The following is a 49,989-nucleotide window of genomic DNA, read 5'->3' as shown; positions in this document are numbered from 1 at the left end:
CACTCCTTCTCTTCGCAAAGAGGCGTGAATCACAACATGCTGGTATTGCTCAACAACTTTCGGTTCGGGCTCTAAGATTTAACATCGATAGAAATCAGTAAGCCATTGATATTTATTGGCCGCCAGATTTTACGACCTTTTGCCTGCGGTGTGTAGGCTCATCCTAAGGAGGATCGAGTCGTGGGCGCACCACTTCGACAATATCTTGGTGGGGACCGGTTTCCAGACGACTTGACCGATTCTGAAATTGCGCATTTCTTCTCGTTCGCCGAGGATGAGCGGCGAACTGTCAACCGCCGACGTCGTCCATTGTACAGGTTGGGCGTGGCGCTGCAGATCGGTTTCCTGCGGCTCGCCGGAACGCCGCTCAATTCCGTTGAGATGATTCCAACGCGTGTGCTGGCTCATTTGGGCGCTGAACTCGAAATTGCGCCGCCGCACCTGGCTTCGATCCGTGCGCTGTATCGTCGACGGCGCACCCTTTTTGAGCACCAGGAGGTGGCCAAGCGGGCTCTGGGTTTGCGCGACCTCACCGAACATGGCGAACGCGCGCTAAACGGCCATCTGCGACGCGAGGCCGGCGACAAATTCCTGGCGGACGACTTAGAACGAGCTGCGCGTGCATGGATCGCTGACCATCGCTATATCCAACTTCCCTCGCGGCGACTGAGGAGTTCGGCAATAGCCGCCCGGCGCCACCATGATGCGGGGCTGTTGGCCGGCGTCATGACCGCAGTCGGAGCGGAGCAGACGAAGGCCTGGCTGCCGGGACTGTCGGAGACGATAACAACCGGCAAAACGCGGCTCGAATGGCTTCGAGACGGCCCATCCTCTCGTAAGACCAAAGGCCTCGCCGACCATATCGCGAAGATCGATTTCTTGAAAAGCTTGGTGCCGACAAGCTGGACCTCGGCTTGTCGACCGGAATGCTGAAAGCTCAGGCGCGATCGATGTTGTACCGCAAGCCCGCGACGCTCAGGCGGATGCGCGGTGAGCGCAAAATTCTCGAACTGGCGTGCTTCCTGCGACTGCAACTTTTGCGTCTCACCGACGATGGTTTGGGGATGATTGATTACCGGATCGCCGATCTTTGGCGACAAGCCCGGAGGCTCCAGGGTCGGTGTCAGACCGCCTCCTTGCCGGTGAGGCGCTGGACATTCTCGGCGAGGTGGCCGGGAAGAAAGATGCCATCCGGCCGGACGCATTCATCCAAAAGTTCCTCGACTTGATGGACCGTGCGCTGGCTGGGTCGCCTATCGCACGCACCGGCGTTGAATTATCTCCATATCGTCTGCGTGTCAGTTTTGCCGATGCTTCACGACGCGGGGATATCGACTTTTCGTTCAACAGCAAGTCGACCTGGACGGCCGCGCAGGAAGTTGGCGGTCCGGGCCGCACCAAAGGGCTTTACGAGGATGTGCAGAGGCTGATGTCAGCGGATGCAGCGACCAACCCATGACATCCGACACAATCTTTAAACTGCGAAAGCAGGGGCGTTCATCCGAGGCATTGGATGTGGCCAGACAAAATTACGAAGCGAATGCTCGCGATGTCTGGTTTCTGCGCGCATACGCCTGGGTGCTCTATGACCAGATGAAGGATGTGGTGGGGCGCTACGAGACAGGTCATTTGTCCGCCACTGAATTGAACAACCAATTCACGCCATCCATGCGGGAATTTGTCAAGTTCGCAGACCTTCTGCGACGCGATACCGCCTTTTCCCAGATGCTGCGTCTGGCGGGCAAGGTTTCGAAGGACTGGCGCGAGTTTCTCGGATTTGCGCGTTGGGCCGGGACAGATGATTTTTCCGATGATGATCGGCAGCCGTTCGTCAATGACAAAGGCAAAACAATCGACAGCCTGGAACAGCGCTTCCGACGTGCGATCTGCAGAGAAGCTGCAGCACGTCTTGCCGATGGTCAATCGTCTTCCGAGTTGATTGACTGGGGATTGGGCATTCTCGACAAATCATTAGTCGAAAATCCCAGCGATCAGTGGCTAAATTACTACCAGAGCAAAGCTCACCTGGCTCGCGGAGAAGATGAACTTGCGATCAAGCGCTTGGCACCGGTCTTACGGCGCCAGTCCCGCGCCGCTTAGACCTGGGCCTTGCTCGGCGAGATACTCGAGAAGTCACGGCCCGACGATGCGTTGATCTGTTTTGTGTACGCCACTCAACTCGCAAGAGAAGAGCAAGAGGTGGCGAAAATTCGCATCCATCTCGCCCATCGACTTGCGTTGGCAAAGCGCTACGCCGAAGCTGCCCGCCAAACATCGCTTGCGCTTAAATACCGCGAACAGTCAGGGTACAAGATCCCCCAGGAACTGCAGCAGTCAGCAAGCAGCGAGTGGTTTTCGCGCATCAATGGCGATGGCAGCATGCAAGATTTGCCCGATGCGAGTTCGGCGGCAACGGCACTTCTTCGCAGTTTGGATCGCAAGAGCCTTACCTATGTCCAAGGGGTCGTTGATCACGTTAACAAGGACAAGGCGCTCAGCTATATTGCCACGGGCGTAAATTCGGGAATTGCGCTGAAACACGCCAGGTTCCCCCAGATTGCCGACCTCGTAGCAGGGACAACTTTGGAAGTGGGGCGCGCAGAACCCGACGGTCCACCGTTGGACTGGCGGTCCTCACAAGCTGTCGAATTGCCGGGCTTGTGCGAAACAATGTCGGGGCGATTGGAGCGTCACGAAGGCAAGTCCTTCGCCTTCATCCGCACTCCCCGGGATGACATTTTCGTACCGCCTGATTTGGCAGTGATTTTCGCTACAGGGCAAAAATACGACGTTTCTTGCCTTGCGGTTAGACGCGCGGAAAAGACCGGCAAGACCGGCAAGACCGGCAAGACCGGCAAGATCGGTTGGCGTGCCGTGCGGGTCTCATCCGGCCCGAATGAAGCGTCAGTATTATAACGTTTTTTGTGAGCGATCGCACTGATGGCATGCTCAGGCATTGGTGAAAGCGCGAACTCGAGCCTGCAGGTCAACCTTGGCCTGCGAAATCGTGGCGGTGTTGGTCTTGGCTGAGCAGCGCTCTGCTGCTTTGTCGCCCAAGAAGTAGGCAATTCTCTCGGCATTGGCCCCGCTGGGATGCGGCGACCGACCAAGATGCGCCGTTCGTCGAGTAGGCCTTGAGCCGCCAAGGCCTGCATCGCCGTAGCAACTTTTGGACCAAGGGGCACGAGGATAGCGTCAGGCAAGGCGCGCAGTTCCTGACCAGTGTAAGCTTCCAACCAATGACGCAGAGTTGGTGTCTTCACCATATCGGGCGTGCCAGACCAATTCTGTCCGTCGACGAAAACCGGATAGCGAAGAGCCGAGGTAAAGTGGACCAGGTCATTCCGTTCGGACCATAGCGCGGCCGCGGAGGGCAGTCCCAGCCATTTCGCAAGGCCGATGGCGTCGAGCATGCGGATGAGGTTGGTCCGCATGGGTTCGCCCGAGAAGCTGGCAAAAGTCTTGGCGGCAGCCGCCGCCTCTTCGATTGGTCGACCTTGCACCAATGCAGTTCGCGCAGCGCGCAGTGCATTGGTGGCCTGAAACCGGCCCGGTATCATACCAATGATAACGACGCGGGCCGACGGGTTGATGTGATCGAAAGGAGCGTAAATCATCTCTACATGGCGCGCGCCGATGCGTTCGCCAGCCATCTGCAATTTTGGATCAGATTGCGGATGGTTGATTTCGGCATCGCTGAGCTGGGCGAGCACCGGAGCGAATTCCTTGAATATCGTCAGTGACATGGGGGCCTTCAGAATCAGATTTCGCGTTTATTGCAGATCCAATCGTCGATGTCCTCTTGCGCCCACGCGACGGCATATCCACCCAGCTGAACCGGTTTCGGGAACTTCCCTTCAGCCATCCACCGGTAGATCGTGGATCGGCCGAGACCGACGCGATGTTGGACCTCCTTTAGCCGGATGAGACGGGTGATTCGGCGTTGCTCAGTTGAAGCCAATGGTTCTGTTTCAGCCATGACGCCCTCCGAAGCCCGTACCGCCTTCACCCAGCAGTGCATCCTTGCGTTCGAGCTCGTCGATGTGGTCGGAAAGAAGCCTCGCCACCCGGTGGGCTGTTCCCTTGGCCCAACGGGGCTTCACGTCATGGACCTGGTTGCCAAGGACGCGCTCGAGCGCGGAGGGAAGTTCGCCGACCAGTTCCTCGAAGAATTGGGCGATGTCGGTCTGAAGCCACCGGGTTGCCTGGTCGCCGCCGGCCCCCAAGAACAGCAGCAGGTGAGCGTGCGGCGCCATGCCGGATGAGGCGAGGATGCGCAGCGCTTCGCCAAGGCTCGGGCTTCGTTCGCCGCACAGCGTCCGGCGTAGCGCGTCTTTATGAAGGTCTGCCTCACGCGCGATTTCGCAGCGGTTGCGACCGCTCCGTTCGACCGCCGTGTGCAGAAGGTGCGCGAGGTCGCGCCGGGTCTGGCTTTCACCAAGTACGCCCATGTCGATCATTGCTGTTTCTCCTCTGGCTTGAATGATCGACTCACCGGCTATCGGAAGAGGAAGGCTGTAGGAAAACGAAAAGAACATAAAAGGAACATTGAGGAAGGCGCGAATCAGTCGCGCTCAGCGATTCGCGCAGAGACCGACCGCTTCGGCGCAGACTCCGGCCCGGTTCGCGCGATCTTCGGCCAGATCGGCGCTCAAAGAGATCAAGGCAGCGCGATTCCCGGCTCACACACCGGTGGATGTCGCTTTTTGCTTAGTCGGCAGGCCTCGAACGACGGTCGCGATTTCCTACAGGCCCATCGAGGGATCACGAAGAACAGACAGCGAACGGTTCGCCGCTTGCTGTTCCTTCAATCCTCGAAAGGCCCTGCCTCATGAATACCCCTCTCCAGCTTCCCCGGCGTACCCAGCTCAAGGACTACATCCTGCCCGCGCTGGTGGCGCTCGCCGGTGCCGGCGCGGCTTATGCCGGCGCCGACACCACCTTCGATCCCGCTCTCGTGAAGTTCACCGATTTTCTCGAGGGCTCGGGCGGCAAGATCATCACCGTGCTCAGCCTCGCGGGTGGCCTCATCGGCCTCGCTTCGGGTCGCTTCACGCTCGGCCAGATCGCCGTCCCGGTGGGCGTCGGCATCGGCGTCGGCACCGGCGTGCCGATCGTCACCTCGGTCGTGACCGCGGTCATCTGATCAGCGGATCCGGTCACGGCGGGAGGGCGGCATCATGGCCGACAAGTACCTCGTTCCCCAACGGCTCGACGATCCGGAGCTCATCGGCTTCTGGACCATCGACGAGTTCGCGGGGCTGTTGATCCCCTTTGCCTGGGGGATCCTGGCGCAGCACATCTTCATCGGGATCGCTCTCGCCTTTGCGGCCTGGTTCGTCTTGCGGAAGGCGAAATCCGGAAACGCGGGCTCGGCGCTGGTGCATGCTGCCTACTGGTACATGCCCGGGGGTTTCCTCGGGCTGAAGGCCACGCCGCCCTCCCATTGCCGCCTCCTGGCCGGCTGAGGGAGACAAGCGATGCGCGCAGAATTCGCATACGAAGAGGCCCAGAAATACCTGCGCCAGCGCAATTGGCTGGCTCTGGTCGCCGGCGGTCTGGCTGTCACCACGCTGCTTAGCGTGGGGGCAGCGGCAACCCGGGACCGGGAGGTTGTGCTGGTCCCGGTGACCAGCGAACGGCTCTCGCTCTCCAGCGCCGGACCGGACGCGCACTACCTCGAGCTCGTCACCCGCGACACTGCGCTGATGCTGCTCAATCGGAGCCCGCAAGGCCTCGACTACTGGATGGCCGAGATCCTGAAGCTCGCCGATCCGGCCGCTCACGGCCGCCTCAAGGCCGAGCTCGTCAAGATCGTCGACGAGCAGCGCGGCTCGGACATCAGCCAGGTCTTCGTCATCCGCAAGATGGAGGTCGACCCGGCCGCCCTCACTTCGACCGTCACCGGCACGCTCAAGACCTTCGTCGGCGCGCAGGTGATCGCCAGCAACGATCGCAGCTTCCGGTTCCGCTGGAGCCGGCACGGCCTCGCCCTTGGGCTCACCGGCTTCGAGCAGCTGCAAGACCAAAGCCAGAAGGACTGAAGACGGCCATGAGCTATCTTACCCCCACGACCGCGCTTGGCGCCGCCCTGTGCGCCCTCGCGTTCAGCGTGTCCCCGGCCTTTGCCGACCAATTCGTCGAAGCGGCCGACAACGCCAAGATCGACTGCGTGCTCTCGCGCGGCGAGCTGACCCGCATTGCGCTCATCGACGATGGCTTTGCCAACGTCTCGAAGATCGCCAGCGCATATCCCTACAACGATTTCACTGTGACCCATGAGCCGGTCCGCGGCGACATTTACATTTCGGTCCCGCCGCAGTTTGCCGCCGACCGGGTGGGCTTCTTTGCCACGAGCAAGGCGGGCTACGTCTACAAGTTCGCGTGCCGGACGGCTGCCCAAGAGGCGAGCCAGATCTTCGTCACCAACCCTGCGCTGAAGACCCACGAGGCCGAAGACTGGGAGCAGGCGGCAGGTCCCGACGAGGCGGCGATCCGCCTGATCGAGGCCATGGCAGGGGATGCGGTCCTTCCCGGCTTTTCGGCTCGCGCCGAACTGGGGCTCCCCCGCAAGACCGGTGGGATCGAAGTCCAGCTGGTCGCGGAATACTCCGGTGCCGAGCTCGTCGGGCAGCGCCTGGTCTTACGCAACCTCGGCAAGGAGCCGCTTGACCTTGCGGCCGACCGGGAGGGTCCGGCCGGAACCATCGCCTTTGCCTATGGCCGCGATGCGCTGCGCCCTGGCGAGACGACCAGCGCCTTCCTTGTCTTCCGCAAGGGAGGGCTCGAGTAATGGCACAAGAAACCGAACGGTCAGGCGGTGAAACCGCAGCCGACAACGGCCAGGTGGCCGCCACCCCTGAGAGCCGGCGCGAAGTCGGACGCCGTAACCTCAATCGCCAGATTGCCCAGCGGCAGAAGGCTTTGCTCATTGGTGTCGGCGCCATCGCCCTCGTTGGCGGCGCGACGTTCCTGTTCAGCGGCGACAACGACAAAGGCTCGGGTGATTCCGGCGAAGCGGTGACGATCGACACCGGCGGGCTCGTCAACCGCAACCTGTCCGAACGCGAGTTTGTCGCGACCTACGGCAACCGGGCCGATGCCCAGGACCGCGAGATCAAGGCGCTCAAGGAAGGCCAGGTTTCGCGCCCCGAGCTCGAGCAGCAGCTCGCCGCGCTCAAGGCCGAAAATGCGCAGATGCGCACCGACGGTCAGCACGCGATCGATGCGATCTCGGCAGAGAACGCGGCCTTGAAGGTACAGCTCGACCAGACCTCGCGCGCATCGGCTGCACCGGTCATGCCGCCCCCAGCCTATGGCCCTGGTGTCACTCCGGGTGCTGGCAACCCGGCGCCCGGTGCAAATCGGCAGGCCGCCGATGGCCCGTCAGCGGATGCCAAGGTCAGCCTGATGAGCTTCGAGACCGGCGGTGCCGGACCCAAGAAGCCGGCCGGCGACACCGCCGCCCCGCAGCTCCTGCTGCAGGACAGCCCCGATTACCTGCCGCCCAACAGCTATGCGCCGGCGCGGGTCATTGTCGGGGTCGACGCCTCGACCGGTGTCGCCAGCCAGACCGATCCGCTCCCAGTGGTGCTGCGGATTACCGGCCCGGCACGCTCGGTCATGCGCGGCGGCAAGGTGCTGACGACCGACATCACCGGCTGCCTCGTCAACGGCGCGGCCCGCGGCGATCTCAGCAGCGAGAAAGTCTATGTGAAGCTGGCGCGCATGACCTGCGCGCAGCCGGGCGGCCGCTATGCGGTGAGCGAGGTCAAAGGCTTCATCAGCTTTGCCGGCAAGTCGGGCGTGCGTGGCCGTGTCGTCAGCCGCGAAGGCAGTCTGGTTGGCCAAGCCCTCCTTGCCGGCATCGTCGGCGGCTTTGGCCGGGGCTTCTCTGCCAATGCCAACGGCATCTTCACCGGTCAGATCGGGGCCGATGGCAAGCGGCAGGCACTTTCGCCGACCGACATTGTCACGGGCGGCATCGGCCAGGGCGCCGGCGAGGCCGCCGATACGGTGAGCAAGTACCTCATCGAACGCGCCGAACAATACCAACCCGTCGTCGAGATGCCGACCGGCATCGAGGTCGAGATCGTCTTTCTCGACGGCGTTCACGTCAGGAGCAACACGAAATGAATTACACGGATTTCCGGCCGGGTTTCAAAGCCCGCGCCGCAACGGCAGCGCTTGCCCTCACGACGGCCTTCGCCGTCGTCAGCCTCGGTCTCGCGGCGGTGACGTCTGCGCCGGCCCAGGCGAGCGACACCTCGAGCGCCGTGCGCGCTGCACTCAAGGCACGCCTTCCCAAGACGCCGATCGACGCACTCACTTGCGAGGGCTTCGGCGGGCTGTGCGAGGTCGTGTCGGGGAGCACGCTGTTCTACGTCGATGCGTCTGCCCGCTACCTCCTGGTGGGGCGGCTCTACGATATGGAGACGCGCCGAGATGTGACGGCAGCGCGCCTGCTCGAGCTCAACCCTGACCTCATCGCCGCCGGCGCAGCGCGCGCGGGCGCCGAGAGCAAGGCGCAGGACGAAGAGCCGGCGAACGCGGTCCCGACCAAGGTCGATCTCGCCAAGTTGCCCGCCGATGGCGCTGTGCGCTGGGGCAATCCGGCAGGTCCCAAGGTGGTGGTCTTTTCGGACTTCCACTGCGGCTACTGCCAGCGGCTGACCGGCGAACTCACGAAGGCGAACGTCCAGGTCGAGGAACGGCCGATCTCGATCTTCGGCGCCAAGAGCCGGGCGCTGTCTGAGGCCGTCCTCTGCGCGTCCGATCCGGCCGCCGCGCTCCATGCCGCCTATGCCGGTGAGGCGCCGAAGGCGCGACCGGGCTGCAAGCCCAAGGGCCTCGATGCAAACGAGGCTTTCGCCAAAACGAATGGCTTCAACGGCACCCCGGTGCTGGTGCGGGCGAGCGATGGCGCGGTTCTGCAGGGCTATCGCCCGGCGAGCGAGATCCGCCGCTTCCTTGGCCTCACCCCGAACAAGGGAGGCCAGTGATGCACCGCTCCGACAGACATTCACTCGCACCGCTGCGTCTTGCGGCGCTCGCTGCCCTCGTTGTCATCACCAGCGGCTGCACGGTGCTCGGCGGCAACGTCAAAGGGAGCTTCTCGTGCCGGGCACCGGAGGGCAATTGCGCGCCGACTTCGGTGATCGATGAAGCGGCCACCCAGGCTTCCGGCAAAACGCCCGAAGCGATGAGGCAGCCATCGGCCCGCATCCAGCCGGAGATATCCAAAGGACGGCTGCGCGTCGTGCTCGCGGCCTATCGCGACGCAGATGGGCGGACGCATGAAGCGCGGGTCGTCGAGGTGCCGCTGCCGACGAGCGCGGCCAGCCAGTTTCAGGATCCGGCGAGCCGCCGCGAAGTCGCTCGGGCACTCGCCCGTGCAGTGAGCGCCGCTCGTCATCCCGAGAGCGCGGCGGAGCCGCCGCGCCCGGTCGGTCCCCCGGCCGATCTTCCTGCCGATCCTACCACCACCGCCGTGCCGGACGTGCTGACTGCCCCCTTGCAGCACGCGCCGGCCGGGGGACCCGGGACTGCCTCCCTCCCGGCCCGGGTCCCCCACCCTGATGCACACCATGAGGAGCCCGCTTCTCAGGAAGGTCAAAAACCATGACTCTCTCGCTTGCCAGCGCGCGCGATGCGCTGATGGGCTCGCTGTTTGCGGACACGGCCTCGGCGGAAAAGCCGCGCATGAGCTTCGGCCTCGACATGTTCTCGGACTGGCTCCCGTACCGGGTCTTCGACGAGAGCGCCGGGCTTTACCGTAATGCCCGCTCCAAGGGCTTCATTCTCGAGGTGACGCCGCTCATCGGCGCTGATGAGCGCACTGGCGAGATCCTAGGTCAGTTCTTCTCTGAAGGGCTGCCCCAGGGCGCCTGCCTCCAGGTGCTCAATTTCGCGAGCCCCCGCATTGGGCAGGTCGTCTCGCCGTGGTTCGCACCCCGCTACGAGCAGGGCGGGATTTACGAAGCGATCGCGCGGGAGCGGATCGCCCGGTTCTACGATCTCGTCTGGGAGAGCGGGTCGGCGCACGCGCCCTTCCATGTCCGCAGCAGCCGTCTGATCGTCTCTTTGGGCGTGCCAGAAAGCGCGCATGTCGCCGATGCCGAACTCGCCGAATGCCGCGAGGGGCTCCTGGGTCTCATTCATTCGCTCGGCCTTGAAGCCCATGCGCTGCGGCCCTCGGCGCTGATCGGGCTGATCGACGAACTGACCTCGCCGACCACGGCCCGCGAACCCGAGCGCGAAAGCTGGAATCCGCTCGAGCAGATCGACGCCCAGGCGATCCGCAGCGACATCGAGATCGAGGTTGAAGACGACCGCATGGTGCTGCGAACCGAGCGGTTCCGCGAGATCGGCCGCGACCGCGCGGGCCATCCCGAAGTCGGCGAATGCCTGCCCGATAGCTTCGATCTGCGCCATTTTGCCGTGCGCGCGTTCCCCGAACGCTGGGCGCCTTGGGAATGTGCGCGCCTCATCGGCGACATGTTCACCGACAAGCTGCGTTTTCCTTGCCCCACCGCGACCATGCTGTGTCTGGTCTATCCCGACCAGGAAGCCGCCTCGGCGCGCGCCGGCTACAAGTTCATGCGCACCACGAGCCTGAGCCAGACCAAGAGTGCGCGTTTCCTGCCCAAGCTTGCCGACCAGTCTGCCGAGTGGCGGCACGTCCAAAACGAACTGCAGGCCGGCAAGAAGCTGGTGAAGCTGTTCTACGGGCTCACCAGCTATTCGCCGCTCGGCCAGGGCGACGCGCATGAACGCGTCATCAAGGCGATCTTCAAGGCGGCAGGCTGGGATCTCGCCGACGAGCGCTTTCTCCAGCTCCAGGGCCTGGTTGCAGCCTTCCCCTTAAGCCTCGCCGATGGGCTGGCCGACGACATGCTGCGCCTGAAGCGCATGCGCACCATGCTTTCGACCACGGCGGCCAATATCGCGCCGATGCAGGGCGAATATCTCGGTCGCGCCGTGCCCCATCTCCTGCTGGTCGGTCGCCGCGGCCAGCCCTTCTGGTGGTCGCCGTTCGAGAATGGGGCCGGCAACCATAACATCGCCATCTGCGGCAAGTCGGGGTCGGGCAAGTCGGTCCTGCTCCAGGAGCTTTGCGCGGCCCTTCGCGGCGCGGGCGCCAAGGTCGTCGTGATCGACGATGGCCGTTCGTTCGAGCATTCGGTGAAGCTTCAGGGCGGCCGGTTCGTCGAGTTCACGCTGGCGGCGGGCTTCTCGCTCAATCCCTTCTCGATGGTCGACGATGCCCGGGCGGCGGGCGATGAAGACTACCGGCTCGATTGCTTCGCGATGATCAAGGCGATCATCGGCCAGATGGCGCGGCACGATGACAAGCCGAGCGATACCGAGCGCGGCCTCATCGACCGAGCGGTGACGACGGTCTGGGACACGCTCGGCAGCGGCGGCGGCATCGACGATATCGCGGCGGCCCTCGAACAGGGCGGCGGCGAGCTCGGCGTCAATCTTGCGACCGCGATCGCGCCCTACTGCCGGGGCGGCAGCTATGGCGGGTTCTTTTCAGGGCAGGCCAGCTTCGCGCTCGACGATGATTTCACCGTCTTCGAGATGAGCGACCTTGCGAGCCGCGAGGAACTCAGGAGCGTGGTCCTCTCGGCGATCATGTTCATGACCGGCCAGGCCATGACGCGCACGTCGCGAGCAACGCGTAAGCTGCTGCTGATCGACGAGGCCTGGTCAATGCTGCGGGGCGGCTCGATGGGCGAATTCGTCGAGACTTATGCTCGCACCGCGCGCAAATATGGCGGCGCGCTTGCGACCGCCACCCAGTCCCTGAACGACTACTACAAGTCTGACGGCGCGCGCGCGGCACTCGAAAACAGCGACTGGATGCTGATCCTCCAGCAGAAGGCCGAGACGATTGCCGATTTCCGGCAGAGCGCCCGGCTCGACATGGACGATCGCACCGAGACCCTGATCCGGTCGCTGAAGCGCTCGGGCGCGGAGTATTCCGAGATCTTCATCAAGGGGCCTGAGACCGAGGCCATCGGCCGTCTGGTGCTCGACCCGCTCTCGGCGACGATCTTCTCGTCCGATCCCGACACCTACGCCGCGATCCAGGCGCTCGAGGCGCGCGGCATGCCGCTTGCCGATGCGATCCGCAAGGTTGCGGGCCTCAGCCAGGGAGAGCGCTGATGGCCTTCCACCAGACGCCCTTCGACCACATCGGGGTGTGGTCGCCGCAGCCGCGTTTGCTGCCGTTTCTGCAGGGGACATGTTTCGTCCTCATCGAAGCGTCGCGCTTTGCCGTCTCGACCCTGCTGATTGTGCTCGGCCTGCCGCTCTTTGCGTTCCTGTTCCTCGCGGGCTGGGACCTCGGGCTCCTGTTCACGCAGCTCGCCAATCTTGCCGACCACTACCGCGATGCGGACGCAATCCGGCGGATCGCCTTCTCGCAGGACCTCCAGGGCGTGTTCCTCGCGACCTCGCTCGGCGTCCTGCTGGCGCGCGCACCGCGGTTTTTGAAGCGCCTCGAAAAGACGCTCGCTCCGCCTGCTTCCCAGGAGACCGACAATGGCTGACACGACCCTATTACAGCCCTTTAATCGCACACTGGTGCTGCGTCTGGGCGCGGTTCTCCTTGCGGTCTGCCTCCTTCTTTGGGGTGCCTGGGTCAGCCGCGAAGTAGCGCGTCCCCGCGAGCAGATCGTCACCGTGCGCCTCTCCGAAACGATCGCGCGCTTCGTCGATGCCGAAGCGCGCAGCGGGAAGGCGCCCGAGGATGGGCAGGCACGAACGCTGGCTTACCTCCAGGCCGCCGAGGCTGCGGTGCGCGAGATGGGCAGCAATGGCCGGGTGGTGCTGGTCGCCGAAGCGGTCCTCAGCAGTAACGTGCCCGATGCCACGGCTGAACTCGAGCAGCGCGTTGCCGCCAAGCTTGGCCGGGAGAAGCGGCCATGACGGATCTTGTCGCCCGCACGCTGCGCCGCGTCCGGCGTCCCTTGCTCCTCACGGGGATTGTCGCCCTTCCGTTTGCCTGGGCGCCGATTGCCGCTTTCGGTGAGGATCATGCTTTCCTCATCAATGCGAGCCCGAGCCTGCCGAACTGGGCCTTCTGGCTAGACAAATCGGCGCCGATCGCACGCGGCAGCCTGATCTTCTTTGAGCCGCCAGCCTCGGCGATGCTGGAGAGGCATTTCGGGAAGGGGCCGCATCTCTTCGGCAAGCGCGTGATCGGCCTGCCGGGCGATGTGGTGAGCCACGAGGGCGCCGAGGTCCTGGTCAACGGACGCAAGGTCGGGGCGCGCCTCGCGCGCACCCGTCTCGGGTTGACACTCAGCCCCGGCCCCGAAGGGGTTATCCCGCGCGGTTGCTACTATGTCGGGAGCGACCACCCGCGCGGCTTCGACAGCCGCTATGCCGAAGTGGGCTTTGCCTGCCGTGGCCACATTCTTGGCAGCGGGAGGGCGATCCTGTGAGGCGTACACTGATCCTTCCGCTCTGCCTTGCCTGCGTCCCTGCGGCCGAGGCCCGTGACTATGGTCAGCACGGCGCGGTCTTCCTGGTGATCGAGCGAGATCTCCTCGAGCAGATCCATACGCGGCTGACCGCGATGGAAAAGTCGGGCGAGACGGAGCGGCTGAACCAGGAACTGCAGCGGCGCACCACGGCCCGGGTCAATCGGCCCGAGCCGGTCTCCGGATTGGTCCGCGCGAGCGCCGCCCGTCGCTGGAGCTTTGACCCGACCATTGCGCTCGAGACCGATATTCGAGGGCCCAAGGGCGAGCTCATTCATGCACGCGGCACGAGGGTGAACCCGCTCGACCGCGTACCCCTGCGCGCAGAGCTCCTGTTCTTCGACGGCGACGATCCCGATCAGCTCAGCTGGGCGCTGAGCCAGTCGGGAGCTGCGAAACTCATTTTGACCAAGGGTGCGCCGCTCGAGCTGATGAAGGCTCGGCAGCGACGCTTTTACTTCGACCAGGGCGGCAAACTCATTCGCCACTTCGGGATCGGGGCGGTGCCGGCGCGGGTGCGTCAGCGAGGCCGCGCGCTCGAAGTCAGCGAGATCGTTCTTCCGCTTCGCCAAGGAGCCCGCCCATGACACATCTTCGTCGTCTGGCTGCGGTCATGCTCGCAAGCCTCGGTCTGGCGCTGGCCAGTCCAGCCAGTGCCGATGCGGGTCCGGGCCGCTGCACCGGTAGCTTCGTCAACCCGATTACCGACATCTGCTGGTCGTGCCTGTTTCCGATCTCGGTAGGGGGCCTCAAGATCTGGCCGTCGAGCCGTCCTGATCCCTCCAACCCGACTCTGCCGCTATGCCTGTGCGGTTTGCGCCCCGGCATCGCCATGGGATTCTGGGAGCCGGTCCGGCTTGCTGACGTCAGCATGAAGCCCTGGTGCTTCGTCAATCTGGGCGGGATGAAGCTCGATCCGGGCTTCGATATCGGGTTTCGCTCGATCAAGGGGCCGTCGGCGATCGGCGGGGCGAGCCAGAACTACTCGAGCTGGCATGTCCACTGGTACGCCTATCCGCTGATCTACTGGATGGAGATCGTCACCGATTTCCTGTGCCTGGAATCGGGCTCGATCGACATTCTCTACATCTCAGAGATCGATCCGCTCTGGCAGGACAGCGAACTCACCGCGATCATCAATCCCGAGGCGGTCCTTTTCGCCAACCCGCTCGCGCTCGCCGCCTGCGCGGCCGATTGTGTGTCCTCGACGGTCCACCTGCCGGTTGACGAGATGTTCTGGTGCGCGGGCTGCCAGGGCTCGATGTACCCGATGAACGGCAATGTCTCGGCCTCGATCGGGCATGTCCAGGCTTCGCGGCTCGTGCTCTCGCGCTTTGCCTACAAGCTCCACCGCGAGCTCGTCGCCTGGGGCACGATGGGCAGCAAGGGGCTCTGCGGCAAGTACCTGATGCCGGTGATGCGCAAGCAGCAATACCGCTTCCAAGCCACCAATCCGAACCCGGCGACCAAGGGGCGCTATGCCTGCCCCCCGATCGGCGCCGCCACCACCTTTCAATCGGCTGGACAGGTCATCCCCGCGATCGGCGAGGACATGGGCTACCTCGTCTGGCGCAAGCGGAACTGCTGCGCGCGAGCGCCGTGACGGCGCAGGAGGTTATTATGGCGTGAAAACAATGTTCTAACCTCTGATCGTCTTGCTGACGATCGACCGGTGGCTGCGATGCCACCCCACCCGGCGGAAGGAGTCGGGGCGGAAGGGGGTCTCCAAGGTTTGCCGCGTTCCGGCGGTCGGCCTCAAAGCAGGAGACCTGAAATGTACCGGATGCGGCCCGTCAGCCGCAGGTCGGGCTACCACAGGACTTATGGTGAGATATTAGCGAATGACGTGTCTGAAGCCTCTTTATTTACAGTTGAACTTCCAATCGCCTGACGGGGTGGGGAGATCGCGGTGTGAACCGGTCGGCTTTGTACGCTGGCGACTGGTGAATGCTTGCAAAGCATTCGTGTGCGGGCCGTCCTTTCTTATCCGCACGCCCGAACCGCAAGGGGTTAAGCGTCGCACCTACGGGTCCAAGGTTGATCGTCGGAACACGGGAACCACCATCGTCCGCCTGCTTCGGAGCAGGCTATCCGCGGAGACCGGGGATGGGCGCTGGTGGGGCGGAGCCTGCGTAGTAGTCCGAGGACGGGAAAGCCGTCCACATGGCGAAGGCAGGCAGGAAGTCGGTGGGCTGTCATGACGGAGGAACTACCAGTGGACTCTGGTAATCAAGCCCCACAGGCTTGGCTCCTCGGCGTTCAGCGAAAGCTCTACCAGTGGAGTCGGGAAAACCCTGGCGAACCATATGGTGATTTGTGGAATTGGGTGACCGATCCCCACAATTTGCACATGGCCTGGAGGACGATTGCCGGTAATCGCGGCAGACGCACTCCGGGAGTCGACGGGGCGACCGTAGAGAAAATTGCGACCGGCATTGGTGTCGACAAGTTCCTTCAGGGGCTCCGCGAGGAGCTTCGTTCGGGCGCCTATCGCCCGTCTCCTGCACGAAGGAAGTGGATCGCCAAGCCGGGCAAACCGGGGAAGTTCCGACCCCTCGGTATCCCTACGGTCAAGGATCGCGTGGTGCAGTGCGCGGTCAAGCAAGTACTGGAGCCGATCTTCGAGGCCCGGTTCTGGCCAGTCTCATACGGGTTCCGGCCCGGACGGGGCAGTCAGGCCTGTCTCGAACATATCCGTGTGACCATCCAATCGCGGGGCAAACCTGCGGCGGATGGCTATCGACACAATGCGCCGTACCAATGGGTAATCGAAGGCGACATTGAGGCCTGCTTCGACCACATCGGCCATCACCCGCTGATGGAACGCGTGCGCCACGGCGTCGCGGACCTCAAGGTCAACCGGTTGATCGTGCAGTTCCTCAAGGCCGGGGTCTTGGAGGATGTCACGTACAGCCCCACGGACACCGGAACGCCGCAAGGCGGGGTGCTCTCACCGCTGCTGGCCAACATCGCGCTTAGCGTGATCGAGGAGCGGTATCGGGACTGGGTGCGCCGCCCCGAAAGCCCGGAGCTGAAATCCGATGGGATCAAGCTGGCGGCGATTAGGCGCGAAAAGGATCGGAAGGCCGGTCGAACGGTCTTCTACCCTGTTCGCTATGCCGATGACTTCCTGATCTTCGTGTCGGGGACGGAAGCCGATGCTCTTGCCGAAAAGCAGGCGCTGGCATCCTACCTGCACGACGCGATGGGTCTGACGCTCTCGCCCGAGAAGACGCGCGTCACAGCGCTGACCAAGGGCTGTCGGTTCTTGGGATGCCGCGTGCGGCTCAAATGGGACAAGCGGTTCGGGCTTCATGCCCGCATCGAAATCCCGCGCGAGCCAATCAACGGCTTCCGCATCCGGGTAAATCAACTGGCTCGGCGGCAGACGCTTCGGCGTTCGCTCACGGCCATGCTTCAGGAACTCAATCCATACCTTCGGGGGTGGTCCGCCTACTACCGCTACTGCGTGGGGGCCAAGCGCATCCTCGCCAGTCTCGACTGGCATGTGCGCCAACGGCTCTGGCTGTGGCTGCGGGCCAAGCACCATCGCGTCCCCGGTAGAAAAATCGCATCGTGGCGCAGGCCGAGCATCGCCCACCCGGGCAACTCGGTCTGGGCCGAAGGCGGCACGGAGCAGTTCTTGATGAGCTACGTGCCTGTTCGGAGGTTCGATCTCAAATGGATGAAGAAACCCGAGTTCGCCAAGGCTTCTGGAGAGCCGGATGCACAACGAAAGGTGCACGTCCGGTTCGGAGAGCAGGCGTGGGAAACTGGCGGTGGAGACACCCCACAGCGCCCACGTCTGACTCTACTATGAACCGGAAACTCCTTCTCATTCCGCTGGGACTGGCTCTCCCGCTCGCGGGCCTCGCGCTCGCCCAGAGTGCCCCCGACGGCATCGACCTCGACGCTATTCGCGCCCGCTCGGCAGAGCACGCCGAGGACGCAGCCGCCCTGGCGGCGACGGTCCGCGAACGGGCCGAAGCCGTGCACGATGATGCACTTCAGACCCAGGATCGGGCGCAGGCAGCTGGCGCGCGCTACGCGGACAACCTGCCGCCCACGGCGAAGAGCACGGATGTCTTCGATTTCGATGCGATGGTTCGCGAGCGCGCCGAGGCGGAAAAAGCGCCGCTTGGCGAAAGCCCGCGCTTCATCGCCTTTGCCAGTCTGTCGATGCCGCCCGAGGCCTTGAAGGCCTTGGTGCGCGACATGGGCCGCGCCGGCGGCGTGACCGTGCTGCGGGGCTTCCCATCTGGCGATTCAAAGCGGTTCAAGGCGCTCCTGGCCGAGATCTGGCAAGGCGAAGATGCCCCGCAGGCGCTCGGAATCGACCCGCGCCTGTTCCGCGCCTTTCGCATCGAGGCAGCGCCGAGCTTTGTCATGGTGGGGAGCGACTTCTCACCTTGCGATGGCTTCGATTGCCAGGACGTCCCGCCGCCCCACGACCGGCTGACCGGCAATGTGACTGTCGGACAGGCCCTCGAAACCTTCAAAGACGGTGCTGGCCCGGGCGCTGCGCTGGCGCGCCTTCATCTGACCCGCCTCGAAGCAGGAGCCGATCAATGAGAACGATCCTGACGCTACTCTGCGCCGGTCTCCTGTGCGCGGGCGCCGCTCAGTCCGTCTCGGCCCAGTCACAATCAAGGCAGACGACTGCTGATGCGAAGGCCGACGGCAAGGCGTTCGGCAATGCCGTGATCGACCAGGTGAAGAGTGCAGCCACTACTGCACCCGACGCCTCGCGCGTGCCTGGTTTCAACCCCGCCGGGACGCAGAGTCTGGAAGATCTGGCCGCCCATCCGGACCGGATCGAGGGCGCTGCGCGCAGTGCAGCTGCCAGCAACACTGCCATCCGCGCGATTGAGGATTCGATGAACAATCGGGCGCGCTTCTCACCCCAGGAGATCAAGAGCATCCTCGCGCGCTCGGGTGAGATCAGCAAGACCCCGCTCGACTACACCAGCGGCATGTCGGTCTCCGGCTCGAAGGGCAATTGCGTGCCGCTGCCGCCGGGCACTGGCTCGGTCGGCACGTACATGGCGACCTGCAACACCGGCTATACGGCCGAGCAGAAGTCCGCATCCTGTCCAATCACGCTGGAGGCCAGCGCAACCCCGCGCGACATTTACGGCTACTATTGCGTTGGCGGCAGCGGGGTCGATCCCGCCAGCATCTACGCCTGCAATCATTATCCGGCGCCGCAGTGCACGGTCACGCAGTCCTGGCCGATCAACCTGTGCGATCCCTATTTCGGAATTTACTGGGGCTGTTCCTATGGCGACCTGCATGTCGACCTGGTGAGCTGTACCGCGCCGGTTGATGGTGCGACGCCTTACACCACGACCACCGAAACCGTGGTGACGACCCAGCGCAACGAGAGCCAATGCTCGGGTCTTGCGGGCGATAGCAATTGCTCGCTCGACAGCGAGGTCTGCACCGACAGCGATCCCGTCACCCGGATCGTCGACGGCGTGTCGGTGACCCAGCCCTGCTGGGCCTGGCAGCGCAATTACACCTGTTCGGCCAGGATCGCCGGCAATGATTGCAGCGAGCTCGAGGCCAACGGCAGCTGCCGCTTCGTGCGCGAGGATTGCCTGACGGGCGACAGTCCCTGCTTAACCGCTGAGCGTGTCTACGAGTGCCCGGTGCCGCCGAGTGAGACGTCGGGCCAACAATATGTCTGCGACGGCGATGTCTACTGCATCGACGGCTCGTGCGAGACCATCCAGCGCGAAGCCAACGACGAATTCAAGGACGCAGTCGTCGCCTTGAGCGCGATGGACCAGGCGCGGCGTGAATTCGATCCTGCGACCATGACCCTGTTCAAGGGCGAACGCGAGACCTGCTCTTCCAAGGTCTTCGGCGTGCTCAACTGCTGCAAAGGCAAGGGCTTCCCGCTCATCCCCGGTATCCAACTGCTAGTCGCGCTCGGCTGCGGGCGTGAGGAAATCCTGCTGCATCAGCGCGATGCGCAGGGTCTGTGCGCCTATGTGGGCACCTATTGCTCGTCGAGCTTCCTCGGGGTCTGCCTGACCAAGAAGAAGGTCTACTGCTGCTTTGAATCCAAGCTGACCCGCATCCTGCAGGAGCAGGGCCGCGCGCAGCTGCCCAAGCCCTGGGCCAAACCCAAGTCAGAGCAGTGCCTGGGCTTCACGCTCGACGAGTTCGCTCGCCTCGACCTCTCCCGCATGGATTTCTCCGAGGTCTACGCCGAGTTCACTGACGCTGCGCGCCTCCCCGACGAGCTGCAGACCTCCGAACTGATCCAGCAAAAAATCCGCGACTATTATGAAAGGAGCAGCCAGTGAGCGCGCTTCGTACTTCTGTAACCGGCGCCCTCATGGCTGCGCTGCTCGTCCCGACATTGCCGCTCTTCGCCCAGAACAATGGGCCGCAGCAGGCCGTGACTACCGACGAGGCGGATGCCTTCTACTGCGGTGAGCGGCGCCTCGGTTACTGGTTCTACTGCGTACGGCCCAAGCCGGCTGAACCGCGTGAGCAGGGATCGGCACCCCAGATGCAGTCGGCAACGGCCCAGCTGGAAGCCGTCACGGCCGAGCTGCGCGAACTGAAGGCCCGCGCGATCATTGAGCCGACGCCTCAGAACGTGACTGCCTATATCCGCTTCCAGCGCGAGCAGCTCGATCGGGCCTCGCTGTTTTCCGACGTCTGGCAGCGCGCGATCTGGCAGCAGCCCGAGCTCGACTACACGCTCGAGCGCCCGGTTGGCACACTGGCCAAGCGGCAATGGCAGGACGCCCGGGCGGCCGAGCGTGACACGATCATGGCGCACCTCGGTGACCGCTACGGGCTGTTCTACTTCTTTGCCCAGACCTGCGGCGCCTGCGAAGTCATGAGCCCGATCGTCAAGGCGGTCGCCGATCGCTGGCACCTGACAGTCCGGGCTATTTCGACCGACGGCGGTCCCTCGCGCCATTTTCCGCAATACGCCGTCGAGAACGGGCAGCGCCCGCGCATGGGATTGGAGCCCAAGATCACCCCGGCGCTGGTCCTATGGGACAGCGAAGCGGGGCGCGCGATCCCGATCGGCTACGGCGTCCTTTCGGCCGATGAATTGCAGGATCGCATCTTTCTCCTGACCTCAAAGGAAGCTGGTCATGATTTCTAAGCTGCGCAAAGCGGCGCTTGCGCTTGCCGCCATGAGCCTCGTTGCGACCCCGCTCCACGCCAATGTCGGCGACAGCATGGACCGCTTTATGAACGACATGGGCGGCGCGGCGAATGTCACGGGTCCAAGCGCCTTCCAGGGCCAATCGGCAGGCTACTACAGCCTCGGCAATGTCTGGACGCGCTTCCCGCAAAAGACGACCAACATCGCCAATCTCCAGCTGCCCAAGGCGCGGGCCGGTTGCGGCGGTATCGACATCTTCGCTGGAAGCTTCAGCTTTATCAACGCGAGCGAGATGGTCGCGCTGCTGAAGGCGGTCGCGAACAATGCCGTGGGCTTTGCCTTCAGCTTGGCGATCGACACGGTCTGCCCGGAATGTTCGAAGATCATGCAGGAGTTTGCGCAGAAGGCGCAGCTCATGAACAATCTGTCGATCAACTCCTGCGAGATGGCGCAGGGGCTGGTTGGCGGGATCTGGCCCAAGGGCGATCTGGCCGACAAGGCGATCTGCGAGGCGATCGGCAACAGCGAGGGCATTTTCACCGATTACGCGGCGGCCAAGCATGGCTGCGGCACGCGCGGTCAGCGCAGCTCGACCAACTCCGGGGCAGGCGCAAACTATGCCGACGTGAACCCGGCCGTAGCGCGCAACTACACCTGGCATGTCCTCAAGAAATCGGCCTTCTTCACGCCCAACGGATCCTTCGACCGCGAGCTCGCCGAATACGCGATGACGCTGATCGGCACGGTCATCTACGTCCCGCCCAAGGACGATGAGCCGGGCAAGTTCGTGCCATTTGCGGGCGATGCATCCTCGACCCTGGTGACCGCGCTGCTCGATGGGACGCAAGGCCAGACCGTCCGGGTCTTTTCCTGCGACGAGCCGGACCAGTGTCTCAATCCGACGTTCCGGGACATGAGCCTCAGCTCCGCCAAGGCAATCCGGCCGCGGGTAGCTGCGCTGATCGGCAGCATGGTGACCGCGATCCGCTCAGACACCGCTATAGGCGATGCCGAGAAGGAGCTGCTCCAGGTTGCCTCGGTGCCGCTCTACAAGATCCTGACGGTCCAGGCTGCCTATGGCCGGGGCATGGCGACCGATGATCGCGACACGCTTGCTGAAATCACCAGCATCGACCTGCTCTACGCGGTGCTCGACCGGATCGTGTCCGAGGCCGGCCGCTCGATGGCGAGTTTCATCGCCGCCGACGAGGCCAAGCTCGCGATCTGGCGTTCGCAGGTTGCAGACGTCCGCTCGAGCCTCGCGCAGCGTCAGGCGACGGGACAGGCCAAGGTCTCGGCCATCATGCAGATCATCGAGAAGACGGCGATGATCGAGAACATGCTGGCTGCCTCGATGTCCCCATCAATGGCCGCATCGCTCGACTGGTCGCGCGCCCTCCAGTCACGTTCCATCGTCCCTTAAGGCGAGACATGTCATGATCGAGATCTTCACGGTCGGCGGCGGCGAGTACATCGTCAATGTCCTCAATGCCGTCGCCAGCTGGACCGGCGCGGGCGGCTACAAAAGCCTCATCCAGGTCACCATGGTGATGGGGCTGGCACTGGCAGTCATCGTGCTTGCCTTCAACCAGGACTGGCGGGCCTGGCTCAACTGGTTCCTTGGCGCGACGCTCATCTACATGTGCCTGATGGTGCCGCGCATGGACGTCCATGTGACCGACCGGGTCAACCCGAGCCTTGCGCCTGCGAACGTCGCCAACGTGCCGCTCGGTCTCGCGCTCATGGCGAGCTTCACAAGCCAGGTCGGCGACTATCTCACGCGCTCGGCCGAGCTCGTCTTTGGTCTGCCCGATGATCTCAACTACTCAAAGAACGGCATGATCTATGGCGCGCGGCTGATGGAGGCAACGCGCTCGCTGCGGATTTCCGATCCCGAATTTGCCGCCAATCTCGACGAGCATGTCCGGCAATGCGTGTTCTACGACCTGCTGCTTGGCCGCTATTCGATGAAGCAGTTGGCTGAGAGCGACGACGTCTGGACCACGATCGCGCCCGGCAGTGCGGCGCGGGCCCAGAAGTTTGTGACCCGCCAAGCTGATGACAGCGTGACCGCCTCGATCGTCACCTGCCGCGATGCCTACACCGCGCTCTCGAGCCAATGGGCGGGGCTGATCGATTCCATGGCGCTCAGCGCCGGACGGCAGCTTTACCCGCGCCAGAGCGCGGCACTCGCCAAGACCAAGCTGCTCGCGGACTTGCCGGTCGCCTACCAGTATCTCTCGGGGGTCTCGAAGAATGCGAGCGACATCTTTCGGCAAGTTCTGACGATCAACGCGATGAACCAGGCCATGCACGGGTTCGCGGGCGCGAGCGGCACCTCGAGCATCGACGTCTTCGCCCAGACCCGGGCCGACATTCAGACTGAGCGGACTTATGCCTCGATCGCGGAGAACGCGATGAAGTGGGTGCCGATCCTCAATGTCGTGCTGACGGTCGTCTTCTACGCGATGTTCCCGGTCATCTTCCCGTTGTTCCTGATGCCCAAGACTGGGCCGGTAGCGCTGCGCGGCTACATCACCGGGTTCTTCTACCTCGCGGCATGGGGCCCGCTCTTCGTGATCCTGCACATGATCCTGATGTTCAAGGGGGCGAGCGATGTTGCGGCGGCCGGCGGCGGCACCGGGCTCTCGCTCGCGACCTTCGCGGGCATGACCGACGTGAACCGCGATATTGGGCTTCTGGCCGGTTATCTCGTCGCGTCGGTTCCGTTCCTGGCGGGCGGCGTCGCCAAGGGCGCGCTCGCGATCTCTGGGCAGGCGACCTCTTACCTCAACCCCTCGCAGAATGCGGCCGAGGAAGCGGCGCGCGAGGCGAGCACCGGCAATGTCTCGCTCGGCAACAGCAATCTCGACAATTCGACGGTCTTCTCACGCCAGTTTGCCCAAGGGGCGCTCAATCCGAGCATCTCGTATGGCGCCCCGCAGACGCGTGGGTTCAGCGATGTGGGCACCCAGACGACAAGCTTCGGTGAGGCGGAATTCGCGAGTGTGCCGAATTCCCAGTACCCGTTCACGCCAACGTTGGGGCAGGATTTCACGAGCAGGCTCTCGACGATGGCAAGCCAGAGCCGAGGGCAGAGCGAAACCTATTCGAACCTTGCCCAGCAATCGACCAGCTCGGCCGTCACCCGGTTCAACGAGATCCGCAATGCCTACAGCCAGGGGCGTTCTTCGGAAACGGTCAGCGGCACCGGCAGCAACGACAGCATTGGCACGGCATTCAGCGAGGTCGACAACGCCTCCACCACCCTGCAGCGCCAGTTCGGCCTTTCGCGCCGGGCCGCCGACGACATCACAGTGTCGTGGTTCCTTAATGGCCAGGCTAGCGCTGGCGTTGGAGGAAGCCTTGGGCCAGTTGAGCTTGGCGCGAAAGCCAGTGGGGGGCGAAACAAGTCTTGGACCGACAGCGACGTCGGCATTGCGTCTGAGGATCGCAACCGAATTACCGGGACGTTGCAGCAGCTTTCAGACACGCGGAACTGGTCGAACACGCGTGAAGGCTTCCTCCGCCAAACGAGCTCGAGTTCGAGTTCGCAGGTCTCGACCAGCGCTGCGGGTCTCAGCCGCTCGTTGACCGAAGCACAGACCTACTCTGTCGAAGCACGCCGCGCCGAAGAAATGGCGAGCCGGCTCGAGAACCAGGCCTCCTGGTACGAGGGCGCGAACGCTGCCGGTTCGCTTAATCTCAGCCAGGCCTATCGGGAATGGGGCATGGCGGAGCTTGAAGCGAACCGCGACTATTACGGCCCAGTCCGCTTCGACGACATCAATTTCCAGATGAGCGCACAGGGCCAGCAGCTCCAGGCGCGGTTCGTGGAGACCTATGCCGACCGGCTGCATGATGACATTGAGGGGCAATTGACGCTGCCCGAGTTCGCGCCGGTCAGCCGCCCTGCCGTTACAAGCCAAGGTAGCGTCCGCGCGCATGGACCCAGTGGCGGCGTTGGATCAGGCAGTCTTGGTGCGGCTCCCGACACGTCGGGGATCAGCGAAGAAGTCCGGGCGGCGCAGGCGCGAGGCCGAGGCCGGATCGGTCAATCCAGGAGCAATCTTGACGCTACCACTCGAGCGGCCAAGGGCGCTTCAGAAGAGGCCGCAGACGAGGTGAAGGAGTGGTAGATTTTAGAGGATTAGCTCATCAACGACGAGGTAAATTAAGAACGCAGCCAGCAGAGCAAAAACCGTGATCATCTTGGCCCGGCCCCAAGGATCGGCCCAGGTCTTCTGCCACGTATACGCAGTCAGGCGATTTTCCGCGATGGCCCGGTCGATCTCTTTGAGACCCTTCCAGTCCCCGGTTGCAACCGGGTCATCTGATGACTTCAACATAGGGCACCTATTCAGCAGGCAGGCTGCTCCGAAATCGCTGCATTATCCCAGAATTCCGGGCTTAATGCAGCGATTCTGGCACACAAAATCATGGGTGCCAAGCGGATGTTCGGCGGCATTTTCATGAACTGAGTTCAAGATACCGACAGAAGGCATTCGCGAGTTGCATCTGACGAGGCGTGCGGCATTCGGCCTCGAAAACTTGCGGAGAGCCGACAAGAATAGTGACGCATTTTGCGCGTGAAGTCGCAACGTTCAGCCGGTTCAGGCTGTACAGAAATTCCATTCCGCGCGGCGCGTCGGCATGCGAGGAGCTGGCCAGCGAATAGATCGAAATCGGCGCCTCCTGGCCTTGGAATTTGTCCACCGTCCCGACCCGCGCCTGGGGGAGCCGGCGTTGGATCTCGAACACCTGCGCATTGTACGGGGCGATGATCAGTATGTCCGCGATCCCGAGCGGCTTTTCGTTCCCCTCGCGATCAATCCAGGTCGCACCCTGTGCCAATATGTCGGAGACCAGTTCGGCGATAACGTCAGCCTCTTCGGATGAGCAATTCTGATTGCCGGAATGCTCGACGGGCAGGAACCTCAGACCCGTGCCATTGGCGATCCCCTTGGCGTTTACCCGCTGCCCGGCCGCTTCCGCCTTGGCTCCCAGCTTGCCCTCGTAAAAGAGCTCGGATGTGAACGCACAGATATCCGGATGCAGCCGCCAGGTGACGTCGAGAAACAGGCCTTCGTCGGGTGCGATGGTTTGCTTGCCCGAAAGCAAGTGGTCGAGAGCAGAGCAGCCGGTGCCATCCGGGTGACTGCCTTGCATGGGCTGGTCGAGCTGCTGCGGGTCTCCGAGCAGAACCAGCGTTTTTGCCGCCTGCGAAACGGCAAGCACATTCGCCAGCGACATCTGTGCCGCCTCGTCGACAAAGAGAACGTCAAGACTTTCAAAGGCATCCTCGGTCGACCACAGCCAGGCGGTGCCGCCTGCAACGCTGCAATCCGCGTTGAGCGCGGCGAAGACCTCCGCATTGTTCTTCTTCGCGAACCGCAGCCGATCGGTTGCGTCTTCCTTGGACCCGCCCTTCGGCTTTTGGATGCAGATCAGGGCGGTGTTGGTCTCCTCGGCGACCTCAATGACTTTGTTCAAAAGGTTGCGGATTACTTCGTGACCATTGGCCACGATCCCCACCTTCTTACCCTGGCGGACGAGCTCGCAAATCATGTGCCCACCCGTGTGGGTCTTGCCAGTGCCAGGAGGCCCCTGGATCGGCAGCACGCCTGCTGAGATGAGCGGGCCGATGCGCACGCCCGCATCGAGGGGCTTTTCACCGTCGCGCCGCACGGCGCTGCCGTCAGCAATACGCGGCGCCACGCGCATCAGCATGTCACGCGCCGCCTGGTAGGTTTCTCCCTCGTCCATGCCATGCTCGCAGACATGAGTTGCCAATCTGACCAGCGCTTCCTGCATCGGTTTGGACGGCACATGCTCATGCACGAAGACTGCGGCGGGATGTTCGTCCGCCATCGCCGAGGCCTTCTTGATATCGATGGTGCGCTGTTCCCTCGAGATATCCTCAACGGTGCCCAGCGTCTGGCCGCCCTGCATTCTCAGGCCTTTGCCTGCGCGAATATCGGCTTCCTGCACCGGGAAGCTGTATCGATCGATCGGGCATTTGGCGGTGCCGCCGACCGTTTCCAAGAAGGTGAGACCTGCGAGGCCAGCGCGCTCATCGATAAGCTCTTCTGCAGAGAGGTCACTGAGGCGGAAGTATTCCCACCAGGTCGCCTTTTCCTCGCGGCGATGCCACTCGAGAAGATTGGCCAGGAGCCAGCGCGCGTGCTGCTCGGCGGTGCGCTCTTCCGGATCGACAGGCACGTCGGCAGTCAGCTGCTCAATCAGCGGCGTGATTCGCTCGAGCCATTCGGAAAGGCCTTCGCTGGGTCCGCTCTCACCTGGTTCCGGCCTCGTTACTTCGATACCTCGAGCAATGAGCTTGGTGCGTTCCGCCTCCAGCCAATCACGCAGGGCCTCGGTCGAGACACAGTCGTCGCGGTTGTAGGCTTCGACGGTCTGCTTATCCTCCGGCAGAATTCCCGCCGCGTCGTTCAGTTCAAGGCTCACCTGCAGCCGGTTAAGCGCCAGGTTGGCATCCGGAAGGCTGGCGTCGCGAACATAGCCGTAAAGCGGCTCGAGCTTCTTGATGGAATAGCTCTCGACGCCCGCACGCAGCGAATGGCGGACCACGCTCAGCAAATCGACGAACACGAGACCACGCAGCAGCGAATCCAGTTCGTCTTCGCGCGTGCCATATCGCCCCATCAGCCGCTTCAGCGCGCCAGGCTCGTACCCGCCATAGTGGTAGACGTGGAGCTGCGGGAAGACCTTCCTCCGCTCGAGCACGAAATCGATGAATGTCTCAAAGGCCGCCTTCTCACCAGTGCGGTCTAGCGCCCAGAGCCCGCGGTACTGTGGCTCGCCCTGCTCGCGGAAGTGGAAGCCCAGGAGATATTCCAGCCCATGCTGGCCGACGAAGGAATCTCCCTCGAAGTCGAGAAAGATATCGCCCTCGCAAGGCTCGGGTAGGCAGTTGAGACCGAAACCTGCCACCGGCGCCAGAAGTTCGTAGCGCAGTTCGCCGCTGGCTCTGGATTCGAGCTGGATCCTGGCCTGCTCGCGAACGCGGGTCAGGGATTCTTTCGAGCCGCGCTCCGGTTTCCATTGCAGGGGCAGCGGCAGTTCTGCCAGCGCCGTTGCCGTGGTGACGCCGTGATCCTTGAGCTCGACAATCTGCATCGAGGAGATGCCCGCGACGAGGCACAGGTGATCGTCATCCCGGCGCTGCTTGTCGCAGCGCGCGCTCCAATTGCAGATGTCGCAGTTTGATGTCGGCTCCGGGTAGGTCTGACCGGACTGCTCGCTTCCGATCGCTCCGAGCAATCCTTGCTTCACCTGACGATGATAGGCGGCGAAATCGGCGAGCCGATACCGCTCCGGTTCAAAGTCGGTCCAGGGCGGGATGACGCTGGCAAAGACCGGGATTGTCCCTTGCACTCCCCCGATGAGCTCGGAGTAGAGGCACAGCTGGAGGACGGTGCCGCCTTTCGTTTCCCGGGCGAGCTTGGTGTCGGCGGCTTCATAGGACCAGTTGCCGAGGTCGCTTGGCGTATCAACGCGCTGCAGAATGTCGGCGCGGCCAGCCCAGGATCCGCCTCGAAGCGCGCCCTGGACGATCACGTCTACGCCCGCCCGCATGGCGGCGATGGTCTGGGCGACGGCCTCGTCGCTGATGTCCACACCTTCAATCACAACGCATGAAAGGCCTTGGGCGCGCAAATGGTCCACATAGGCCAGCTCATGCTGCTTGCCGCGCTCCCAGAGCGCCTCGAGCGCTGGATCGAAGAATTTCGGGCGCGAAAGTTCACCGCGCGCTGCCGCATGCTCCAATTGGGTCAAATGCCGGCAGTTCAGATATCCCACCAGATCGGTAGCACTAAGGCGCGGCGTTCCATTTTGAATTTGCACGTTAAAGCCCCCGTAAACTCAGCACGCTTCAGCTTCGGCAAGCTCGAGCGTGAGCTGCCGCAATTGTTGGATGACGGCTTGCCGGGAGCCGAGTTCGACGCTCATCGTGCGGAGCCGGGCCTGATCCGCGCCGATCCGGTGCGACGCCAAAGTGCCAGGGCTGTCAGCGAGCGCGAAGTGATGCGGGTAAAGCAGGCTGAGGCTGTTGCATTGGTAGATCTGCCCATAGGCCATCATCTGATAGACGTCGGCTTGGGATACCCCCTGCTTAGGATCATCGATCCGGGAGGAAATCCGCTTCCACTTGGTATCGATGATCTGCACGACCTCATTGCCACGCTTCACCAGAATATCGGGCCTGGTCTGAAACACCTGGCGGCCATCGGTCTCATTCTCGAGGCAAAAGAGACGTCCGCCTTGAAGGCTGACGCTAAATCCTGTGCCCGAGAGCGCACGCTTGAGCAGGCGCCCCACATACTCCTCGAACAGCGTGTTCATCTCAAAAAGAAGCGAGAAGCCGTCCTGCCGGCCCATCGAACTCGTCTGGAACCGGTCGCCCAGGAGAAGCCGAGCTAACGTGATCAGCTCCTTCCAGCGCGCGTTGGTCCGATCAAGATGCACGTCGTCCCAGCGCAATCCGCTTACCGGAACATCGGCAATGTCGGCATAGGCGAAGCCCAGCTCGGCCAGCCTGCGCTGGTTGTCCGCATTGTTCGAAACGCGCAGCAACCGGGAGACAGCGGCTTTCATGATCTGATTGAGCGGCGTGTCAGGCGACAGTTCATCGAAACGGCAGGCGAGACGCTGGGGCGAGGCGGCGAGACGCGTAAACTGCCGCACCACATCAAGTCGCCCGCGAAGCGCGGGCAATTCATCCTCGCAGGCCATGTAGCGACGCGGCATGCCCTGACGCAGGGCGTCGGCAAGCTTGCGGGAAAACAGCCCGATCAGGACTTCGAGCAAGGTGTCGCGTTGAGACCCAAGCGAAGTCATGGTGCCGCTGTCGATCTCCAGATCGAGCGCGACGGCCAGCATATGCACCAGGCGATCCCGCAAGTAGGCGCGATTGTCAGGATCGCTCTCTGAAGGCTTGGCATCGATCTTGGGCAGGATTTCCAGCGCACACCCATCAGCGACAATCACGCCCACCACCTGACGAGCTCCAAGAGCATGCCGGCCATGCTCCAAGATTCCCTTGCCATTCTTGCCGGCTAGGGGGGATCGACGCGCAACGGCGACAAGCCTGTCTGCTGCCCATGCGGGGATGCATTCCTCACCCTCGCCATGAGCGAGCGATTGCCATTCGAGGAGTGATCGCCGGATCACGCAAAGCCCTTGTAGGCATCATCTGCAAACGGCTGCCGGACCTGCCAGCGCCAACGAGCTGGAGCATCGCCATCGGAGTCGAGGCCGTTGGGGGCCCTCAACTCCCGCCGTTCCAAGAAACGCTCACCGGTCGTGTCGCCAAGCACGGCAGCGACTTTGGACCAGTCCTCATAGAAATACTCGGCGAGGAGCGGGATAACCTTGTGCCGCATGCACTCATCGACGTCCGACCGAGTCGCACACCCCATGAAATAGGCGTGCCCGATCTGGTGTTCGCGGTCGAACAGGTACTCGATGCGCTCGTTAAGAGAGGCAAGGAGATTTCTGAGCGCAATGCCATCGACATTTTCAGGCAGGGCCTCGGTATCCGGCATGAGCTCGCGGAATGTGAAGCGTCGGCGTAGAGCGGTATCCAGCAAGGCGATGGAGCGATCCGCCGTATTCATCGTGCCGATAATGTGGAGGTTCGACGGAACTCCGAAAATCTCACCCGAGTAGGGCAATTTCACGCGAAGCTCGTTTTCCTCCCCGATCCGCTTGTCCGGTTCCAGCAAGGTGATGAGTTCACCGAAAACCTTGGAAATATTCGCACGGTTGATCTCGTCGATGATGAGCACATAGGGCTCGGGCACACCCGTCGTAGCGACCGCATCCCCACCCGAGGTCACGATCTGCTCCAGCGCATCCCAGTCGATGTAGCGGTTGTTCAGCTGGTAGACTGAGACCTGGCTGAAGGTCTTTCCGTAGATGCGTTCGCGCGGGAGGCTTTCATCAGAGTGCCACAGCCAATTGACCGAACGGCGATGATTGTACTCACCGTTGGGACCGGGCACGAAACGATAGCCCCCGGTGACCTCGCCAATTGCCCGGAACTTCCGGTTGCCGTCAGACACGACGACCAGAGAGCCGACTTCCATATTGATTCTGAAGGCATACATCTGGGACATGTTGGGATCGTTACCGGTCGCCTCGGGGTGATCCTCGCGCCACCGTTCCTTGATTGCCTCCCACTTGTCGAAGCGGGGATCGGACCAATCGACGTCGCCGCCATATCCCAGGACAATGTACCCATCGCGGATTGCATCCTGGAAGATCGCGTCATCTTCAGCCGCCCAGCTTCGTCCGAGCGACATCTTGAAGATCTTCTGGCTTCGATCGAGCAGTAGCTTCTCGGCGTCCACCGCATGGCCGCGGTTTTCAGAAGCAAGGTTGGCAATCTGCTTGAAGATGCCATCGTGCGGCTTCAGGCTGAACCCTCCGCTGGCCGGGCCATCGTCGCTCTCCTCGCCCGTGACAGGTCTCAGTCCTTCGACGAATTCTTCGTACGAGAAGGACTGGTGGAACGTGACAAAGCCAATGCGCCCCTTGCGATGCAGGGACTGATAGACATCCATCAGCTCCTTGCGGCCAAGCTGCGCCGATCCTGGGCCATTACAAATTTCGACAGCCTCGGCCGCCGTTGCATAGGTCTTTCCCGTTCCCGGAGGCCCGTAAAGGATGAGATTGGTTGCAGTCGGCATGGACGGTCTCATTTCTAAAATTTCTGGCGTTTCATCGGCAGCTTGTTCTTCCTGGCTCACGACCCAGAGGAAGCTCTGGACGTCCCACAGGTCTCGGGGCTGCCATCCCCAGCCGACCATTTCCTCGTAAAGCTTGTGCGCGAAGCGGAGCACTTCGGCGTATTCTTCGGCTGAGAGCGGGCTCCAGCCAAACAGCGGCTTGTGAACCAAAGCCTTGTAGGCTTTCGAGAGCGGGTCGGTGTTGATGCCCAAAGCCTCGCCCGGTCGAACCAGAGCCAAGAACATTGACGGGATATTGCGGCTTTCCGAGTAGGGCTTGCTATTCTCCTGTCCTTCCAGGAGGACGGGCCAGATCGCATCGACCATCTGCTTGGCCGCCTCCGGCGGGTCATCGCTCGAGCGAGCCAGGTGGGCCGCTGCCTCTTCAAGAACATTCGGATGCTGCTGGCGAATGGCAGCCAGACGGTTGTTGGTCCGCCAACCAGGAAGATCGATGCCCGTCAGGATGTCGAACAAGGCACCGCCCAGCGCCTCGGGTGCCAGCGGTGGCTCGGACTGCATGAGCGCGGCAACCTTAGCGACGGCCTCGCGCTTGTAGTTGATGACATCGCTGAAGACCTGCGAGGTCGAGCCGGCGAATCCTTCCGGTTCAAAATCGGGATAGGTCCGCAGGAAGCGAGCCTTGAGGTCCGCAAGCACGGCGGCATCAATAATCAGCTCGTTACCATGGATTGACCCTTTTGCAGGAATGCCGAGAGCCTTGGCGATCTCAGGGGCGATCTCATAAGAGGTCAGCTTCTGTTTGCCGTATCCTAGATAGGGCCGACGACCATTGTTGGATCGCAGCACCCGGACCAGACGCTGCTCCTTGAACAGCGCCCGAGCCACCGCCAGGACATCGTCGGTTTCAATGGCATCTTCGGTCTTGTTCGAAGCGCCCATGATCCGGAAGGCTTTGACCCCCGACTGCCGGTTGGTTTGGCGAATGGGCCAGTGAACTGTTCTGGAATCATCAAAGAGAGCGATGCGCTTCTCGGCATCGACACTGTCAAACCCTTCGCCGGTAGTCCCTGACCGGAACTGGATGTAGTAATTCAGCGTCGAGCGATAGTGCGAGAGGTTCGCATAGAGATTGCCATCAATCGGAAAGCGAGCCGGGTTTTCCCGGCCGGCACGCTCATCGGCCTTCGAATAGGTAAGTTGGGCCTTGATGCCTTCGAGGCCATCGGCGTCATAGGCTTCGTCGAGATCGCCATAGTGCGCCTCAAGACGCTTCGCGTCTTGCGCCTGGGTGTTCTGCGTAGACAAGGAATGACCCTGATCCACCATCCACTTTCGAAATTCAGCTTCTTGCATTAGTGCTTTCTCAAAACGCTTTGAATGGATGAGACCAAGGGTTACAGTCTATTTTGTATCTGTGAGGTGGCGAACCACTTCGACCATGGCGAATGTGTCTTTTGCACAGTAAGTTCTGAGCGATTGCGCTATTTCAGCCACCCGGGCCTCGGTCGTGACCGGAGAAATTGCTTCGAGGTAGGCAAGCTGCGCCGCAGAACCATCCGCGACATCCAGCGCGGCGTAGTCGCCGCTATTCCTGATGGTCGGCAGAACAGCCTTGATGGACCAGCTGCCGCCTTGGTCACGGTGATACCAGTGCTCTCGGGTCACCGGCAGCAAATCGACGATGCGCGCCGCGATCGCCTTGAGATCCTCGGCCAGATCCGAAAACCGCTCCGCCAGCCGGAGGATGCATGTCCGCTCAAAGGCTGCATTGTAGGCGATGATGGTTCCGTCCTCGGGAATTTGGGCCACGAGAGCCTCCGCGCAGGTGCGGCGAGGATCTTGGCCATCCAGGCTCAAGAACTCCCGGTGAGTGATATGCCCTGTGCGATCCTCGATGTGCGCTGAAAACTGAAAAGGGACTTGCTCCCAGGGCTTGGTTCCTAGCCAGCGAGGCAAGGCAAAAGCGATCGTCTCGAAATCGAGATAGGTCCGGGGATATTCCCAATCGCCGATGATCCGCCGCGCTCCTTCCACGTCGTGGTAGGGGACGCCCGACAAGGTCGCTTCATGAATGCGCGCGTGGACGGCATTGGTGAAACTGCCAGGTGGGACATCCTCAAGCTCGACAATGCCGTGCTCGGCCCACTTGGCGGCAAGTTGCCGTCCCGTTCGGGGCAGCGAGGAGATCGGATACCGCACCGTTTCCAGATCGCGCGAGCAATAGGCCACAAATTCGCAGGGGAATGGATCATGGCAATGATCGCCGGGATCGCGAGCGGGCTCTTCCGAGCCAAGCACCGACCGGATTTCAGCGACCAGCTTCGGGCGCTTGAGGGACAGTGGCTTAGCATCCTCCAGAGATGGCGTATCCACGAATGCGCCGTGGTAGTTGCCTTCCTCGGTCAAGAAAAAGTGGTTGTTGAGGTGCCGGATGGCGGCTGAACTCACCTGGACCCCGGCCTCACGCAGCACCCAGAGCTGGGTCGCCAGATCGGCGACATGATAATCCTTGCGGCTCGTCGAACTCTTCACTTCGGCAACGTGCCAGCCCCCAAGGCCGTCGGGTTCCATGATATCCACCCGGACGAGCACACCATCGTGGGCAAAGGTCGCCTCGAACAATGGCGCTTGGACCGAGGCGGAGATAAGGTCCTGGGTCCGCTGAAGGGCAGCGGCAAGGTCAGGCTCAGCCTCGATCATAACGCCACCAGGGCATAGTGCGCAGGCCGCGTCCCCGACTTCATGGCCAGCAGCGAAACGCGCCTCAGCACCGGCATCGAGCTCTGCAAGGTCCGCGCGATGCGTTTGCAACCACAATCGCTTCGGGCACTGCTCGAAGGAGGTGATCTTCGATTTGGAAAGGCCGAACTGCCGGCTGCCAGAATTCATTGAACTACGTTATGCCCCCTTCATTCCCGCTATGCATCTTGCCCACTCGGGATGACAAAATCTGTCACCCTTAATCAGGCATCCCTGCGCGCCGATTGATAATGGAGGCGCTTCTGGTCTGTGTCCGGCTTGCTGACAGAACACCCAATGCCATCCAAGCTCAGCCAAAGAGTTAATTATCAGAATTTCAACCGATGATGGCGATGACCCGCAGTAATGATTGCTCCGTCATCGCCGACTACGAGGTAAGCATCGAGCGCCTTTTCCAGCTTGAGGAACGCCGATTTGCCCAAGTCCTTGAGCATCCGGGACCGGCTTTGCCTGGTGAGATAGCAAACCTCGGCGCCGCGATGACGACGATACTCTCCGTAGGCCATCAGGGCATCGACGGCCTGATGTGAAATCGCGCGCTGCTGCATGCGGGCTTCGGCGTGGTGCGTAAACATCTGATCGTCCTTTCCCTTGGTGATGATTTGTGTCTAAATCACTGGGGTGACAGAAACTGTCATGGGGGCCCTCTATGTCATTTGCCAAGGCGGTGGATCTCTTGCGTCTCGCGATGATGGCCACGTCCCGACAGGGGGTTTGTCTCAGTGATGTGGAAGCAGAATTCGGCGGTGTCCGGCGGACGGCACAGCGCATGATCGCGGCTCTCGAAGAGGCGTTTCCTGCGACTGAACACTATGTGGGTGACGACTGCCGGCACTATTGGCGCCTGCCGTCTCGGGCGGTCGCGCCACTCCTTACCCCATCTGCAGAAGAGCTTGTAAGCCTCAGGTCGGCGATCAGCGAACTCGAGCGGGTCGACATGAACGGCGAGGCTATCCAGCTGCGTAGCCTTGAGCGCAAAGTCCGGGCTCTAATTCCCAGCGATCGAACGCTTCGTCTGGCAACCGATGAGGAAGCTCTGCTCGAAGCCATGGGCTTTGCGGCCCGGCCTGGCCCCCGTCCGTCGATGAATGAGGCGGTGGATCTCGCCATCTCGGAGGCAATCAAGGGGCCGTTCGAGCTCAAAATTCAGTATCAAGGCAGAAGAGACGCGAAGCCACGCTGGCGAACAATCGAGCCGCTTGGCCTGCTCCTGGGGTCCCGACGCTATCTCGTCGGCATCGATACGGCCAAGCGCGACGGACGCTACCGGCACTACCGGGTCGAAGACATCATGGAGGCCCAGGTGCGGGCCAAAGTCTTCACCTATCCGGACGATTTCGATCTTCGAGAATATGCCACCCGTGCCTTTGGATCGTATCACCACGAGGCCGAGTATGGGGAAGTGATCTGGAAATTTTCCCCCGAAGCCGCGGATCGGGCGGCAAGGTTCCAATTCCATCCGAGCCAAGAGATCGAGCATCTGGATGACGGCGCCATGCTGGTACGCTTCAAGGCGTCCGGTCACCTTGAAATGAGTTGGCACCTCTATGCTTGGGGCAGCAGCGTTGAGGTACTTGCCCCGCCAGTTTTGACAGAAATGGTACATCCATACCGAAGATCGGACTTCGCAGCCCTCCCGTGAAATGAATGAAATCTACACTTTGGGGAATTGATTCTGTTGAGACTTATGAGATTTTCGAGATAGTACGAACGAGTGGGGCTGGATGAATATTTTTGATTTCGATGATAAGGCTGCGAGTGGCTGTCAGATTCCTCACTGGTCGCTTGCTTGCTTCGAAGCTCAGGATTTTCCTGAGCCGATCTCGCGGACACGCGAAGGCGAAGTGTTTTGGCCGGATTTACTGCTAGCAACCAGAACAAGCTTTCCGTTTGATCCTACTCTGGTCGTTCCAGTGTCGCATTGTCTCCGAGGCCGGCAGATCATGCTCAAAGCCGCAAAAAGCTACTTGACCAAACAGGTCAGCATGGTGGGGAACCGCAATGAAAGCCTTTGAGTTCGACCACCACCTCATTGATTCCTACGCTCGGTTTTCCCGATCCTTCAGCACGATACGCGCAGAGGATCTTCGCCAAGAGATAGAACGGCAATACGACGTCGGACGGTTCTGGCCGGATGCTCTGCTTTCGCTGAACCCGCGGTTTCTCTCGGGGCCGACGGTTGACGACCTGGTGGCTTCAGGGGACCTCGACGAAGCAACTGGAAAGATTTTCAGATTCGGCGAAGTTCCTCTGAGGTTTCACCGGCATCAAGCGCAGGCGATAGCTAAGGCACGCGCCAGTCAGAGCTATGTGGTTACGACAGGTACCGGCTCAGGAAAATCGCTCTGCTTCTTCGTGCCAGTTGTGGACGCCATTGTCCGTGCCCGTAAGGCGGGCGCTCCCCGCAAGACGCGCGCGATCATCGTCTACCCAATGAACGCTCTGGCAAACAGCCAGATCAAGGAAATCGAGAAGTTTATCTCCCAGTCTGGGCTAGCCGACGATGTGAAGCCGATCGTGCGGCGTTACACCGGGCAAGAGAGTGCGGAAGAACGCCAGAAGATTGCCAACAATCCGCCGGACATTCTGCTGACCAATTTCATGATGGCTGAGCTGCTGCTGACCCGTCAGGATAGCCTGGATTCGCAAGTCATCGATAATGCCAAGGGGCTCGAGTTCATCGTACTTGATGAACTGCACACCTATCGTGGCCGTCAGGGTGCGGATGTTGCGATCCTCGTGCGACGCCTTCGGAACCGCTGCGCTCCAGACAAGGCTCCGATCTGTATCGGCACCTCTGCCACCATGGCCAGTGAGGGATCTGAGGCCGGCCGCGCAAAGTCAGTTGCAGACGTCGCATCCCGGCTGTTCGGCGCGTCGATCGGGCCAGACGCGGTGATCGATGAGTCCCTGCAACGAGCAACCGATGACCTCTTGAAGCTCGAAGATGTGCGGCCAAAGCTCGCCAAGGTACTTGAAAACGCCATTCCAGAGACGCTGACCGATGAGGAACTGAAGCAGCATCCACTCGCGGTATGGGCAGAACTGGCGATCGGTCTTGAAGATGGGCAGGAACTGAAGCGCAAGAAGCCGATCCCATTCAATGAGGCGCTAGAACTGCTCTCGACCGATAGCGGCCTGGACGTAGAAACCTGCAGACACAGCTTTGAGCAGTTTCTGACGCGGGTCAGCCTGCCGGAAAAGGAGCGCGGCGGCACTGGGTCAGGGGCCTTTCTGGCGTTCAAACTTCACCGTTTTATCTCGGGCGCCGGCGAAATCTTCACAACGCTGACGGAGCGGCCGCGGCGGGTTCTGTTCGAAGGGCAGCTCGAGGATCCGGATGCTCCAGGGCATCGCCTGTACCCGACACGGTTCTGCCGACAATGCGGCCAGGAGGTCCATGTCGTCACGAGGTCAGAAGATGCCCACGGCATCCGCTATCTGCCGCGCAACATCGACGATACGCCGATGGACGATCCTGATGGTGATGTCGCTGGCTACCTGACGCCGACGGGAGACGATGAGCCGGATTACGCATTTACGGGCGAGGTTGAGACATACCCGGAAGACTGGCGAGAGGAACGCAACGGGATTGAACGCCTCCGCTCGAACCGAAAACCCCGGCTTCCACAAATGGTCACAGTGAGCGCAGATGGACGATACGACCAATCTGGCAAAGGTTTCTGGTTCATTCCAGGCAAGTTCGGTTTTTGCCCATGCTGCCTTGATCAGCCGCATCCGAGCATGCGCGAGCGCAGCAAGTTGGCGGGCCTATCAGGCGAAGGCCGAAGCTCGGCTACCACCCAGCTTGTCGCCACCGCCCTCGAATGGATGAACGGGGACAATAGTGGCGTCCCCGCAGAGAAGCGGAAGCTGCTCGGATTTACGGACAATCGGCAGGATGCAGCGCTGCAGGCAGGTCACTTCAATGACTTCCTGTTCGTAAGCCTGCTGCGCGGTGCAATCCTGCGAGCGGTCCTCGATGCTGGCGATGAGGGTATGACCGAAGACGAGTTCGGTCTGCGCGTCGTGAAAGCTCTTGGGTTCACCGCGGCCAACAAGGCTGCCCGGATCCATTGGATGCTGGATCCAGAAGCGGGTGCAGTGGTGCGGGAAGACGCACAACGATCACTTGCCAAGGTGCTTGCCCATCGCGTCTGGACAGACCTCAGGCGCGGATGGCGTTACACCAATCCAAGCCTCTCGGTGCTCAAGCTGATCGACGTCGAGTTCATCGGGCTGGATGATATCGCGGAAGACACGGAAGGCCTCATGGCCGTGCTTCCCGAGCTTGGCGGCCTCGATGTGGAAGCCCGCAAGAAGCTCCTCAAAGAACTGCTTGGCGCCATGTTAGAGGGCTTGGCGGTCAGCACCGAGGCGCTCGAACTGACTGTGCTCGATTCCGTCGCTCAAAAGTCCCGAAATCTCCTGAGGACTCCCTGGGCAATGGACCAGAAAGAAACACCGCGCAGCCGCACGACGCTCTTTCTGCAGGCCCCAGGGAAAGACCGCGTCGGGCTGCGTGAAGAACAGACCATCATTCGTGCCGGTCACAATTCCCGCGTTGGCCGCCTGATCAATCGCAAGAGCATGATCGGCACGAAGCTCAACAAGACCGATTATCTCACCGTGATGACAGGGCTGATGGAGCTCCTCGCTCGCGAAGGCCTGGTCTCTCTCGTCGAGATCGAAGCGGACCTGCTCGGCTGGCGTCTCTCACCGTCCGCCGTCCGCCTTGTCCCCGGAGCTGCGGTGCGCAATGGCACTGCGGAGGGCAACCGGTATTTCCACGACCTCTACAGCTCCATTGCTGCGGACCTCAAGCGGGGCAAAAGCACATACTGGGGCCTCGAAGGGCGTGAGCATACGGCCCAGGTCTCCCAAAAGCAGCGCGAATGGCGGGAATGGCGCTTCCGCTTCGAGGATGATGACCGCGCCAAGTTGAAGGACAATCTGGCCGAGATCAAAGCGGCCGGGGAATCCGACCAGTTCCTGCCCGCTCTCTTCTGCTCGCCGACGATGGAACTCGGCGTCGACATTTCAGCACTGAACGCCGTCTACCTTCGCAACGTTCCGCCCACACCGGCCAACTATGCGCAGCGCGCTGGTCGAGCCGGACGATCGGGTCAGGCAGCGGTGATCGTGACCTACTGCGCAGCCCAGTCACCTCACGACCAGTATTTCTTCGAACGGCGCAACGACATGGTTGCCGGCGTCGTGCGGCCGCCCGCCCTCGACATCACCAACGAGGAACTGGTGCGCTCGCATCTCCATGCTGTCTGGGTGGCTGAGGCGAAGCTCGCGCTCTCGCCCGACATCCCGGAAATCCTCGATCTCAGCCAGCCGAAGTACCCGCTGAAACAGGAGATCCTGGACGCAATCAATCAACCCAAGCTGGTGACCACAGCGCGCGATCCGATGAAGATGGTTCTCGACCAGATTCTCGCCTCGGTGGATGGGCGAAAACCAATCTGGATGGGCGACGCTAATGACTTCGTGCTCGAAGTCGCAATGAGCGCTCCGCAAGAGTTCGATCGCGCCTTCGATCGCTGGCGGGAACTTTACAATTCTGCCCGAACACAGCTCATGGAGGCGAATGCCCGCTCCGAGATCACCGGTCTTTCCGGGGCCGATCGCCGCAAGATCAAGGCCGCACAAATGCAGGCAAGCGATCAGATTGCGATCCTTGAACAGGGCAAGGCCTCGAACGGCTCGGACTTCTATTCGTATCGCTACCTGGCAACCGAAGGTTTCCTGCCAGGATACAACTTCCCAAGGCTTCCACTCTACGCCTTCGTGCCCGGCGAGGGGAAAACTGGGTCATTCCTGCAACGCGCCCGCTTCCTCGCCATTTCGGAATTCGGTCCACGCAGCCTGATCTATCACGAGGGCCGTGCCTACCGGGTGATGAAGGCGAAGCTGCCGCCCGAAGTCCGGACTGGAGACGGGTCAGAGCTCGCCACCAAGGACATTTTCATCTGCTCCAATTGCGGTGCATGTCATGAAGGGGAAGTGGAACGTTGCCATGCATGCGACGCCCCGATGGCCGGCGAAGTTCCGGTCCAGCGAACCCTGCGAATCGACAACGTCGAAGCAGCCCCAGCCGATCGGATCACCGCGAATGATGAGGAGCGTGTTCGGCAGGGCTTCGACATCCAGACGGTATTTTCCTGGCCCAAGCGGGATGGCCGTCTCCAGATCACAGAAGCGGATTTCCGTTGCGGTGAGACATCGATCCTGGCTCTGCAATACGCGAATAGTGCGGAGATCAGCCGCATCAACAAGGGGTTGAAGCGCCGCAAGAACCAGACCGTTTTCGGGTTCAACATCGACCCTCGCAGCGGGTATTGGGCCAAGTCCGAGGACGAAGACCCGGATGTGGATGTCCCGCCTGACGTCGCAAAGCCGGTTCGCATCGTTCCGATCGTTCGGGATCGCAAGAACGCCCTTCTGATCCGCTTCCGCGAGCCCGAAGCTTACACACCCGAAACGACGGCGACCGTCCAGCACGCGCTTTTGCGCGGTATCGAGGTGGTCTTCCAGCTGGAGGAAGGGGAGATTCTCGGCGAGCCCCTGCCTGCCCGCGACAATCGCCGCTCAATTCTCGCCTACGAGGCCACGGAAGGAGGAGCCGGTGTTTTAAACCGCCTGGTTGAAGATCCACAGGCCTTGGGCAAGGTTGCCAGGGAAGCTCTGGCGCTCATGCATTTTAAGAAGGTGGACGAGGCAATTGCAGCTGGAGACGCAAAGCTTCTGGCTGATCGCGAGGGCGAGGCCTGTGTCCGGGGCTGCTATCGTTGCCTGCTCTCTTATTTCAATCAGCCAGATCATGAGCTGATCGACCGCACGAGCGATGAGGCAAAACAGATGCTGATCGATCTCGCGCGGGGCGAGGTCGTGCTTTCCAGCGCGCAACCGCGGTCCGAGAGTGCGTCTGGATGGGAGCAGGCCTTCAAGGATGCTGGCCTACCTGCGCCAGATGATTCATCCGTGAATTTTGCGGACCAGGAGATGGATTTCGCCTGGCGGAGCCACTTCATCGCTGCCTGCGCTGCGCCCTTGACGCCAGCGGCTCGCGAAACCTCCGACACCAAGGGCTGGACGGTATTCGAGTTGCCGGACGCAATGTCCGTCCCCGAAGCGATGATCAAGATGTTCAAGGGTTAAGCCGATGACCGTGAATTTTGCCCCTGGAGATCTCGTCCGTGCCCGTGGGCGCGAGTGGGTTGCGTTGCCCGCGCCGCGCGAAGGCATCTTGGCGCTGCGTCCCCTCTCGGGAAGCGAGAATGACATGGTCATACTCGACCCCGGACTTGAGATGATGCCAGTCGAGGCTGCCCGCTTCGATCTGCCGGACGACGCTTCACCCACTGTCCAATCGAAGGCCGCCCTCCTGGCGGACGCCCTGCGCCTGACGCTTCGACGGGGTGCTGGTCCATTCCGATCGGCCGCGCAGTTAGCCTTCGAGCCAAGAACATATCAGCTTGTGCCGCTGCTTATGGCGCTGCGTCTGCCAGTGGTCCGCCTGCTGATCGCCGACGATGTTGGTATCGGCAAGACGATCGAGGCCGGCCTGATCCTGCGGGAGCTTATGGATCGTGGAGAGGTCGACGCCTTTTCGGTGCTGTGTCCGCCCCATCTGGTCGAGCAATGGGTTCTGGAGCTCAAGAACCGGTTCGGCATAGATGCTGTGGCGGTCACCTCGGGAACCGCTGCTCGGCTGGAACGAGGATTGCCTCTCGCCCAGACACTCTTCGACGCATATCCCTACACGGTTGTCAGTCTCGACTACATCAAGGCTGACAGGCGTCGCGAGGGTTTCGCGCGCGCCTGTCCCGACTTTGTAATTGTCGATGAGGCCCATGCCTGCGTGGGCACTCACAAAGGCAAGCAGCAGCGTTTCGAACTGCTCTCTGGCTTGGCCCGTGATCCGGATCGCCGCATGGTCATGCTTACGGCAACGCCACATTCTGGTGATGAACAGGCGTTTGCGCGACTCCTCTCCCTCATCGATCCGTCCTTTGCATCAATGGACTTTGAGGACGCGAGGTTCCGCGAGCGCCTTGCTCGGCATCTCGTCCAGCGTCGCAGGATCGACATCACATCTGGCGAATGGGGCGAAGAGCGGGCGTTTCCGCGCAAGGACGAAATGGAAGGCGGCCTGCCTTATCGTCTCTCGAAGGATCACCTCGCCTTTCAGGAAGCCGTTCTGGATTACTGCTTTGGCGTCGTCTTCAAAGCCGGAACCGGCCAACGCGAACGCCGTCTCGCTTTCTGGGGCACCCTGGCCTTGATGCGGTGCGTTGGTTCGTCGCCTGCCGCGGCGCTTAGCGCTCTCAGAAACCGGGCCTCAAATGAGAGTGAGCGTCTCGAACCTCAGATCTACGACGAGGATGGTGACGATGAAGATGCCGTAGACATCGAGCCGAGCGCGAACTTCGATGCTGACCCTGCGCTTCTAGCCCTGGTTCAGCATGCCGAGGAGCTCGTTGCAAAGCCTGACCCGAAACTGTCGGCATTGATCGATGTTCTAACGCCGCTCATCAAGAAAGGGGCAAACCCGGTCGTATTCTGTCGCTATCTTGCCACTGCTGAACATGTGCGCGCCGGATTGCGCAAGGCCTTTCCCAAGCTGAAGGTCGAAGCGGTCACGGGCGTTCTCACCCCGGACGAACGTCGCGACCGGGTGGCAGATATGGGGCCAGCCGAAGACGAGAAGGATGTTCAGCGCATTCTGGTCGCCACGGACTGCCTGTCAGAGGGCATCAACCTCCAGCAGCTCTTTGATACGGTCATCCACTACGACCTCTCTTGGAACCCGACACGGCATCAGCAACGCGAAGGCCGCGTGGATCGCTTCGGTCAGCCTGCGGAACTGGTGCGTTCCATCATGATGTTTTCGCCTGACAGCGCGATCGACGGGGCGGTTCTCGAGGTCATTTTGCGCAAGGCGGAAGAAATCCGGAAGGCAACCGGGGTGACCGTGCCGTTGCCCGAGGAGCGGGGCCCTGTGACCGATGCTCTCATGGCGTCGATGATGCTACGACGCGGCGAAACCCGCCAGTTGGCCCTTGATCTGCGTCTCGACGATGGAACGAAGGCCATGGAGGCACGCTGGCGCGACGCATCCGAGAATGAGAAGAAATCCCGCGCCCGGTTCGCCCAGAATGCCATGAAACCGCAGGAAGTGGCCCCGGAATGGGAGAAGGCGCAAACGCTTCTAGGTTCCCCTGCGGATGTGAGGACCTTCGTCGACCGGACGATGTCCCGCTTCGGTGCGCCGTTAGAACCCCGTAAGTCTGTCCTCTTGGCGCATGTGCATGCCCTTGACGGCGCATTGAGGGAGAGGCTGTCCCAGCGGGATCTTACAGGCTCTGTACGTCTCGCAGTTGCCGAGCCTGCGCCTACAGGAACCGCACTTTTGACGCGGACGCATCCGCTGACCTCGACGCTGGCGGAAGCGTTGGTCGAAGCCTCGCTCGATCCGGAAACCCTCTCCGGCCTGGGGATTGGCAGAGTTGGCGCGTGGCCGACCACGGCGGTTGACCAGGTGACCCGGATTGCGCTGCTTCGGATCCGCTACAAGCTGACGGTTCATTCCCGGAAAGAGCGATTGCTGCTGGCCGAAGAGGCGACGCTCGTCGCGATTGAGGGTAACCAGATCGTGGCAACCGGCGAAGCTGCCCGGGACTTGCTGAACACGCCTGCAACTGCCGACCTGGCAACGCCGGCCCGCGACCGCTTCATCAACAAGGCCAGAGAGGACCTTCCATCCTTGCTTGATGGCCCCTTGGCATTCTTTGTGAAATCAAGGGTCGAAGAACTGAGCCAAGACCATGCCCGTCTCCGCGCCGCTGCCGGATCCGCATCGCGCGTCACCGTCGAAGCCGTCACACCGCCAGATGTGATTGGCCTTTTCGTCCTGATGCCGAGCGAGGTGTAAGCAATGGCGCGCAAGACCATCACTGACATGTCGGCCTGGCCATCGCTTACGCTGGAAGGCAATCTGATTGCACCGGCCGTGGTCGCGCAGATTGCCGAGCCGAAGGACGATGCGGACACCCGGGCGGGTTATGGCATCCGCAAGGGTCTGACGATCCGTGAAGAGATCTCGACCGCGTTTCGCGTGGGCCAGTCTCATTTCGATGCCTTCGCGAGACTGGAGAACCCCTCGGTCGAAGCGACGCGCCGCTTTGTTCGCGAGTTCCTGAAAGAAACCTTCGGTTTCGATGATCTCGCGCCGCAGCAAGGCGCCGTATCGTTCCTGGCCGGTGGACGGGTGCCGATCGTCGTCGTGCCGCCCGCTGATGACAAGCTTGATCGCCGCAGCCCGACGCTGTCGACCGATCGCTCGCGCTCGCCTGCTTTCGCGCTCCAGGACTATCTGAACGACGACGACGACGCGCTTTGGGGTCTGGTTACCAACGGCGTCCTGATCCGCCTGATGCGGGATAACGCATCCCTGACCCGGCCGGCCTACATCGAAGCGGACCTCGCACAGATCTTCGCGAATGAGGATGCTGCCTCCTTCTCGATCCTGTGGTTGATGATCCACCGCAGCCGATTTGGATCGGAAGGCGCATCTGCAGCCGACTGCGATCTCGAACGCTGGCGCGACGCTGGATCGCGTGAAGGCGAAGCCGCGAGAGACCGTCTCGCCGATCAAGTGGAACTCGCGCTGAAATGCTTGGGCTCTGGCTTTCTTGAAGCCAATCCGGAACTCGCAGCGAGGCTGAAATCAGGGCAGATCAATCTTACCGAGTGGTTCAACGAACTGCTTCGCCTCGTCTATCGGCTGATCTTCCTCATGGTCGCCGAAGACCGGAACTTGCTACACTCTGAAAAAGCCGGGGCAGACGCGCGCAAGCTCTACGCCGAAGGGTACAGTCTGGCGGCGCTGCGCATCCAATGCGTCCGTGCGGCGACGTGGGACAAGCACTTCGACCGTTTTGAGGGCGTCAAAGTCATCTTCCGCGCCCTGGCGCATGGCGAAGATCGGCTGGCCCTACCGGCTCTAGGCGGCCTTTTCGCTGAGGACAGGCTCCCCCACCTGGCAACCGCCCGTTTGCGCAACAAGGCGTTCATGGAGACGCTATTCCGCCTGTCCTGGCTATCGGACAAAACCGGCATGGTGCCGGTGAATTGGCGGGCAATGGAGACCGAAGAGCTGGGTTCCGTTTACGAATCCCTCCTCGAACTCCAGCCGCAGCTGGGCGAAGATGGCAAGACGCTGGTCTTTGCCTCGGAAGCCGCCGAGCAGAAAGGCAACCAGCGCAAGACCAGCGGGTCCTACTATACCCCCGACAGCCTCGTTCAGGCGCTGCTTGATACCGCGCTTGATCCCGTTTTGGACAAGACCGAGGCTGAGGCAGAGGATCCCGCCAAGGCCCTTCTGAAGCTTTCGGTGATCGATCCGGCGTGCGGTTCAGGCCATTTCCTGTTGGCAGCCGCACGTCGTATTGCCACGCGTGTGGCCCGCATCCGGGCCGATGGTACGCCGTCGCTGGCCGATTTCCGCCATGCCCTCCGGGATGTTGCCCGATCTTGTCTGTATGGGGTCGATCGCAACCCCATGGCCGTAGAACTGACCAAGGTCGCACTTTGGATCGAAACGATTGATCCCGGCCTCCCGCTCGGGTTCTTTGATGCGCAGATCCGTTGCGGTGATGCGCTGCTAGGTGTGTTCGACCTCAAGGTGTTGGAAGATGGCATCCCCGACACTGCCTACAAGGCCTTGGCCGCAGACGACAAGGACGTGGCGCGATACTACGTTGGAAAGAACAGGAGGGAGATCGGGGAAAAGGAGCGCGTTGCAGGAGGCTTCGGTTTCCAACGCGCGCAGGACCTGACCCGTGCCTTCGAGGCCCTTCGCAGCATGCCGGAAGACACGGTCAAACAAATCGAGGCCAAGGCTGCACGCTTGAGTGAACTGACGGCGCAAGGTGCAGTGGCCTGGCAGCTGGAGGCGGCTTGCGACCTTTATGTCTCGGCATTTTTGATGCCCAAGTCGAAAGGCGGAGATCATTCCGGACCGGATGGAATGCCGCGCCGGGGCACCGAGACAATTCCGACTTCTGGTACCCTATGGGAGTGGCTGCGAGGAGTTGATCCATTCGCCCCGCTGTTCAGTCAGGCCATTGATGCCGCGCGGCGCGCCCGAGCGTTCCATTGGCCGCTGGAATTCCCTGACGTGATGCAACGCGGCGGCTTCGACGTGGTGTTGGGCAACCCGCCGTGGGATACGATGAGCCCCGATTACAAGGAGTTTTTCTCGGTCTACGATCCGGGAATACGCCACATGTCGCCCGATGAGCAGAAAGAGGCTTACGCTCGGCTGCTGGGCAATCCCGTCATTGCGCGGCGCTGGGACCAGCATTGTGCCGATCTCTATTCGGCAGTCCACTTCATCAAGTCGAGCGGTCGCTACCGCCTGTTTTCGGAAGGCAACCTGGGCAAGGGAGACTTCAATGTCTACCGGATGTTCGTGGAAACCGCGTTGGCGGCCACGAAGGAAGGCCGCGTGGCTGCTCAGTTCGTGCCGGAAGGCCTTTACAACGGGGCCAATGCCACCGCGATCCGCAAGGAACTGTTTTCCGCATTCCGATTGGAGCGTTTGGCGGGATTCGAAAACACGCATGGGATCTGGTTCTCCAAAATCGACACGCGCATGAAATTCTGCCTCTATGTCGCCTGGAAGGGCGGCAAGACGGAGGCGTTTCACGCAGCCTTCCGGGTGAACACCCTGGACAAGTTGCAAGAGCTCAAATCCGGCGGCGGATTGACCATTCCGGTTTCGGTTGTCGCGGAATTCTCGCCCGAAGCCCTGGCTGTGATGGAATTCGCCGCGCAATCCGAGATCGATATCTGCGCCCGGATGTATGCGCTGTATCCCAAGTTCGGCGCTGAAGTCGAAGGGGCACCCTATCGGCATTACATGCGTGAAGTGGACATGGGCACAGATCGCGGCCTGTTCTCGGACGGTAGCGATGGGCTGCCGGTGTTCGAGGGGCGCATGATCGACGCCTATGATTACAGGGCAAAAGGATATCTCTCAGGGCGCGGTCGATCCTCAGTGTGGGACGATTTCCCGTTCGGCGAAGCCAACAAGCAAATCCAACCCCAATGGCGTATCCTGCCCGAACGAATTCCCGACAAGCTGGGAGACAGGATCTATCGTTACCGGATCGGGTTCGGCGACGTGGCCAGTCCCACCAATCAGCGGGGGCTGATCGCCGCGATGATCCCACCAGAAACAATCTGTGGCGATAAAGTGCCGACGATCATTCTCGGCCCAGACGATGAAGACCACTTTCTTTGGCTGGGCGTGGCGAACTCGATCGTCATGGACTTCTTGGTTCGCAAGAAGGTTTCTCTGAAGATGTCCTATACAATTATGGACAGCCTCCCATTCCCAAGGCTGTGCAAGGAGACGCCATCCTCACGAGAAATCGTCCAGCGTGTCTGCTCCTTGTGCGCCACCGGACCAGAGATGGAATCCCTGCGAAATCGGGCGATTGCGGCAGGCATTTTGGCTGATCCATTCGCCATCGCTGAGGACCCGGAACAGCGCGCCGTGACGGCAGCCGAGATTGACGTTCTGGTAGCCCGCGATGTCTTCCAGCTTTCGAAGGACGAGATGCTCTACATTCTCGACCCGGACAATATCATGGGCAAAGACTGCGGTGTCGAAACATTCAAGGCCCTCCGCAATGCTGAACTGCGGGAGTTCAACGAATTCAGAACCCAGCGACTTATCGAGGAAGCATGGGATCGAGTGTGATGTGGCTCTCCATTCCCACCGGCGCCACGGCCTGCGTTGATGCGTTCGCGGGCCTCAAGATGCTGAACCTCGGATCGATCGCGGGGATGCAATGATCAAAAACCCCCAGTCTTTCGTCGTCCGCGAAGAGTGCGAAAAGGCCACTTGGCAGAATGGATTTCGCCGAAAGCTTGGGGAGGCGGACGGATGGGCCGCGTTCGCTTCAACCACTGCACATGGCACGATCTATCTCGCCGCAGCAGGCTCGCAGGGGCCGTGGTTCATGGCGCTTGACCACGCCGGCGTCATCGATGAGCTGGATTTGCCAGCTGCACAACTGCCGGGCCCCGGCATCGCTCGCTATGCCTTCGAGACGCTGGGCCAGCTTTATGGCGCACTGCCGCGCGTCTATCAGTTGTCGGCCAGCCTGCCCGACGCGCCGCTTCAGGAGTTCGAGGCGAAGATCAAGGATCTGCCAACCACCACCGAGGTTGAGCGGCTCGTCGTCCAACGCATAGGTCAGAACATCTTCCGCGAACGCCTGATCGATTATTGGCAATGCCGATGCCCGCTGACCGGCATCACGGACAAGGCGCTGCTTCGCGCATCGCACATCGTTCCGTGGAAAGATTGCACAAGCAACGCTGAGCGCCTCGACGTGCACAACGGCCTGCTACTGTCGGCCCTGTGGGACGCCGCCTTTGATCGCGGCCTCGTCACCTTCGAAGATGCGGGAAAGCCGCTATTTTCGCCCGCACTCAGCGAGACGGGGCTCTCAGCCTTGCACTGGCAATCTCCTTTGCAGCTAACGGAAAAGCATAGAAAAAAGCTCGCTTGGCACCGCCAAAATCTGTTCATCAGTGCTGCAAAGTGAAATCAGCGTGGCTCCCTGTTGCTCATTCATGAGCATCATTCGTTGAAGGCAAAAAGCACGTACTTCTGTCGTGCTGTCGCATGCCGTCGCCGGGCACATGTCTGAGAGGCTATGGCGTTACCGCTGCGATTGTTGCCCCGGCGCCATAGAGGCTAGGTACGCCTCGACCCTTTCCAATGTCCGTCGTCGCGGCCTCCGCCCCATGCGTAGGTCGAGCACGAAGCGCGGATCGCCTACTGCCCGTCGCCCGAAGCGGGTGGCAGACATATGGGTATCCTTGAGATGGCGCTCGATGCGCTCCAGCAGCTTCATGGCTTACCTCGAATCAGATTCAGCTTGTGTTCTTGTTATGTTCTTATTAGGAGAACTCCATCGAGTCTAGGATGAATTCCTACATGCCACCTGGACCGCCCCTCGAAAGGCGCCGCCGATGGAGAATGTCAGAGAAGAGCTGGATCGCCTGATCCGGCAGAGAAACGTGGGTTATTCCGCGGTTTCGCGGCTGCTCAATCGCAATCCCGCTTACATTCAGCAATTCATCAAGCGCGGTTCGCCGCGCAAGCTGGATGACGAGGACCGGCGTATCCTTGCCCAGTTTTTCGGGGTCGATGAGCAGGTGCTCGGTGGACCGGCGCTTCCGGTGCGCGATGGCCTGGTCGAAGTGCCAATTCTGAACGTCGATGCCTCGGCCGGCTTTGGTGCGATCGCAGAAAGCGAGACGGCCCACACTCGGTTTGGTTTCGATGAGCGGTGGCTGGGCAAGCTGACCCGGGCGAAAGGCCCCAGCCTGTCAATCATCCATGTCCATGGGGAGTCGATGGAACCGACGCTGCGGGACGGCGATGAGGTCTTGGTCGACGCATCGGATCAGGGCTCGCGCCTGCGCGACGGAATCTACGTGCTGCGCGTCGACGATGCGCTGGTGGTGAAACGCGTGACGATCCAGCCAGGCGGACGGCAGATCACCATCTCGAGCGACAATGCCGCCTACCCGACCTGGACCGACGTGGAGCGCGCATCGATCCATGTGGTCGGCCGGGTCATCTGGTTCGGTCGTTCTGTCTGATCTGCGGCGACCTGATCCCTGCAAATCGCTCCCGGTGGCGGGCCACGAAGTCTGCCCTTGGATGCAGCGATCGATCACGCGGCAGCCGGATTTGCTGACCGGCCTGCACAGCGACATCGCAGTTGAAGGGTCAGCGACATCGTAGATGACGTGTGGGGGGAAGCGGAGGCCGGGCGTA

38 protein-coding genes are annotated in these 49,989 nt (G+C 61.7%); 30 read left to right on the top strand and 8 right to left on the bottom strand.

Annotated features, from left to right (window positions below; all coding sequences use genetic code 11):
• The first annotated feature begins 231 nt into the window (after positions 1-231).
• From AC1Q5P_RS18800 to AC1Q5P_RS18785, 4 genes are all read left to right on the top strand, one after another.
• The gene (locus tag AC1Q5P_RS18800) at positions 232-933 is read left to right on the top strand and encodes a DUF4158 domain-containing protein (RefSeq protein WP_255631073.1); all 702 of its coding nucleotides are present in this window, start codon (positions 232-234) and stop codon (positions 931-933) included.
• 187 nt (positions 934-1,120) lie between these two features.
• Entirely contained in the window at positions 1,121-1,459 is a 339-nt protein-coding gene (locus AC1Q5P_RS18795; protein ID WP_124809287.1) for a hypothetical protein, read from the top strand.
• The gene (locus AC1Q5P_RS18790) at positions 1,456-2,100 is read left to right on the top strand and encodes a hypothetical protein (protein ID WP_124809286.1); all 645 of its coding nucleotides are present in this window, start codon (positions 1,456-1,458) and stop codon (positions 2,098-2,100) included. The genes AC1Q5P_RS18795 and AC1Q5P_RS18790 overlap by 4 nt, the downstream gene beginning before the upstream one ends.
• 9 nt (positions 2,101-2,109) lie before the next feature.
• Entirely contained in the window at positions 2,110-2,916 is an 807-nt protein-coding gene (locus tag AC1Q5P_RS18785) for a DUF7017 domain-containing protein (protein ID WP_124809285.1), read from the top strand.
• Positions 2,917-3,760: 844 nt separating this feature from the next.
• Here AC1Q5P_RS18785 and AC1Q5P_RS18780 read toward each other — a convergent pair.
• Entirely contained in the window at positions 3,761-3,979 is a 219-nt protein-coding gene (locus AC1Q5P_RS18780; protein WP_124809284.1) for a helix-turn-helix transcriptional regulator, read from the bottom strand.
• Complete coding sequence (locus AC1Q5P_RS18775; RefSeq protein WP_124809283.1) at positions 3,972-4,460, bottom strand: hypothetical protein; 489 nt, start codon at positions 4,458-4,460, stop codon at positions 3,972-3,974. The genes AC1Q5P_RS18780 and AC1Q5P_RS18775 overlap by 8 nt, the downstream gene beginning before the upstream one ends.
• A gap of 371 nt (positions 4,461-4,831) precedes the next feature.
• On the opposite strand from AC1Q5P_RS18775, the gene AC1Q5P_RS18770 reads away from it, so the two are divergent.
• The 19 genes from AC1Q5P_RS18770 (at position 4,832) to AC1Q5P_RS18680 (ending at position 24,773) form a co-directional block, all read left to right on the top strand.
• Positions 4,832-5,146, top strand: coding sequence for a hypothetical protein (locus tag AC1Q5P_RS18770; protein WP_066559731.1), 315 nt, complete (start codon positions 4,832-4,834; stop codon positions 5,144-5,146).
• 34 nt (positions 5,147-5,180) lie between these two features.
• Positions 5,181-5,468: a type IV conjugative transfer system protein TraL gene (gene traL, locus AC1Q5P_RS18765; protein WP_070157786.1), complete on the top strand. Its 288-nt coding sequence runs from the start codon at positions 5,181-5,183 to the stop codon at positions 5,466-5,468.
• 12 nt (positions 5,469-5,480) lie between these two features.
• Positions 5,481-6,044 carry a type IV conjugative transfer system protein TraE gene (locus AC1Q5P_RS18760; protein ID WP_129405225.1) on the top strand — a complete coding sequence of 188 codons (564 nt, stop codon included), beginning with the start codon at positions 5,481-5,483 and terminating at the stop codon, positions 6,042-6,044.
• 8 nt (positions 6,045-6,052) lie between these two features.
• Positions 6,053-6,793 (top strand): type-F conjugative transfer system secretin TraK, encoded by a 741-nt coding sequence (locus tag AC1Q5P_RS18755; RefSeq protein WP_129405224.1) that lies wholly within the window; start codon positions 6,053-6,055, stop codon positions 6,791-6,793.
• Complete coding sequence (locus AC1Q5P_RS18750) at positions 6,793-8,136, top strand: TraB/VirB10 family protein (RefSeq protein WP_225011208.1); 1,344 nt, start codon at positions 6,793-6,795, stop codon at positions 8,134-8,136. Before AC1Q5P_RS18755 ends, AC1Q5P_RS18750 begins: the two co-directional genes overlap by 1 nt.
• Positions 8,133-9,002, top strand: a complete 870-nt coding sequence (locus AC1Q5P_RS18745) for a DsbC family protein (protein ID WP_129405223.1) — start codon at positions 8,133-8,135, stop codon at positions 9,000-9,002. Before AC1Q5P_RS18750 ends, AC1Q5P_RS18745 begins: the two co-directional genes overlap by 4 nt.
• Positions 9,002-9,625 (top strand): hypothetical protein, encoded by a 624-nt coding sequence (locus tag AC1Q5P_RS18740; RefSeq protein WP_129405222.1) that lies wholly within the window; start codon positions 9,002-9,004, stop codon positions 9,623-9,625. The genes AC1Q5P_RS18745 and AC1Q5P_RS18740 overlap by 1 nt, the downstream gene beginning before the upstream one ends.
• Positions 9,622-12,174: a type IV secretion system protein TraC gene (gene traC / locus AC1Q5P_RS18735; protein WP_129405221.1), complete on the top strand. Its 2,553-nt coding sequence runs from the start codon at positions 9,622-9,624 to the stop codon at positions 12,172-12,174. The genes AC1Q5P_RS18740 and traC overlap by 4 nt, the downstream gene beginning before the upstream one ends.
• Positions 12,174-12,560, top strand: a complete 387-nt coding sequence (locus AC1Q5P_RS18730; RefSeq protein ID WP_129405220.1) for a hypothetical protein — start codon at positions 12,174-12,176, stop codon at positions 12,558-12,560. The genes traC and AC1Q5P_RS18730 overlap by 1 nt, the downstream gene beginning before the upstream one ends.
• Complete coding sequence (locus AC1Q5P_RS18725) at positions 12,553-12,939, top strand: TrbI F-type domain-containing protein (RefSeq protein WP_129405219.1); 387 nt, start codon at positions 12,553-12,555, stop codon at positions 12,937-12,939. The genes AC1Q5P_RS18730 and AC1Q5P_RS18725 overlap by 8 nt, the downstream gene beginning before the upstream one ends.
• Entirely contained in the window at positions 12,936-13,457 is a 522-nt protein-coding gene (locus tag AC1Q5P_RS18720) for a S26 family signal peptidase (RefSeq protein WP_129405218.1), read from the top strand. The genes AC1Q5P_RS18725 and AC1Q5P_RS18720 overlap by 4 nt, the downstream gene beginning before the upstream one ends.
• Complete coding sequence (traW, locus tag AC1Q5P_RS18715; RefSeq protein ID WP_129405217.1) at positions 13,454-14,083, top strand: type-F conjugative transfer system protein TraW; 630 nt, start codon at positions 13,454-13,456, stop codon at positions 14,081-14,083. Before AC1Q5P_RS18720 ends, traW begins: the two co-directional genes overlap by 4 nt.
• Positions 14,080-15,099 (top strand): conjugal transfer pilus assembly protein TraU, encoded by a 1,020-nt coding sequence (traU, locus tag AC1Q5P_RS18710; RefSeq protein ID WP_489009540.1) that lies wholly within the window; start codon positions 14,080-14,082, stop codon positions 15,097-15,099. The genes traW and traU overlap by 4 nt, the downstream gene beginning before the upstream one ends.
• Positions 15,100-15,846: 747 nt before the next feature.
• Entirely contained in the window at positions 15,847-17,316 is a 1,470-nt protein-coding gene (gene ltrA / locus AC1Q5P_RS18705) for a group II intron reverse transcriptase/maturase (RefSeq protein WP_492519752.1), read from the top strand.
• Positions 17,313-18,068 (top strand): type-F conjugative transfer system pilin assembly protein TrbC, encoded by a 756-nt coding sequence (gene trbC / locus AC1Q5P_RS18700; RefSeq protein WP_129405215.1) that lies wholly within the window; start codon positions 17,313-17,315, stop codon positions 18,066-18,068. The genes ltrA and trbC overlap by 4 nt, the downstream gene beginning before the upstream one ends.
• Positions 18,065-19,810, top strand: a complete 1,746-nt coding sequence (locus tag AC1Q5P_RS18695; protein ID WP_489009364.1) for a conjugal transfer protein TraN — start codon at positions 18,065-18,067, stop codon at positions 19,808-19,810. Before trbC ends, AC1Q5P_RS18695 begins: the two co-directional genes overlap by 4 nt.
• A gap of 32 nt (positions 19,811-19,842) precedes the next feature.
• Entirely contained in the window at positions 19,843-20,631 is a 789-nt protein-coding gene (locus AC1Q5P_RS18690; RefSeq protein ID WP_489009363.1) for a conjugal transfer protein TraF, read from the top strand.
• A complete protein-coding gene (locus AC1Q5P_RS18685; RefSeq protein WP_489009362.1) occupies positions 20,621-22,057 on the top strand; it encodes a conjugal transfer protein TraH in 1,437 nt (478 codons plus the stop codon). The genes AC1Q5P_RS18690 and AC1Q5P_RS18685 overlap by 11 nt, the downstream gene beginning before the upstream one ends.
• A gap of 13 nt (positions 22,058-22,070) precedes the next feature.
• Positions 22,071-24,773 (top strand): conjugal transfer protein TraG N-terminal domain-containing protein, encoded by a 2,703-nt coding sequence (locus AC1Q5P_RS18680; RefSeq protein ID WP_489009361.1) that lies wholly within the window; start codon positions 22,071-22,073, stop codon positions 24,771-24,773.
• A 3-nt stretch (positions 24,774-24,776) separates the two neighbouring features.
• Here the strand turns inward: AC1Q5P_RS18680 and AC1Q5P_RS18675 are convergent, their stop codons facing one another.
• The 6 genes from AC1Q5P_RS18675 to AC1Q5P_RS18650 form a co-directional block, all read right to left on the bottom strand.
• Positions 24,777-24,983: a hypothetical protein gene (locus AC1Q5P_RS18675; protein WP_421884912.1), complete on the bottom strand. Its 207-nt coding sequence runs from the start codon at positions 24,981-24,983 to the stop codon at positions 24,777-24,779.
• 121 nt (positions 24,984-25,104) lie between these two features.
• Positions 25,105-28,503 (bottom strand): TM0106 family RecB-like putative nuclease, encoded by a 3,399-nt coding sequence (locus AC1Q5P_RS18670; RefSeq protein WP_489009360.1) that lies wholly within the window; start codon positions 28,501-28,503, stop codon positions 25,105-25,107.
• A gap of 18 nt (positions 28,504-28,521) precedes the next feature.
• A complete protein-coding gene (locus AC1Q5P_RS18665; protein WP_489009359.1) occupies positions 28,522-29,646 on the bottom strand; it encodes an McrC family protein in 1,125 nt (374 codons plus the stop codon).
• A gap of 179 nt (positions 29,647-29,825) precedes the next feature.
• Complete coding sequence (locus AC1Q5P_RS18660; RefSeq protein WP_489009358.1) at positions 29,826-32,705, bottom strand: DUF8426 domain-containing protein; 2,880 nt, start codon at positions 32,703-32,705, stop codon at positions 29,826-29,828.
• A 48-nt stretch (positions 32,706-32,753) separates the two neighbouring features.
• Entirely contained in the window at positions 32,754-34,052 is a 1,299-nt protein-coding gene (locus AC1Q5P_RS18655) for a DUF2779 domain-containing protein (RefSeq protein ID WP_492519751.1), read from the bottom strand.
• A 368-nt stretch (positions 34,053-34,420) separates the two neighbouring features.
• Entirely contained in the window at positions 34,421-34,687 is a 267-nt protein-coding gene (locus AC1Q5P_RS18650; protein WP_421884920.1) for a DUF4258 domain-containing protein, read from the bottom strand.
• Positions 34,688-34,761: 74 nt separating this feature from the next.
• Here AC1Q5P_RS18650 and AC1Q5P_RS18645 point away from each other — a divergent pair, with 74 nt between their 5' ends.
• From AC1Q5P_RS18645 to AC1Q5P_RS18615, 7 genes are all read left to right on the top strand, one after another.
• The gene (locus tag AC1Q5P_RS18645) at positions 34,762-35,754 is read left to right on the top strand and encodes a helix-turn-helix transcriptional regulator (RefSeq protein ID WP_421884922.1); all 993 of its coding nucleotides are present in this window, start codon (positions 34,762-34,764) and stop codon (positions 35,752-35,754) included.
• Positions 35,755-35,836: 82 nt separating this feature from the next.
• Complete coding sequence (locus AC1Q5P_RS18640) at positions 35,837-36,127, top strand: hypothetical protein (RefSeq protein WP_421884924.1); 291 nt, start codon at positions 35,837-35,839, stop codon at positions 36,125-36,127.
• The gene (locus AC1Q5P_RS18635) at positions 36,114-41,279 is read left to right on the top strand and encodes a DEAD/DEAH box helicase (protein ID WP_421884926.1); all 5,166 of its coding nucleotides are present in this window, start codon (positions 36,114-36,116) and stop codon (positions 41,277-41,279) included. The genes AC1Q5P_RS18640 and AC1Q5P_RS18635 overlap by 14 nt, the downstream gene beginning before the upstream one ends.
• A 64-nt stretch (positions 41,280-41,343) precedes the next feature.
• Positions 41,344-44,055, top strand: a complete 2,712-nt coding sequence (locus tag AC1Q5P_RS18630; RefSeq protein ID WP_492519750.1) for a DUF8741 domain-containing protein — start codon at positions 41,344-41,346, stop codon at positions 44,053-44,055.
• Between the two features lie 78 nt (positions 44,056-44,133).
• A complete protein-coding gene (locus AC1Q5P_RS18625) occupies positions 44,134-47,892 on the top strand; it encodes an Eco57I restriction-modification methylase domain-containing protein (RefSeq protein WP_492519749.1) in 3,759 nt (1,252 codons plus the stop codon).
• Positions 47,893-48,154: 262 nt separating this feature from the next.
• A complete protein-coding gene (locus AC1Q5P_RS18620) occupies positions 48,155-48,745 on the top strand; it encodes an HNH endonuclease (protein WP_492519748.1) in 591 nt (196 codons plus the stop codon).
• Between the two features lie 430 nt (positions 48,746-49,175).
• Positions 49,176-49,811: a S24 family peptidase gene (locus AC1Q5P_RS18615; RefSeq protein ID WP_184081895.1), complete on the top strand. Its 636-nt coding sequence runs from the start codon at positions 49,176-49,178 to the stop codon at positions 49,809-49,811.
• Positions 49,812-49,989 lie beyond the last annotated feature (178 nt).

Source organism: Novosphingobium sp. GW835-FHT14H07, from assembly GCF_058793515.1.
The sequence above is the reverse complement of the archived record's forward strand: the minus strand, read 5'-3'. Positions and strand labels throughout refer to the sequence as shown.

Bases quoted from the DNA above. Each gene is read 5' to 3' on its own strand.
- AC1Q5P_RS18720 (WP_129405218.1), top strand. From the start codon at position 12,936: ATGACGGATCTTGTCGCCCGCACGCTGCGCCGCGTCCGGCGTCCCTTG.
- AC1Q5P_RS18745 (WP_129405223.1), top strand. From the start codon at position 8,133: ATGAATTACACGGATTTCCGGCCGGGTTTCAAAGCCCGCGCCGCAACG.
- AC1Q5P_RS18660 (WP_489009358.1), bottom strand. From the start codon at position 32,705: ATGCAAGAAGCTGAATTTCGAAAGTGGATGGTGGATCAGGGTCATTCC.
- AC1Q5P_RS18650 (WP_421884920.1), bottom strand. From the start codon at position 34,687: ATGTTTACGCACCACGCCGAAGCCCGCATGCAGCAGCGCGCGATTTCA.
- AC1Q5P_RS18695 (WP_489009364.1), top strand. From the start codon at position 18,065: ATGAGAACGATCCTGACGCTACTCTGCGCCGGTCTCCTGTGCGCGGGC.
- traU (WP_489009540.1), top strand. From the start codon at position 14,080: ATGACACATCTTCGTCGTCTGGCTGCGGTCATGCTCGCAAGCCTCGGT.
- AC1Q5P_RS18685 (WP_489009362.1), top strand. From the start codon at position 20,621: ATGATTTCTAAGCTGCGCAAAGCGGCGCTTGCGCTTGCCGCCATGAGC.
- AC1Q5P_RS18770 (WP_066559731.1), top strand. From the start codon at position 4,832: ATGAATACCCCTCTCCAGCTTCCCCGGCGTACCCAGCTCAAGGACTAC.
- trbC (WP_129405215.1), top strand. From the start codon at position 17,313: ATGAACCGGAAACTCCTTCTCATTCCGCTGGGACTGGCTCTCCCGCTC.
- AC1Q5P_RS18640 (WP_421884924.1), top strand. From the start codon at position 35,837: ATGAATATTTTTGATTTCGATGATAAGGCTGCGAGTGGCTGTCAGATT.
- ltrA (WP_492519752.1), top strand. From the start codon at position 15,847: ATGGCCTGGAGGACGATTGCCGGTAATCGCGGCAGACGCACTCCGGGA.
- traC (WP_129405221.1), top strand. From the start codon at position 9,622: ATGACTCTCTCGCTTGCCAGCGCGCGCGATGCGCTGATGGGCTCGCTG.
- AC1Q5P_RS18620 (WP_492519748.1), top strand. From the start codon at position 48,155: ATGGCGCTTGACCACGCCGGCGTCATCGATGAGCTGGATTTGCCAGCT.
- AC1Q5P_RS18760 (WP_129405225.1), top strand. From the start codon at position 5,481: ATGCGCGCAGAATTCGCATACGAAGAGGCCCAGAAATACCTGCGCCAG.
- AC1Q5P_RS18725 (WP_129405219.1), top strand. From the start codon at position 12,553: ATGGCTGACACGACCCTATTACAGCCCTTTAATCGCACACTGGTGCTG.
- AC1Q5P_RS18645 (WP_421884922.1), top strand. From the start codon at position 34,762: ATGTCATTTGCCAAGGCGGTGGATCTCTTGCGTCTCGCGATGATGGCC.
- AC1Q5P_RS18750 (WP_225011208.1), top strand. From the start codon at position 6,793: ATGGCACAAGAAACCGAACGGTCAGGCGGTGAAACCGCAGCCGACAAC.
- AC1Q5P_RS18740 (WP_129405222.1), top strand. From the start codon at position 9,002: ATGCACCGCTCCGACAGACATTCACTCGCACCGCTGCGTCTTGCGGCG.
- AC1Q5P_RS18675 (WP_421884912.1), bottom strand. From the start codon at position 24,983: ATGTTGAAGTCATCAGATGACCCGGTTGCAACCGGGGACTGGAAGGGT.
- traL (WP_070157786.1), top strand. From the start codon at position 5,181: ATGGCCGACAAGTACCTCGTTCCCCAACGGCTCGACGATCCGGAGCTC.
- AC1Q5P_RS18635 (WP_421884926.1), top strand. From the start codon at position 36,114: ATGAAAGCCTTTGAGTTCGACCACCACCTCATTGATTCCTACGCTCGG.
- AC1Q5P_RS18690 (WP_489009363.1), top strand. From the start codon at position 19,843: ATGGCTGCGCTGCTCGTCCCGACATTGCCGCTCTTCGCCCAGAACAAT.
- AC1Q5P_RS18755 (WP_129405224.1), top strand. From the start codon at position 6,053: ATGAGCTATCTTACCCCCACGACCGCGCTTGGCGCCGCCCTGTGCGCC.
- AC1Q5P_RS18730 (WP_129405220.1), top strand. From the start codon at position 12,174: ATGGCCTTCCACCAGACGCCCTTCGACCACATCGGGGTGTGGTCGCCG.
- AC1Q5P_RS18655 (WP_492519751.1), bottom strand. From the start codon at position 34,052: ATGATCGAGGCTGAGCCTGACCTTGCCGCTGCCCTTCAGCGGACCCAG.
- AC1Q5P_RS18780 (WP_124809284.1), bottom strand. From the start codon at position 3,979: ATGGCTGAAACAGAACCATTGGCTTCAACTGAGCAACGCCGAATCACC.
- AC1Q5P_RS18790 (WP_124809286.1), top strand. From the start codon at position 1,456: ATGACATCCGACACAATCTTTAAACTGCGAAAGCAGGGGCGTTCATCC.
- AC1Q5P_RS18680 (WP_489009361.1), top strand. From the start codon at position 22,071: ATGATCGAGATCTTCACGGTCGGCGGCGGCGAGTACATCGTCAATGTC.
- AC1Q5P_RS18775 (WP_124809283.1), bottom strand. From the start codon at position 4,460: ATGATCGACATGGGCGTACTTGGTGAAAGCCAGACCCGGCGCGACCTC.
- AC1Q5P_RS18615 (WP_184081895.1), top strand. From the start codon at position 49,176: ATGGAGAATGTCAGAGAAGAGCTGGATCGCCTGATCCGGCAGAGAAAC.